This window comes from Streptomyces sp. NPDC005141, from assembly GCF_053599975.1.
Genome location: NZ_JBSFYW010000048.1, coordinates 1 through 56,758 on the forward strand (window position 1 = coordinate 1; position 56,758 = coordinate 56,758).

Sequence of the window (56,758 nt, forward strand, 5' to 3'; positions counted from 1 at the left end):
GGCCGAGTGCCCCGTGGCCCGCCGCCCCCGCTCCGCCGTACCGACGGCTACGCGTCGCCGCCCGCTGCGCCCGGATCGGCCGCCGTGACGTCGAGCAGCTGATAGCGGTCGACCGCCTGCTTCAGCACCGACCGGTCCACCTTGCCCTCACGGGCCAGCTCGGTCAGCACGGCCACCACGATCGACTCCGCGTCGATGTGGAAGAAACGCCTGGCCGCGCCGCGCGTGTCCGCGAATCCGAAGCCGTCCGCGCCGAGGGACTGATAGGTGCCGGGCACCCACCGCGAGATCTGGTCCGGAACCGAGCGCATCCAGTCGGAGACGGCCACGAACGGACCCTGGACGGCGGACAGCTTCTGCGTCACGTACGGGACGCGCTGCTCCTCCTCGGGGTGCAGCAGATTGTGCCGCTCCACGTCGACCGCCTCGCGCCGCAGCTCGTTCCAGGACGTCGCCGACCAGACGTCCGCCCTGACGTTCCACTCCTCGGAGAGGATCCGCTGCGCCTCGATCGCCCAGGGGACGGCGACACCGGAGGCCATGATCTGCGCGGGGATGGTGCCCGAGGTGCCCTCGCTGAAGCGGTACAGGCCCTTCAGGATGCCCTCGGCGTCCACGTTCTCCGGCTCGGCCGGGTGCCGGATCGGCTCGTTGTAGACGGTGAGGTAGTAGAAGACGTCCTCACCGTGCGGGTGCTCGTCGGACGAGCCGTACATACGGCGCAGACCGTCCTGCACGATGTGCGCGATCTCGAAGCCGAACGCCGGGTCGTAGGCGACACAGCCCGGGTTCGTCGACGCGAGCAGCTGCGAGTGGCCGTCCGCGTGCTGGAGGCCCTCACCGGTCAGCGTCGTGCGTCCCGCCGTCGCGCCCAGGACGAAACCGCGCGCCAGCTGGTCGGCCATCTGCCAGAACTGGTCACCCGTTCGCTGGAAACCGAACATCGAGTAGAAGACGTAGACCGGGATGAGCGGCTCGCCGTGGGTGGCGTACGCCGAACCCGCCGCGATCAGCGAGGCCGTGCAGCCCGCCTCCGAGATGCCGTCGTGCAGCATCTGGCCGGTCGGCGACTCCTTGTAGGCGAGGAGCAGTTCGCGGTCCACCGACTCGTACTGCTGGCCGAGCGGGTTGTAGATCTTCGCACTCGGGAAGAACGAGTCCATGCCGAAGGTGCGGTACTCGTCGGGCGCGATCAGCACGAACCGCTTGCCGATCTCCTTGTCCCGCATGAGGTCCTTGAGGAGTCGCACAAAGGCCATGGTCGTGGCGATGGACTGCTGACCCGACCCCTTCTTCACGCTCGCGTACGTCTTCTCCTCGGGCAGAGCCAGCGGCTGCGACCGCACGACGCGCGTCGGGACGTACCCGCCGAGCCCCTTGCGGCGGTCGTGCATGTACTGGATCTCCTCCGAGTTCCGGCCCGGGTGGTAGTACGGCGGCGCGCCGTCCTCCAGCTCCTTGTCGGTGATCGGCAGGTGCAGCCGGTCGCGGAAGCCCTTGAGGTCGGCGACCGTCAGCTTCTTCATCTGGTGCGTGGCGTTGCGGCCCTCGAAGTTCGGGCCGAGCGTCCAGCCCTTGACCGTCTGCGCCAGGATCACCGTCGGCTGGCCCTTGTGCTCCTTGGCCGCCGAGAACGCCGCGTAGATCTTCTTGTGGTCGTGACCGCCGCGCCCGAGGTGCAGGATCTGGTCGTCGGTCATGCCCTCGACCATCGCCCGCAGCCGGTGGTCGTCGCCGAAGAAGTGCTGGCGGATGTACGCGCCCGTCTCCGTGGCGTACGTCTGGAACTGGCCGTCCGGCGTGGTGTTCAGCCGGTTCACCAGCACCCCGTCGCGGTCCTGCGCGAGCAGCGGGTCCCAGGTGCGGTCCCAGACCAGCTTGATGACGTTCCAGCCGGCGCCCCGGAACTGCGACTCCAGCTCCTGGATGATCTTTCCGTTGCCGCGCACCGGGCCGTCGAGGCGCTGGAGGTTGCAGTTCACGACGAAGGTCAGGTTGTCCAGGCCCTCGCGCGCGGCGATCGACAGCTGGCCGAGCGACTCCGGTTCGTCCATCTCGCCGTCACCGAGGAACGCCCAGACGTGGGACTTGGAGGTGTCCGCGATGCCGCGCGCCTCCATGTAGCGGTTCATCCGCGCCTGGAAGATCGCGCCGAGCGGGCCGAGGCCCATCGACACCGTCGGGAACTCCCAGAAGCCCGGCATCAGCCGCGGGTGCGGGTACGAGGACAGCCCGTGGGGCGCCTTCGACTTCTCCTGCCGGAACGCGTCGAGCTGCTCCTCGGAGAGCCGGTCGAGGAGGAACGCGCGAGCGTAGATGCCCGGCGAGGCGTGCCCCTGGAAGAAGATCTGGTCGCCGCCGTCGCCCTCGTCCTTGCCGCGGAAGAAGTGGTTGAAGCCGACGTCGTAGAGCGAGGCGGAGGAGGCGAAGGTCGCGATGTGGCCGCCGACGCCGATGCCGGGGCGCTGCGCCCTGGAGACCATCACCGCCGCGTTCCAGCGGGTGGCGTTGAGGACCTTGCGCTCGATCTCCTCGTTGCCCGGGAAGAACGGCTCGTCCCTGGTCGCGATCGTGTTGACGTAGTCCGTGCTGCGCATCTCGGGCACGGCCACGCGCTTCTCGCGCGCCCGCTCGATCAGCCGCAGCATCAGGTAGCGGGCCCGCTCACGGCCGCGCTGGTCGACGGCGGCGTCGAGGGAGTCGAGCCACTCCTGAGTCTCCTCAGGGTCGAAGTCCGGGACCTGGCTGGGAAGGCCGCCAATGATGATCGGGTTGCGATCGGATCCGGAAGCCACGCTGTTCCTTCGCTGTCAGAGGGCTGTCTACGGTGGGTTTTCCCTGTATCTGCACCGTTCCCCATCGTGTACCTCGGGAACACGTACGTCATCTCTACTAGGGGGTAACCGAGACGTTCGTACAGACCGTTGGGACGGGCCCGACCAAAACGTAACGATACGCTCAGTACGTGACGCGTTCCGCAAAGCCGTTCGGCTGTCGTACGGCCCAAGGGTTCCGAAGCCCGCAAATGGGGCAGAAGGGTGTGGTGCCCGTCACGTGGTCTCATGATGGCCCGCCGGGAGTTGCGTCGGCACTGCCAGGATCGTCACCGTTTCGGCGGTCTCGACGGCCGGGTACTTGCGCGATCCGCTCCGCCCGTGTGGACTACGGCCAACGCTTCGCGCACGCGCGTGGCTGAGACTCCCCCTGACTCTGGACGAGCAGAGGGAGACCCTAATTCCGAAACATGATCAGGAGGCAAGCCGTGAGCGCGACCGCGGACCACGCGGAGGAGCGGACCAACCCGGCCGCCAGGCTGGGGTTCGAGCCCGGACAGGTGGTCCAGGAGATCGGCTTCGACGACGACGTTGACCACGAGCTCCGTGAAGGCATCGAATCGCTGATCGGCCAGGATCTGGTCGACGAGGACTACGACGACGTCGCTGACGTGGTGCTGTTGTGGTTCCGGGACGAGGACGGCGATCTCACGGACGCACTGGTGGACGTCATCGGTCTCCTTGAGGACGGCGGCATGATCTGGCTGCTGACCCCGAAGACCGGCAGGGACGGTTACGTCGAGCCCAGCGACATCAGCGATGCCGCACAGACAGCCGGCCTCTCCCAGACGAAGAGCATCTCCGTCGGCAAGGAATGGTCGGGTACCCGCCTGGCCACCCCCAAGTCGAAGCGCTGAGCTGCAGCCCCGTCTGCAAGCAGAGCATCCGTGAGGCCCCCGCCGAGCCACCTCGGCGGGGGCCTCACGCATACGCCCGAACCGCTCCGGCGGGGCCGCGCCGGGGCCCGGTGTCGATCACTGCGTACGCTGGTCGTCACCCGAACAGACCTTTGGAAGGGAAGCGAGTGACTATGGCCATCGAGGTCGGCACCAAGGCCCCGGACTTCGAGCTGAAGGACAACCACGGCGCCACCGTGAAACTGTCCGACTTCCGTGGCGACAAGAACGTGGTGCTGCTCTTCTACCCGTTCGCCTTCACGGGTGTGTGCACGGGCGAACTGTGCTCCCTGCGCGACAACCTGCCGCAGTTCACCGACCGCGACACCCAGCTGCTGGCGGTGTCCAACGACTCCATCCACACCCTGCGCGTCTTCGCCGAGCAGGAGGGCCTGGAGTACCCGCTTCTCTCCGATTTCTGGCCGCACGGCAACATTTCGCGCGCGTACGGCGTCTTTGACGAGGACAAGGGCTGCGCAGTGCGCGGCACGTTCATCATCGACAAGGAGGGTGTCGTCCGCTGGACCGTCGTCAACGCTCTGCCGGACGCGCGTGACCTGAACGAGTACGTCAAGGCGCTCGACACCCTGTGATTGGTCGGTTCCAAGCCCTGCAAGGCACGGGAACCCGTCACTAGGATCGAACCGTTGATCCGATACCAACGCACCTACGGGGCTCCCCGCCCCTGAACACCATTGGGAGGACTCGTGGGAGTCAGCCTCAGCAAGGGCGGCAACGTATCGCTGTCGAAGGAGGCCCCGGGACTGACCGCGGTCATCGTCGGTCTGGGATGGGACGCCCGGACCACGACCGGCGTGGACTTCGACCTCGATGCCAGTGCCATCCTCACGAACGCGGACGGCAAGGTCAGCACCGACCAGAACTTCGTGTTCTTCAACAACCTGAAGAGCCCGGACGGATCGGTGGAGCACACCGGCGACAACATCACCGGTGAGGGCGAGGGCGACGACGAGCAGATCAAGGTCAATCTCGCCGCCGTTCCCGCCGACGTCACGAAGATCGTGTTCCCGGTGTCCATCTACGACGCCGAGAACCGCCAGCAGTCCTTCGGCCAGGTCCGCAACGCGTTCATCCGCGTGGTGAACCAGGCCGGCGAGGCCGAGATCGCGCGTTACGACCTCTCCGAGGACGCCTCGACGGAGACCGCGATGGTCTTCGGCGAGCTCTACCGCAACGGCGCCGAGTGGAAGTTCCGCGCCATCGGCCAGGGCTACGCCTCGGGCCTGCGCGGTATCGCGCAGGACTTCGGCGTCAACGTCTGAGTCTCAGGGCCTCAGGCACTTCGGTCCGGTGCCGCACCTTCCCGGTGCGGCACCGGATCAGCCGTACCAAGTGAAGATCGACCTCGGGGAGGACCAGCATCATGGGCGTCACGCTCGCCAAGGGGGGCAATGTCTCCCTCTCGAAGGCCGCACCGAACCTCACACAGGTGATGATCGGGCTCGGCTGGGACGCACGTTCCACCACCGGAGCAGACTTCGACCTCGACGCCAGCGCCCTGCTGTGCAACAGCGGCCGTGTGCTCGGGGACGAGTGGTTCATCTTCTACAACCAGCTCAAGAGCCCGGACGGATCGGTGGAACACACCGGTGACAACCTCACGGGTGAGGGCGAGGGCGACGACGAGTCGATCCTGATCGACCTCTCCAAGGTCCCGGCCAACGTCGACAAGATCGTCTTCCCGGTCTCCATCCACGACGCCGACAATCGCGGCCAGACCTTCGGCCAGGTCAGCAATGCCTTCATCCGCGTCGTCAACCAGGCCGACGGCCAGGAGCTCGCCCGCTACGACCTCTCCGAGGACGCCTCCACCGAGACCGCGATGATCTTCGGCGAGGTCTACCGCTACAACAGCGAGTGGAAGTTCCGCGCGGTCGGCCAGGGGTACGCGTCGGGACTGCGGGGCATCGCGCTCGACTTCGGCGTCAACGTTTCCTAGGCCCACCTGCACCGGTCGAAGGCCGACCCTTAGACTTCGTGGTCAACAGTAGGTAAAGCCGAGTACGGCGCGGGGGCGACCCTCCCCCAAGCTACCGCTTGGGGGTGCCCCCACCACACGATGATTGGGTAGCCAGTGCTTCTGAAAACCTTCGGCTGGTCGTTCGCGATTACCGCGCTCGGTCTGGTCGCAGCGGCCTTCTACGGGGGGTGGACCGCCTTCGGCATCGTGGCGATCCTGGCCGTCCTGGAGATCTCGCTGTCCTTCGACAACGCGGTGGTCAACGCCGGAATCCTGAAGAAGATGAATGCCTTCTGGCAGAAGATCTTCCTCACCATCGGTGTGCTGATCGCCGTCTTCGGCATGCGCCTGGTCTTCCCCGTCGTGATCGTCGCCATCAGCGCCAAGATCGGCCCGATCGACGCGGTCGATCTCGCGCTCAACGACAAGGACCAGTACCAGCAGCTGGTGACCGACGCCCACCCGTCGATCGCAGCCTTCGGTGGCATGTTCCTGCTGATGATCTTCCTCGACTTCATCTTCGAGGACCGGGACATTCAGTGGCTGCGCTGGATCGAGCGGCCGCTGGCCAAGCTCGGCAAGGTCGACATGCTCTCGGTCTGCATCGCCCTGATCATCCTGCTGATCACCTCCATGACCTTCGCGGTCCACGCCCACCAGCACGGCGGCGGACACGTCGACAAGGCGCAGACGGTGCTGATCTCCGGCGTCGCCGGCCTGATCACGTACATGATCGTCGGCGGACTCTCCGGTTACTTCGAGGACAAGCTCGAAGAGGAGGAGGAGCGCGAACACGAGGAAGAGGAGAAGGCCGAGCGGAGCGGTAAGAAGAAGCCGGCCGTCGTCCTCGCCGGCCAGGCCGCGTTCTTCATGTTCCTCTACCTGGAAGTGCTGGACGCCTCCTTCTCCTTCGACGGCGTCATCGGCGCCTTCGCCATCACCAACGACATCGTGCTGATGGCGCTCGGCCTCGGCATCGGCGCCATGTACGTCCGGTCGCTCACGGTCTACCTGGTCCGCCAGGGCACCCTCGACGACTACGTCTACCTGGAGCACGGCGCGCACTACGCGATCGGCGCCCTCGCCGCGATCCTCCTCGTGACCATCCAGTACGAGATCAACGAGGTCATCACCGGCCTCGTCGGCGTCGTCCTGATCGGCTGGTCCTTCTGGTCCTCGGTGCGCCGCAACAAGGCCATCGCCGAGGCCGAGGGAAAAGGCCCGACCTCGGACGAGAAGGCTGAGGTCTCGTCCGGGGTGTGACACCCCTCTGGTTGAGGAACGCTCTGAGCGGGGCGGTCGTGGAGGACGAGTCCTCGGCGACCGCCCCGCCGCACATCGAGGAACGTGGGGGGCGGAATGGGCATCTGGCAGGACCTGTGGCGCGGGCGCTCGGCGGACTTCGACTCCGGCAGCGCGGCTTCCAACTCCATCGAACTGACCAAGCGCAACCACACGGTCTCGCTCACCAGACAGGGCGCGGCCACCGGCAACCTCCGCATCAACCTGTCCTGGCGGATGCGTACCTCCGACTTCGGCGGGCCGCAGCGCGGCAGCCTGCTGCGCCACCCCTTCCGCACCTTCAAGCCGGAGGTTGTCCAGGGGCACACCCAGAGCATGGTCAACGTCGACCTCGACCTCGGCGTCATGTACGAGCTGACGGACGGCACCAAGGGCGTCGTCCAGCCGCTCGGCAGCTTCCTCGGCGAACTCAACGCCCCGCCGTTCGTCAAGCTCAGCGGCGACGACCGCTTCGGCTCGGCCTCGGGCGAGACGGCCTACGTCAACCTCGACCACCGCGACGACATCAAACGGCTGCTGGTCTTCGTCTACATCTACGACCAGACCCCGGCCTTCGACCGCACACACGCCATCATCACGCTCTATCCGAGCAACGGCCCGCGCATCGAGATCGGCCTCGACGAACGCCATCCGCAGGCCCGCTCCTGCGCCGTCGTCATGATCGAGTGCAACAAGGGCGAGGTGACCGTACGCCGCGAGGTGAGGTTCGTGTACGGCTTCCAGGCCGAGCTCGACCGCCTCTACGGCTGGGGGCTCCAGTGGGGGCGCGGGTACAAGTCGAAGGCCGACCGTTAGCCGGCGGTCGCGTCCATCGGCCGGACAGCGCTCACGCCCACCGGACGGCCGGCGGTCGCGCTCAGCGGCCGATGAACTGCGGTCCCTGCGGCGGCAGCCTGAAGTCCGGGTCCGGCCCCGCGCCCACCGCCTGCGGGAAGCCGTACGCCGGCTGCGTGGCCGGCGCCGTCTGGGGCTGCGGGTAACCGTAGGCGGACTGGCCGCCCTGCTGGGCCGGCTGGGGGTAGCCGTACGCCGGCTCGGTCACGGCGGCGGCCGGCTGCGGATAGCCGTACGCGGGCTGCTGAGGGACCGGGGCGGGCTGCTGCGTCACCGGGGCGGACTGCTCCGGCGGCAGCGGCACCGAGGTCTCGGGAGCCGTGGCGGGCGCGGCCCAGGCGGTGGCCTCCGGTGCGGATCCGGCCGCCGCGGCGGCCTCGGACTCGTCCACCGAGATCCCGAAGTCGGTCGCGAGCCCCACCAGGCCATTGGAGTAGCCCTCGCCGAGCGCCCGGAACTTCCAGCCGTCACCGCGCCGGTACAGCTCGCCGCAGATCAGCGCGGTCTCCGCACCGGTCTCCGGCTTGATGTCGAAGTACGCCAGCGGTTCACCGTCCGTGACGGCGGCGTCGTACAGCAGAATGCGCAGATCACGTACGTGATCGAAGGTGACGTCATCCGCCGAAGCGACCAGGAGAATCTGTCCGACACCGGACTCGACACCCGTCAGATCTGTCTGGATCGTGTCGGTGAGGCCCTCGGTGACCCGCTTCTTGCCGAGTCGCCACACCTTGCCGGACGGATGGCGGGGCTGGTTGTAGAAGACGAAGTCCTCGTCGGATCGCACACGACCGTCGGGACCGAGGAGCAGCGCCGAGGCATCGACATCGGGGACACCCTGCCCGGGCGCCCAGCGCAGGACGGCGCGCACCGCTGTGGCGTCCAGCGGGACGTTCGACCCTTTCAGCATCGCGTGCGTCATGCGGTCATCCTGCCCTGTCGGTCCTGGTCACGACAATGCGGGGTCGTCCCGGAACCGGCGAGTGTTGGACACGGTGGAGTTACCTGAACTTCATGCCTGGTGGGAACCTGTGACATGGATCCATACGTACTATTACCGGCCACATCACATCCGGCCGCCCTAGCCGCCACGGGGGAGTTTCATGCGTCATTTCGGTCACATCACCCCGGAACAGCGGCAGCGCCTCTTCCACCGGGAACCGGGCGTCTTCACGTCCGACTCCCCGGCCAGAGTGCTCGCCGCGGCCCTCGGCGCGACGCTGTACAGCCCGGCCACCCGGCCGCAGCTCGCCGACGACATCGTCAAGCAGACCGCGCGGGGCGTGGTCTCGATGGTGCTGTGCCTGGAGGACTCGATCGACGACTCAGAGGTCGTGGGAGCCGAGGAGAACCTGGTCCGCCAGTTCACCGACCTCGCGGAACGCCCGGACAGCGGTGAGCTGCCGCTGCTGTTCGTGCGGGTCCGTTTCCCCGAGCAGATCCCCGACCTCGTGCGGCGCCTCGGCCCCGCCGTCCGGCTGCTGTCCGGATTCGTGATGCCGAAGTTCACGGAGGAACGCGGCACGCCCTTCCTGGAGGCCCTCGCCTCCGCGGAGGCGGCGAGCGGCCGACGGCTCTTCGCCATGCCCGTCCTCGAGTCGCCCGAGCTGCTCTACCGGGAATCGCGCGTGGACACCCTGGAAGGCATCTCCCGCGCCGTCGACAAGTACCGCGACCGGGTGCTCGCGCTGCGCCTCGGCGTGACGGACTTCTGCTCCTCGTACGCGCTGCGCCGGGCCCCCGACATGACGGCGTACGACGTCCAGGTGGTCGCCTCCGTGATCGCCGACGTGGTCAACATGCTGGGGCGGGCCGACGGCACCGGCTTCACCGTCACCGGGCCGGTGTGGGAGTACTTCCGCGTCCAGGAGCGCATGTTCAAGCCACAGCTGCGCCGCAGCCCCTTCCTGGAGGGGCAGGCGGAGGAACTGCGCGCGACGCTGATCGAGCACGCCATGGACGGGCTGCTGCGCGAGATCACCCTCGACCAGGCCAACGGCCTGATGGGCAAGACCTGCATCCACCCCTCGCACGTGCTGCCCGTGCACGCACTGTCCGTGGTCAGCCACGAGGAGTTCAGTGACGCCCAGGACATCCTCAGGCCGGAGCGCGGCGGCGGGGGTGTACTGAGGTCGGCGTACACGAACAAAATGAACGAGGTGAAGCCGCATCGCGCCTGGGCCGAGCGCACCCTGCTGCGCGCCGAGGTCTTCGGGGTCGCCCACGAGGACATCGGCTTCGTCGAACTGCTCACCGCCGGGCTCCCGGTGTGAGCCGGACCGGCCGAGCGACGCGCAACCCCGACAGCAAGGAACCGATGAACACCCCAGCGCACGACCCGAACGACCCCGACGACAGGAACACCCCGGACGCCGTGGACGACGCGGTGTGGACGGGTACCTGGGTCGCCGAGCGGCTCGGTGTCGAACTCGTCGGCGACGAGGGGCTGAACGACCTGCTGGGGCTCGCGCTGCGGCGCAACCCCAAGCGCGCCCACCTGCTCGTCTCGAACGTGCTGGGCAAGCATGTGCCGCAGTCCCCGTCCGTCGTCCACGGGTACGGGTTCGCGCTCGGCCGGCGGGTGCGCGCGCTGCTGGGCACCGACGACGCCCGCGCCGCCGTGGTCCTCGGGTACGCCGAGACGGCCACCGGACTCGGCCACTCGGTCGCCGACGGGGTGGGCGTCGCGCCCTACCTCCACTCCACCCGCCGCCCGGTCCGCGGCGTCCGGCGGGCGGGCGGCTTCGAGGAGTCCCACTCGCACGCCACCTCGCATCTCCTCCTCCCCGAGGACCCGGATCTGCTGGCGGGCTCCGGCCCGCTGATCCTCGTCGACGACGAGTTCTCCACCGGCAACACCGTCCTCAACACCATCCGCGACCTGCACGAGCGCTACCCGCGCGAGCGGTACGTCGTCGTGGCGCTGGTCGACATGCGGTCGGAGCCCGACCTGGTGCGCTTCGAGAAGTTCGCCGGGGAGATCGGCGCCCGCGTCGACCTGGTCTCGGCCGCGTCGGGCACCGTGCGCCTCCCCGAGGACGTCCTGGCCAAGGGGATGGCACTGGTCGCCCGGCACGAACCAGCGGCGCCCGCCGCACCCGCCCCCGGGAGCGCGGGCCGGGCCGTCCGTGTCGAGCTCGGCTGGCCCCGCGGCCTCCCCGACGGCGGGCGGCACGGGTTCACGCCCGGACACCGAATACGCCTGGACGGTGCCCTGCCCGCCATGGCCGCACGGCTCGCCGAAGCCCTGCCCGAGGGCGCGCGCCGTGTGCTGGTGCTCGGCTTCGAGGAACTGATGTACGCGCCGCTCCGCCTGGCCCGCGAGCTGGAGCAGGTGGTGCCCGCCGAGGTGCGCTTCTCCACGACGACCCGGTCCCCGGTGCTCGCCCTCGACGACCCCGGCTACGCGATCCGCAGCCGCATCGTCTTCCCGGCCCACGACGACCCGGACGACGGCCCCGGCGAGCGCTACGCCTACAACGTCGCGGGTGCCGGTTTCGACGCCGTCGTGGCGGTCGTCGACTCCACGGCCGACACCCCTGAACTGCACGCGTCCGACGGCCTGTTGGCCCAGCTGGCGGCGCACACCCCGCGTGTCCTGCTCGCCGTCGTCCCGTCGTACCTCCCCGCACGGTCGTCCATCGAAAGGCCATCCATGCTGCCCGAGCCCCTCCGCGGCCCCGCCTTCTCCTCGTACGCCCCCGACGAGGTCGGCTGGCTGCTGCAGGACCTGTCGGACGTGACGCTGGAGGCGCCGACCGAGGAGCGCGAGGAGGCGATCCAGAGCGGCGGCGCCCACTACGCGGAGTCGCTGCCGGTCGAGTACCAGCCGAGCCCCCAGTACCAGGAACTCTTCCGCGCGGCCCTCGCCACCTCGGCCGCCCGGATCGCCGAGGCCGTCGGCGCCGTCACCGAACTGGTGCTCGCCGAACGGTCTCCCCGCCCCGTCCTGGTGTCCCTGGCCCGGGCGGGCACCCCCGTCGGCGTCCTGATGCGCCGCTGGGCCGAGCACCAGCACGGCATCGAACTGCCGCACTACGCCGTCTCCATCGTCCGCGGCCGCGGCATCGACGCCAACGCGCTGCGCTGGCTCGCCGCCCACCACGACCCGGCCGACGTCGTCTTCGTCGACGGCTGGACCGGCAAGGGCGCCATCACCCGCGAACTCGCCGACGCGGTCAAGGAATTCGAGGAAGCCGAGGGCATCACCGGCTTCGATCCGGAGATCGCGGTGCTCGCCGACCCGGGCTCGTGCGTGCGGACGTACGGCACCCGCGAGGACTTCCTGATCCCCTCCGCCTGCCTCAACTCCACCGTCTCCGGGCTGATTTCACGCACCGTGCTGCGCTCCGACCTGGTGGGCGAACACGACTTCCACGGCGCGAAGTTCTACCGTGAGCTCGCCGGCTCCGACGTCTCCGTCGAGTTCCTGGACGTCGTCGCCGCCCACTTCCCTGACGTCGCCGAAGCGGCCCGCGACCGGGCGAAGGAACTGCTCGCCGCCGACCGCGACCCCACCTGGGAGGGCTGGGCGGCGGTCGAGCGGATCAGCGAGGAGTACGGGATACACGACGTCAACCTCGTCAAGCCGGGCGTCGGTGAGACCACCCGGGTGCTGCTGCGCCGGGTCCCCTGGAAGATCCTCGCGCGCGCCGGAGCGGGCGCCGACCTCGACCATGTCCGGCTGCTCGCCGAACAGCGCGGGGTGCCTGTCGAGGAGGTCGAGGAACTCCCGTACACCTGCGTGGGGTTGATCCACCCGAAGTACACGCGCGGCGCGACCGGTGCCGACGGCAAGGCGGTGACCCTCTGATGTCCGCGCCCAGGGTGCTCGTCGCCAGCGACCTCGACCGCACGCTCATCTACTCCTCGGCCGCGCTCGCGCTGACCATGCCGGACGCCCGGGCGCCCCGGCTGCTCTGCGTCGAGGTGCACGAGAGCAAGCCGCTGTCCTACATGACGGAGACGGCCGCCGCGCTGCTCACCGAACTCGGCGACATCGCCCACTTCGTGCCCACCACGACCCGCACCCGCAAGCAGTACCAGCGCATCAACCTGCCCGGTCCGGCCCCGGAGTACGTGATCTGCGCCAACGGCGGACATCTGCTGGTCGACGGTGTCTCCGACCTCGACTGGCACCGGAGTGTGACGGAGCGGCTCGCCTCCGAGTGCGCGCCGCTCGACGAGGTGCGGGAGCACCTGGCGGCCACCGCGGACCCGGTCTGGGTGCGCAAGCACCGCGTCGCCGAGGACCTGTTCGCCTATCTGGTGGTGGAGCGGGAACTGCTCCCCGAGCAGTGGGTGAAGGACCTGGCCGTGTGGGCGGAGAACCGCGGCTGGACGGTCTCGCTGCAGGGCCGCAAGATCTACGCCGTGCCGAAGCCGCTCACCAAGAGCGCGGCCGTGCGTGAGGTCGCCCGCCGTACCGGAGCCGTTCTCACCCTCGGCGCCGGGGACTCGCTGCTCGACGCCGACCTGCTGCTCGCCGCCGACCGCGGCTGGCGTCCGGGCCACGGCGAACTCGCCGAAGCCGACTGGACCGCACCGGCGATCACCGCGCTGCCGGAGCGGGGTGTCGCTGCGGGGGAGCGGATCCTCCGCGAGTTCCTGGGCGCGTGCACCGGCCCCGGCCAGGTCTGACGGACGTACGGGACCTCGGTTCCGGCCCCGCCGAGCCAGGGGGGCCGGGACCGCTCGGTCCGTGACGGGCACGTGTCCGAACGGCCCGGGCGGTTCGGTCGACGTGACCTCGGTCTCACCCGGTGGAGGCGCGGGGGACCGTTCCGCCCGGACGCGCCCGTCTCGGGGTCGCCCGGGCGATATGCGGAACTTGATCCCGTTACCGTCCTGTTGGGGCGACCGGAGCGGTTCCGCCGCGACACGCCGGAGCGGTTTCGGGCATAGCTGAAGAGTTCCTGAGAAATCCCCCGGGCTCAGCCGCAGCAGCCGCCGCCGCAGCACCCGCCTCCGCCGCCACCGGCGCGCGGCGCGGGTGCCGGCGCGGACGCCGATCCACCCTTGGCGACGGCGACCGTCGACAGGAGTTTGACGGTGTCGTCGTGCCCGGCGGGACAGTCCGCGGGGGCGGCGGATTCCGCCATCGGACGGCTCAGTTCGAAGGTGTCACCGCAGGTCCGGCAGCGGTACTCGTAGCGAGGCATGCGCACAGGTTAGCCGGAATCGGCCGACGTCCGTAGGGCTCAGGGGCCTTTCCCGGCGTGCCGGAACAAGGGGGCCGGGAGTGCCGGCGTGAGCGAGTCGGGTCCGGTTGACTGGTGAACCCCGTTGGCCTCTGAGTTTTTTTGTCTGGTTGCTGATCGAAGAGATCGCATTGGTCGCTGATAATTTAATAGGGCCGCGACGAGCCGCAAGGTCGGGGAGGGGGGCTCGCAGCCGCGCAGGCGGCCGCTGCAACTACCCGCGCGCGCAATTCCGAAGTGCGGAGGGAGACGCAGTCGTGACCAAGACGTGGCATCGCAACGATGCTCCGAATCCCCTGTCTTTGGGCCGCCCACGCGCAGGAGCGTGCCGTGGCTAGCACATCCGGACCGCAGCGCGGTCGCGGCTCTCGTCGCAAGCCCTCGCAGCCCACCCGACTGTCCGGCCTGGCCGCACGCCTCGTGCCGCTCGCCCGCCGCCTCAGACCCGCCTATCCGCGCCCCGGCCGGGCCGGTTGGCGACGCTGGCTGCCCTCCTGGCGGCAGTGGCTCGGTGCCTTCGCGCTGTCCATCGGCCTGAGTGGTTCGCTCCTGGTCATCGCCTACGCCGCAACGGACATACCCCAGAACCTGAACACATATGCCACCCAGCAGGACAATGTCTATTTCTGGGCGGACGGAAAGCCGATGGCCCGTACAGGCTGGGTGCGGCGCCAGGACATGCCGCTGAAGGACATACCCGAGGACGTGCGCTCGGCGGTCCTCGCGGCGGAGAACGAGAGTTTCTACTCCGACCCCGGGATCTCCGTCAAGGGCCTGACCCGCGCCCTGGTGCGCACGGTCGGCCAGGGGGACACCCAGGGCGGCTCCACCATCACCCAGCAGTACGTCAAGAACGTCTATCTGACCCAGAACCGTTCGGTGACCCGCAAGTTCACCGAGGCCATGATCGCCCTCAAGCTCGACAACAAGATGAGCAAGGACAAGATCCTCGAGGGCTACCTCAACACCAGCTGGTTCGGGCGCGGCACCTACGGCCTCCAGCGGGCCTCCCAGGCCTACTACGGCAAGGACGTGAGCAAACTCAACGCCAGCGAGGGCGCGCTCCTCGCCGCGCTCCTCAAGGGCGCGGGCCTCTACGACCCCACCCTGAGCAAGGCCAACCACGCTCGGGCCGTGGAGCGCTGGTCCTGGATCCTCGACCGCATGGTCAAGTCCGGCACGCTGTCGAAGTCCGATCGGGCCAAGTACACGAAGTTCCCCGAGCCGCGCGACCAGAGCGGGGTGTACGACACCGGAAAGCAGAGCGACTACCTGGTCGAGCTGGCGACCCAGTACGCCAAGAAGGCCGGGCACATCTCGGCCCGGGAGTTCGACCTGGGCGGCTACCAGATCTACACGACCTTCGACCGCGAGCGCGAGACCGCGCTCACCGCCGCCGTGACCAAGGCCCGCAACAAGGCGAAGAAGGACGACCCGGACGGCGCGAAGACCGCCCACTACGGAGCCGCCTCGATCGCCGCCAACGGACAGGTCCTCGCCGTCTACGGCGGCCCCGACCACCGCGAACAGGGCTACAACGAGTCCAACGCGACCACGGTGCCGGCCGGTTCGGCCTTCCTCCCCTTCGTCTACGCCGCCGCCCTGGAGCACGGCGTCACCAAGACCCGCGACAGCGCGGCCACACCCGTCACCCCCGATTCCCTCTACGACGGCAACGACGGTGTCCCGGTCAGCACACCCGAGGGCCCCTACTGGGACCGCAGCGGCAAGAAGGTCGCCGCCCACAACGACGGAAACAAGAACTACGGCCAGATCACGCTGCGTTCGGCCCTCGCCTCGAACGTGAACACGGTGTTCATGCAGCTCGGCATGGACACGGGCCTGGATCAGGTGCGCAGGACCGCCGAGGCTTCGGGCCTGCTCTCCTCCAGCATCGGACCGCAGGTCCCCGGGCTGTCCCTCGGCACGTCCACGCCCAGCGCGATCCGTATGGCCAGTTCCTACGCCACCTTCGCCGCCGGCGGAACGCACGTCGAGCCGTACTCCGTGCGCCGCATCACCCGCAACGGCTCCCGCGTCCGGCTGGACACCCCCGGACCCCATCGCGCGATGCGCGCGGAGGTGGCCCGCCAGGTCACCGAGTCGCTCTCGGACTCCTTCCGCACCGGTCACCCCGGCGCGGCCCCCCTCTCGGCGCAGGTGGCCGGCAAGAAGGGCACCACGCAGGACGACAAGGCCGCCTGGTACGTGGGCACGAACCGTTCCGTGTCGACGGCGGTGGTCCTGTACCGCATCGATCTGTCCAAGAGCCTCGAACCGCTGCCGCTCGAGGGGATCGCCGGCACACCCGTCGCCGACGTGCCGTACGGCATCTGGTCCGGTGCCATGAGTCCGCTTCGCTGATCCCGTCGGCCGACCGCCCGGCTCGGCCCCCAGCGACGGCCACTCGGTGGCCGCGCCACGCTTCCTCCACCCCCCCCCTCGCAGAATGTGCCCCGTATGAACTCGAAGCACAGCCGGCGCCGTCGCCGTGAGCCCGATCCCGGTTCTGCCGCCGCCTCCGCACGCCAGGGCTTCGCGGCCATGACGGCCTTCCTCGTCGTCACGTCCATGGCCGCCACCTATCTGGCCCTGAACACCGACAGCACCACACCGGCCGCCTCCTCCGCCCGCTCGCACGGTTCCGGCGCCGCCAAGGCGAAGAAGGAACCGGTGTGGGACGGCAGGACCAAGGTGCTGGGCGACGGGTCCACGTCCTACACCGGCCCGCAGCAGGGCGAGTTGAAGGCCGTACCCCTCAAGCCCGGTGAGAAGCCGCCCCAGTTCGTCGTCTTCTCCTGGGACGGCGCCCTCCAGGGCGACGACCAGCTCTTCTCGCACTACCGGGAGCTGGCGAAGGAGTACAACGCCCACATGACGTTCTTCCTGACCGGCATCTATCTGCTGCCCAAGGACAAGAAGACGCTCTACGAACCGCCCATGCACGCCCCGGGATCGTCGGCCATCAGCTACGCCACCGACGAGCACATCCGCACCACGCTGGAGGAGCTCGGCAAGGCGTGGAAGGACGGCAACGAGATCGGCACCCACTTCAACGGCCACTTCTGCGGCGACAAGGGCGGCGGGGACTGGAGCGTGGCGGAGTGGGAGAGCGAGATCGACCAGTTCTTCTCCTTCGTCGAGAAGTGGAAGACCAACACCGGCTACAGCGACCTTCCGGCGCTGCCCTTCGACCCCGCGCGTGCCGTCAGCGGCGGCCGCGCGCCCTGCCTCGAAGGCCAGAAGAACCTGCTCAAGGCCATGAAGGCCACGGCCAAGAAGTACGACTGGCGCTACGACGCCAGCTCCGCGGGCGACTTCCAGATATGGCCCGTCAAGAAGGAGGGCATCTGGGACTTCCCGCTCCAGATGCTCCCTTACGAGGACGGCAAGTACCAAGGCCTGTCCATGGACTTCAACTTCCTCTACAACCAGTCCGACGGTGAGACCGAGGGAGATCCGGCCAAGTACCCGCAGTGGGAGCAGGAGACCGTCAAGTCCTACATGGCCGGATTCGACCGCGTCTACTACGGCAGCAGGGCACCGCTGTTCATCGGCAACCACTTCGAGGACTGGAACGGCGGCATCTACATGAAGTCCATCGACCAGGTCATCAAGAACGTGTGCACGAAGAAGGGCGTTCGCTGTGTGTCCTTCCGTGAACTGACCGACTGGCTCGATGTGCAGAAGCCCGAGACCCTGGAGCGGCTGCGCAGCCTGGACCCCGCCCAGTCGCCGGACTGGGCGACCGTGGTGAAGTAGTGGTCGCGGATCATGGTGAAGCGGTGGTCGCGGTGGGGCCGGTATGTCCGCGACATCGCCGTGAGCGTCAACTTACCTCCGACATAAGGGACTTGGTCGCAGTCGGCGCGAACTCCCCCCGGATTCAGCACGGTTGAGTGGGACATGTAAAGATTCCCCTCCCCGGAGTCCGACCGGGGATCAAGGAGAATCATCAGTGATATCGAAGAAGTTGAGCCGCAGTTGCTCGACCGTGGGGGCGATCACCCTCTCCGCACTCCTGCTGCCCCTGTCCGCCGCCCACGCGACGACTTCCACTCCCCGGGTGACCGCGTCGACGGCCGACGCCTTCGGCCGCGTGGCCGACGCCGTGTTCACCGACCGCACGGCCGCCCTGCTGGACGGGGCCCCGACGGCCCGTACGGCCCTGAAGGCGACCACCGCGGGAATACGGGTCTCCGACACCCTCGCGCACACCGAGAGCACCGCGGTCTCCTCGCTGCACGGCACGCGGTCCCGCCTCGCCGCCCTCGGTGAGGCCTACAGCGCCGGCGACACCCGCGTCACCGTGAACAGAACCCGGGTGACGGGAAAGCGGGCCACCGCCTGGGTCACCGAGACCACCACCCTCACCTACCGCAGGATCCGCGGAGACGAGCCCGCCACCACGGGCTTCCGCGCACACCATGTCCTGACCTTCGCCGCCCAGGCGGACGGCACCTGGAAGCTGACGGGCGAGCGCTCGACGGACAAGGGTCCCCGGCAGGTCAACGAGCCCGTCACCACGACGCCCCGCAGGACCACGATGGCCGCTGTCGACGCCCCCCGGGCAGCGACCACGTATCCCGCGCCCGCCAACGCCAAGAAGCTCACCGGCGCCCCGTACGACTACGCGGCCATGGCGACGTACGCCGAGACGTACTGGAAGAACTACAACCCCGCCTACCGGAGCTTCAACGCCGTCGGCGGCGACTGCACCAACTACCTGAGCCAGACCCTGAAGGCGGGCGGCTGGAAGACGGTCACCAGCTCGGACGAGGAGTACGGCACCTGGAACTACGGGACGTCCTCGCAGACCGACACCTGGGTCGGCGTCAACGAGTGGTCCTGGTTCACCCAGACGGCCGGGCGTTCCACCCCCCTGGCGAACGTCTACCAGATGGACATCGGTGACGTGATGCAGATGGACTTCGACAAGGACGGGTCCAAGGACCACTCCATGATCACGTCGTACCGGAGCTCCGGCGGTGTGCCGTATCTGACCTACCACGACGCCGACACCTACCGGCGATCCGTGTCGAGCCTCATCGCGTCGTACCCGAACTCGGCGTTCTACGCGTACCGCACCTGATCAGCACCTGATCAGCGACTGACCAAACCCTCGGCAGGGCCCCCGCGACGCGAGTGACGCGAGCGTCGCGGGCCCTGCCGAGGCAGTGACGGGCACTCGGGCGGACCCGGGCCCAGCGTCTCCTCAGGGGCTCCCGTCGGCCTTCCCCCGAGCTTCCCCGGATCCCCCTCAGGCGCCGCCGCGCTCCTCGCGGATCTGCGTGACCACCCCTGCCACCGTCTGGCGCACCGCCTCCGTCTCGGTCAGGAAGTGCCAGTAGTCGGGATGCCGGCCCTCCAGCGTGGCGACGGCCCGGTCGAGCCGGGCGACGGAGTCGTCGAGCGGGCGGGCCTGCCGGGGGTCGGGGGTGCTGCGACCCGCCATGGCCAGCCGCTGCGCGTCCCGGATCGCGAACCGGGTGCGGTCGATCTCCTGCTGGGGGTCCTTCTGCACGGCGTTCAGCCGCCGCAGCCGGTCTCCGGCCGCCGACACGGCCTCGTCGGTGTTGTTCAGCAGCGCGCGCACCGTCGCCAGCAGCGAGGTCGCGTCCGGCCAGTGCTGCGCCTCACGCGCGGCCCGTGCCTCCTTCAGCTTCAGCTCGGCCTGCCGCACGTTCTCCGCGGCCTGGTCCGGCACATGCTGGAGGTCCTGCCAGCAGGCCGCGGAGAACCGCCGCCGCAACTCGCTCAGCACCGGCTCCACCTGCCCCGACCGGGTCGTCAGCGCCTGCGCGCGGGTCCGCAGCGAAACGAGCCGGTGGTCGATCTCGGCGGCCCGCTCCGGCAGCCGCTCCGCCTCGGCGCCCACCGCCGCGGCCTCCCTTGAGACCCGCTCGGCGCGCTCCAGCGTCTCCGGCACGCCGTGCTGCCCGGCGCCCTGGTTGAGCTTGGTCAGCTCCGGTCCGAGGGCGGCGAGCCGGGCGGCGAGGTCGTCGGCCCTGAGACCCGACTGGCGTACGGAATCGAGGGCGTTCGAGGCGGCGAGCAGGGCCTGCCGGGCGCGCTCGACGGCCGGGGCCAGTCGGGCGAGCTGTGTCTCGGCCTTGCCGAGCAGTGGTCCCAGACCCTGCTCGAACCGGTCCAGCTCGGCCTTCACCCGGCCCAGTTCGTCCTTCGCGGCGGTGAGTTCCCCGCGGGCCCGTGCCGCGACCGACGCCTCCAGCTCGTCCCGGTCAAGATCGTGGGCGTCGACGGCGGTGATGTACTTCTGGCTGGCCTCGTCGATCCGCCGCCCCAGCGCCTCGAAATCGGAGACCACGCGCCGGGCGGCCGGGGAGTCGTCCACGGCCGTGATGGTCTCGATCGAGATCCGCAGGTCGCGCTGGGCGGTGTCCAGTTCGTAGAACGCCGCCGCCGCGGCGTCCTTGGCGGCCTGTGCCTCGGCCCGCTGGCCCTCGGCCCGCCCGCCGAACCAGCGCCGGGTGCCGCCTCCCGCGAAGGCCGCGGGCAGCGCGAGGGCGGCGAGCAGGGGCAGCGCGACGAGAGTGAGCACGTCACGGGCGACGCGCGAACGAGGACGGCCCACCGGCCGCCCCGGCGAGACGTCCCGCCGAGCGGGAAGAGGGTGTGCCGGCCGCGCGCGTCGCGCGAACGGCGAGTACGGCTGCGAAGGTGTCGCCGTCACATCCCTCTCCCGTGCTGTCATCCGCCTTGCCCGGCTGTCATTCTCCCACCGGTTAAGGACGAACACACGGGCCGGTCAGTTCGCGGTTCGTACTGTGATCTTTCCGTCGCCGGTGTGCGCGGAGACATGGTGGGCGCTCGTCCCGTCGCGGGGCACGTCCACGTCGACCGAACCGTCGCCACTTCCGGTCGTCACCCGGTAGGTGGCCCGGGGCAGCACGATCGAGACGGAGCCGTCCTGGCTGCGGGAGTCCACCAGGTCCGGCACGGTGCCGAGTTCGAGGCGTACCGAGCCGTCCTCGGTACGGGCGCGCACGCTCCGCGCGTCCACACCGACCGCCCGGATCGAGCCGTCGCCGCTGCGCAGATCGAGCGGTCCGGAGGAGTCGGTGACCCGCACCGAACCGTCCGCCGTACGAATGCTCAGCGCTTCCTCGAAGCCCCGGGCGGTCACGTGTCCGTCCCCGTCCTCCACCTTGACGGCCGTCCCGCGCGGCACGACGATCCGGTGCCGGGCCGAGCAGTCGGCGATGACGCCCGAGCACTTCATCCGCAGCACCAGCCGGTCGTCGTCCTTCATCGCCCAGGTGACCTTCGGGTCCCCGCCGATGCTGACATGCCCCTGGAACCACCGGGTGACCTGGACCTCGCCGGCCTTCGCGGAGTCCGACACCACCAGGTCGAGCGCGGAGTCGTCCGAGTCGACGGTCAGGGTCCGGCCCTGCAGCGCGAAGGTCCGCTGCTCCGGGTCCTTGTCGTCCCCGGCGGACGCGCCGCACGCGGTGGCGCCGAGGACGATCGCGATCACCGCACCGCCGACTGCGGCGGCACGGGTGCGCGAGGTGCGCGTGGCGGTGTGGGTACGGTTCCGGGTGCCGCTACGGGTGGGTGTGCGGGCCATGATGATCTCCCCCTGGGACGGTCTGCGATTCGCTTCGCACTGCGGCCGGAGCCGGTCCGCGAAGCTTCTTCGACGTTAGGCACCCATGGAGCCCGGGGGGATCCGGGCCGCTCCCGAATGTGGGGTGGGGATAACCCCCGGGCCGGTCCGCCCGGGGCACAGCCGTACCGTCGACGGCTCCGACACCGGCGACCAGCCCCGGGCCGCCCCACCCGACAGCACACCGACCCCACCCACCCGAGGCCCGACGACAGCATCGGCTGCCTGCTGCCTGCTGCCTGCTGCCTGCTGCCCGCTGCCCGCTGTACGGCGACGACCCTGTCGCGGGCCCGGCGTCGTCCCACCAGCACTGTCCCGTCCCGGGCGTGGTCCGGGGGTGGTCCTGGCGGGCCCCCCACTCGCCGGATACGGGTTTGCGGGGCATCCCCCCGGGCAATGTAGGCTGTCGACTCGTCCTGGGCGCGTAGCTCAGTGGTAGAGCGCCGCCCTTACAAGGCGGATGTCGGCGGTTCGAAACCGTCCGCGCCCACCAGTCTCAGGACACGAACAAGGCCCAGGTCAGCCGGTGCGAATCCGGATGCCTGGGCCTTGATCTTTTTCGGCTGCTCGGGGCCGTCGTGCCACTTACGTGCCAGATGGGTCGCGGGGAGGCCGCCGCGCCTTTCTGATCTGACCGTCCACGTAGTCGGCGATCTGGTGCTCGCGCCCGTTGACGAGGTGCTGGTAGACCAGCGTGGCCCGCACCGATGAGTGGCCCATGCGCTGCATCAGCTCGCGGGTGGTGGCGCCGCCGGTCGCGGCGAGGGTGTTCCCGGTGTGCCGGAGATCGTGGAAGTGGAAGTGGACGTCACCGAGACCGGCCGAGGCGAGCGTGCGAAGCCAGATCCGCCGGAGGTTGTTCCGCCGCAGGACACCACCGCGGGCCCCGACGAAGACGAGCCCGGTCCGGCCGGCCTCCGCGTGCTCCGCCAGATGGTGCGCCAGCTCGGGCACGAGCGAGGCAGGAACGCCAGGGTGCGGGCACCCGCCGCGCTTTTGGGCGCCTTGACCGTCAGGCCATCCGTCCGGGTCTCGGCGGACGAGCGACGGACGGAGACGGTACGGGCCTCGAGGTCGATGTCCCGGCGCTGGAGAGCGGCCAGCTCACTCGCCGACGCGGTCCCCGCTCACTGCCGCGCCCTGGTGCCAGAACGGGCGGTGACTCAAGGGGACTTAGAGGAGCTGACACAATGCCTGGACTCGCCTGTAGGTGATCACACAGCAGGTGAGCTTCAGGAACGCCCCGTGGATGTCGTCGCGGATCTCCCAGCGGATCCGTAGATGTCGGAAGCCGTGGATCCACGCGTTCGTCCGCTCGACTACCCAGCGGACCGAGCCCAGGGCGGAGCCGTGCGGAACTCCGCGTCGGGCGATGACCGGCTTGATGCCGCGCTTCCACAGGAGCCGACGGTACTTGTCGAAGTCGTAACCCCGGTCGGCGAACAACTGCCGCGGCCGGTGACGGGGGCGACCGGTCACTCCGCGGATCCGCGGGATCGCGTCGAGCAGGGGCAGCAGCTGGGTGATGTCGTGGCGGTTGCCACCGGTCAGGGTGATGGCGAGCGGGGTGCCGCCTGCGTCGGTGATGACGTGGTGCTTCGAGCCGGGCACGGTCGACCGGGCTCGGCCCGGTTTTGGGCCGCCCCGACGGGCCTGGTGGTGGGAGCCGTCGATCACCGCCCGGGACCAGTCCAGCTTCCCGGCACGGTGCAGCTCGGTCAGCAGCACCTGGTGCAGCCGGTCCCACACCCCGGCCTCGTGCCAGTCCCGCAGTCGGCGCCGGCACGTCATCCCGGACCCGAAGCCGAGCCCTTGCGGCAGCCACTCCCACTGGATCCCGGTGTGCAGCACGAACAGGATGCCCTGCAGGCAACCACGGTCGTCCAGTGGTAGCCGACCGGGATGGCGCGGACGCCGCTGCCTGACCGGCAGCAACGGCTCGATCCGCCCCCACAGGTCATCCGGCACCATCCAAGGAGGACCGTTCCCCTTCCCCATGACTCGTCAACGAGCCAGCCAGGAAGGGGACAGGGCTACGACCAGGCTTTCTATTAGGCGCTCCAACTCCCGCAGCTGACGGCCTGGAAAATAGGGTGCGGTCGGCTGAGCTGGGGTGATAGGTAAGCGATGTGACAGAGAGTCTTGAGTTTTCCGCCCTGCTGCAACTGATCGACGAGCGGTCGGCCGCGCTCCGGAGTGCGGTTGCCGCCGCGCCCAGCCTTGACGCGCCGGTGCCGTCCTGCCCCGAGTGGACGTTGTTCGATCTGGTGCAGCACCTGGGTACGGGCCAGCGCTGGTGGGCCGCGATCGTCGCGGCGGGCCCGGCCGAGGCTCCGCCGGCCAAGGATGCCGCGGAGGTGCCGCGCGAGCTCGAGGTGCTGCTGGCCTGGTACGCCGAGTCGAACGAGCTGCTGCTGAGTGCGCTGCGCGAGGCTGGCCCGGAGCGCGAGTGCTGGGCGTGGTGGGCCGCCGGCGTGTCGCCGGCGAATGCCTGGGGCGTTGCCCGGCGCCGGGTGCACGAGGTGCTGGTGCACACCTACGACGCCCAGCTCGCCGCAGGCGCCGTGCAGCCGATGCCGGCGGACGTCGCGATCGACGGCGTGGCCGAGTTTCTCGACACCTGCAACTCCACCCCGGCGGCCTGGCCGCACGAGGCCGCCACCATCCACTACCACGCCACCGAGGGCCGCTCCTGGCTCCTCACGTTGGACGGCACCGGCGCCTGGCCCGCACCCCTCACGGACGACGCCGCGCCCGCCTCCGCTTCGGCCACGGGCACGGCCGAGCAGTTGCTCCTCTTCGTCTGGGGCCGCCTCACGCTGAGCGACCTGAAGATCGAGGGCGACCAGCAGGTGTTCGAGCAGCTGATCGCCTGGGAGCCCGAGGAGTAGCCAGTCATACCGCCAGCGGACGGCCTTGATGACGTCCGCCTCGGTGAACATCGCGAACAGCTCCGCGTCCGCGCGGCGACCGTGCGATACAGCACCGATGTACAGCAACCACGTCGACCGCAGGCGACTTGCCAGGGCCGCTACCGCCCCCGTGACCGGGTCGAGAGACCTCAGCGACCATCGTGCCCATAGTTCGCATCGAGGGGGCCTGGGGTTCAAATCCCCACAGGTCCACCGAACCGCAGCTCAGAGCCCCAGAGAGAGATCCGTCTGAGGCTCTGAGCCGTTGTGTAGTCGTATACCGCGGAGACGATGTCTACGGCGGGGAATCGGCCGGCACCGGGGAGGGATGATGCGAGGCCGGACTGCCTGGTACGGCTGAGCGAGCAGCTACCGGTCTCGCAGCGACCAGCTCAACACCGCCTTTCGCACTGGTTCTGGCAGAGCACCCCGCCGGCCCGGTCGGAGGCGAAGGGCACCCACTGCGGGCCGTATTAGGGGGAGTAGGGGTGATCGGCCCAGACTTCCGTCTTGATCCGCCAGGTGTCCACGACCTCGCCGGTGCTGAGGATTACGTAGTACGGAGGGAGGGTGAAGCTGCCACTGCCGTCGTGACCGGGCAGAAGCTGCGTGTGGTCTGGATGGAGGTTCACATCGAGACGTTCCGCAATCTGGGCGATGTCCTGGTGGGTGGCAGGAGGAGCCGGTTCCCGGATGCGTTCGCGATCTCGTAGCCAGCTTTCGATGCGATGCGATGAGTCGCGTATGGGACGCAGCTTCATGAGTCCTCCTGGACTCCGGGCCGAGACGCCGAGGGCGACGACCCTGCACAAGCGTGTTTTCCCAGCGGGACAGACGTTTGGAGGACTCACCGACCAAGTCCGGTGAGTCCGTCGCCCAGGATGCCGGCGCCCAGAAGGAGGAGCACGATCGCGGTGATCACGGCGCTGTTGGTGATCATGAATTGCCTGACACCGTCCAGGAACGACGCCGCGCGCTGTCCGCCGAGGAGATGGATGATGACGGCACCGAGGACGGTGCAGGATCCGACGAGAACGAAGACGGTGACGGCCACGGTGAGATCGCCATTGTGAGCCCCCGTTTCGACGATCGACGTGGCCGCCGAGGCCGTCAGGACGAGGTTCTTCGGGTTGGCACCCGACAGCAGCGCACCGAGGACCAGTGCCCGCAGGGCCGAGACGTCATCGAGTGACGCCATCCAGCGTGGCGTCTCGGTCTCGCTGCCGACACCTGGACGCCGCCGCCAAGTGCGCGCCCCCAGCACGATGAGAGCCGCTCCGGCGAGCACCCGTCCCCAGTCCGCGATCGCTGACGAGGGGCTTTCGGGGTCGTCGGCTCCACCGAACACGAACACAACGAGCGTTGCCGCGATCCCGAGCCCGGCGATCCACCCGGCCGTGAACAGCAGGCCGTTGCGGCGGCCGTGTCGGCCGGCCAGGATCAGCACGATCCCGATCAGAGGGAAGGGGCTGAGGGCGACCGCGAGCGCCGCCGGCAGGACGGCTCCAATTGCCTGGATCAGCACGGTCTCCCTTTCCAAGCCTCATCCCCAGGACACTGCGGAATGCCCTTCCCGGGACAGTACCGAGCGCACCGGTCCGGCAACCTCTTGCGCCGCCGTCCATCTGGGTCATCGAGTGGTGCCGTCCGCGGCAGCCGAAGGGGGAAGTGGTTCCGGATCCTCTTCAGGATCGATCGCCTGGTCCGTCAGAGCGCCGCGTTCGTCTTCCAGGTGCTCCCAGCTGTACCGGTGGAGTTGGCCGGCCGAAGTCAACTCGGCTTGCTTGATGACGACCAACTCGCCGCGGTCGGGTACGGCCTCGACGTACCAGAAGCCGCCGTCCTCGTCAGCGTGGCGGAAGTGGTACCGCTGGGTGGCGTCCTCATCCAGTGCTCGGAAGTGCGCCACCGCGGTTCGAAACCGTCCGCGCCCACCAGGGGAAAGACCCCCAGTCGATCACGGCTGGGGGTCTTTGGCGTCCGGGTCCGGTATCGGCACCCGGACCACGTGCACGCAGGTGCCCTGTGGGCGGCCGGTCCTAGTCGATGCGGGTGACGTCGGGGAGATGCGGTGTGGGGTTGTCGAGCAGCGGGCGCCGCCGGTTCTTCAGGGTCTGGTCGAAGAAGGCGGTGAGGTAGGCGCGGCGGGCGCCGGTGCCGCCGACCGGGTCGATGTCTCCGACCATGGCCGCCACGACAGCGGGCGGTGGGGTGCCGAAGCGGGCGGCGAGTGCGGGGAGGAGTATCTGGAAATCGCAGTAGGACTGGTGACGTGCCCGTGCTGTCCACAGGTCGCGTTTCCACCCGGGGGAGTTCTTCCACAGAGCCTGCCAGGCGGCGACGTGGGTGTGAGTGAAGGGGAGCGCGGGTGTGTACGAGCTGCCCGCGAGGAGGAAGGGCTGCCGCAGTCCCGTACGTGTGACAGGTGCGAACAGTTCCGGGTCGTCCGGGCCGTAGCCGAGCGGGCCCTCGAGGATCGCACCGGCGCTGATGCCCCGGTCCAGGCGCATCGCCTCGGCTGCGGCCGTGCCGCCCAGGGAATGGCCGAAGACGCCGACCGACGCGAGGCCGAGCGCGGCTCCGAGTCCGGCCGGGAGGGTGCGGCCCTCGGAGTCGGGGTTGCCGCCGCGAGCGAGCAGCCGCAGCTGGTTCAGCACGAAGCGCAGGTCGGCCACCCGGCAGTCCACGGCGGCCTTCATGACCTGGGGTGACAGCTCGCCCGCCAGAGCGGGGGCGGGGGTGATGACACGGCCGTCGGGGAACTCGACGGCGAGCGCTTCGTAGGTGTGGTCGACGGCCACGACGGCGTACCCGTGACTGGCCAGCTCGGCGGCGACGGTGGTGTCGAGGAAGCGCGGGTTGAGCCGGCCGGGCGTGTAGAGCACGACCGGCAGCCGCCGGGCCGCGTGCGCCACCGGGGCGCCGACGGTCGTACGCGTGCCGATGCGCGCCCAGTCGACGGAGCCGGCGGGGATGCCGAGGGAACCCGCGAAGGCGTCGAAGGCCGGACCGAGGCCGGGGGTGGCGTAGGGCGTGCCGGTGCCCCGGCGTTCCGGCGCGCGGGATACCAGACGGTGATCATCAGCTCACGTGGCCGGGAGCCGCCCTCGACCCACGGGTCACTTCGCCGAGGGTCGACAAGGTGCAGGTCGACGGTGCTGACCGGGTGCGGCCCGGTGGGAGCGGGGAGATCGCAGCGGAAGAGGCCGCTGTCCGGGTTCGTCGCGCCCCCGGGCTCGTCGCACCACCCGGGCTCGTCGCGGCGCGCGCGGAAGAAGTCACCGCGAGGGTGGCAGCCGTGGCCGTGAGACCGCCGAGGACTAAGCGGCGGGAGACGGGGCGACCTGGTGAGTCTGCAGAGGTTCCGATCATGAATCGATCATGTCAGGGGCATTCGCCCGTGTTCCCGACCCCTCGGACTCCCTGGTCAGGACCAGCCGGGCAGAACCCGGCCCCGGCGCTCGGTGACTCCGGCTGCTTCGCGCCGAGCACGGGCACCAGGTGGAGCCGGACAGGAAACGCGTACCCGGCACCGGATGCCGAAGACCCCCAGCCGGGACCGGCTGGGGGTCTCTGTCCCGGTTGTCCTGCTACTCCTGCTCGTCCTGGCTGCCCGGGCTCACCGGGATCAGGCGAGTGATGCCCATGTCTTCCAGTACGTCGAGTCTCCGGCCTGGACGCGGTTCTTGAAGGTGCCCGTGCCGGTGCCCGTGTTGAGCCAGAGGTTGTCGGAGGTGTCGCGGGAGACGAGGTCGTTCTTGCCGTCGCCGTCGATGTCCCCGGCGCCGATGACGTCCTTGTAGGTGCGGCCCCAGTCCTTGAAGACCTGGACGCGGTCCTTGAGCTTTCCGGTGCGGGTGCCGTTGTAGCGCCAGAGCTTCCCGGAGCTGTCGAGGGCGAGGACGTCACCGAGGCCGTCGCCGTTGAGGTCACCGGCGCCGATGACGCGCTTGTAGCCGGTCCAGCCGGAGCGGATCTTCACGCGCGGCATGAAGCCGTCGGTGCCGTTGTGGGCGTAGAGGTAGAGATCGCCGGAGGCCGCGTTGCGGGCCAGCAGGTCCGGGTGGCCGTCGCCGGTCTGGTCGCCGCTGGAGAGCAGGGTGTTGTAGGCGCTCCAGTCCCGGGACAGGCGCCGGTAGGCGGAGTCGGGCGTGGGCAGTCCGCCACAGACGGGGGTGTAGAGGCGGGTCTCGCCGCCGGGCAGCCGCACGACGAGGTCGTTGCAGCGGTTGCCGTCGAAGTCGCCGAACGGCACGAGCCGGGTCTTGTTCGCCCAGGGGCGTGCCTGGAAGGTGCGCAGGGGGTTGGCGGTGTCCTGTGTGAGCAGGTTCATCGTGTCGCTGAGACCCGTGCCCAGGATGTCCGAGCGGGTGTTGTCGGCGTAGTCGTGCCACTTGGGCAGGGACCGGGTGGACGTGGTCGCGGTGAACGCGGCGCGCGAGGATCCGTCGGTGGCCGACTGGGTCCAGACGGCCACCGGGCGTCCCTTGTCGTCGGTGGCCACCCGGCCCGCGCTGGTGGTCCCGTCCGTCAGGGAGTTGAGGGTGCGCGGCTTGGAGACGCTGCCGACCCCCACCGTCTGGGCGACGAAGTCGCGGCGGACCGTACGGCTCGAGACGAAACGCTTCTGCGTGTATGTGACGACCAGTGAGCCGTCCGCGGTCCGCGTGCTGCTGAACGAGTCGTCCTCGGTGGACCCGGCCAGATCCTGCCGGGCCTTCCAGCCGCCCCCGGCGGCGAGGCGCGTGGCGACGGCCGGGCCGCTCGCCCCTGAACCGACCGCCGTGACATCGCCGTTCGGGGCCGTGAGCAGCTCGGCGGGTCGGGAGCCGTTCGCGTAGATCCCGGTGCTCTCGGCCGGACCCCAGTTCGCCGCCCCGGCCGGTTTGCGGGCGTAGTTGTTGAAGGAGAGCAGCTGGAACCCGCCTTGAGGGTGGGCGGCCAGCGTGACCAGCCGGGGCTTCTCGCCCAGTTGCGGCAGATCCCGCGGCGCGGTCCAGGACGCTGCCCCGGCGGGCTTCTCCAGGTACTTGTAGTGCCACTGGTACGCCGTCGGGTCCGGGTCGACCCCGTCACCGGTGTAGTAGCTGTCGCCGCCCCAGATCAGCCCCAGGGCACCGTCCTTGGCGACGGCGAGGCGCAGGTCCCGCAGGTGGTAGTCGTAGACGTTGTCGGGCCGGACGATCGGCTCCGGGAGCCGGTCGAGGACCACGGGCGCGGACCAGGTGCCCGCCGGACCCGAGCGCTCGACCACGGTCAGCCGGTGGTCCTTGTCCATCCAGGCCACGGCCTGGCGGCCCGTGGCGCCGGCCGCGACGGCGGTGACGCGGGTTCCCCGGTAGTAGCCGTCGGTCGCCGACGTGCCCTCCGCGACGACTTGGGCGGGACCGAAGGCGGTGGCGTCGGGCGCGAGCCGGGACATCCGCAGCGTGGCGGTCGTCGCGTCCGTGGCTTTCTCCCACCACAGGAGCGTGAGCGCGCCGTCGTCCGTGCGGTGGAGTGTGGCGCCGGGCGCGGGCTCGGCCGAGCGCCAGGTGAGGCTGCCCGCGGGCCTGACCGAGAGTACGGTCTCGCCGCCCTGCTCGAAGAGTCCCACCAGGGTGCCGTTGCGGGCCGACTGGAGATCGATCACCCCGGTGACGCCGGGCAGTTGCTTCGGCGCGCTCCAGGGGCCGAGCCCGACGGCGACCGCGGAGGTGGTGGCTGTGCCGGCGGCAGCGGACGGAGCCGCGTGCGCGCTCGGCACGGTGACCGCCAGCGCGAGTACGGGAACCAGCGCGCTCCCCAGAAGCGCGCGCGACTGCATGATCATGTGGAAGGCCCCCCCGGGCTTGATCTCATGAAAGTAGTCGCAGCGTATATCAGCCAAGATCACGAAAATGGCGTGCCCCGGCTCGTGCCGACGCGGGAACCCGCAGGTGGTGTACGTGCCCGGGCCGGCGCCGAACGCGCTTCCGCGGGACCCGCAGGTCCTCCGACTCGGCGGCGTCCACTGGCTGTCCGCTCCGCTATCCGGCGTTCAACGGCCTTTCGAAGAAGGTCTCCAGGACCACCGTGGCCTGCGTCCCGCTGACCCCGTCGATCGCGTACAGGCGGCGCAGCACGTCCTGGAGCCGCTCGGTGGTCGCCGTGCGCACCTTCACCAGGACGGCGGCGCTGCCCGCGATGACGTGGGCCTCCTGGATCTCCGGCACGGCGGCGAAGTCCTCGGCCCGGTCACCCATCCACGCCGTCGAGTCGACCAGTACGAAGGCGAGGACCCCGCGGTCGAGCGCCTCGGGGTCGACGTCGACCGTCGTGGCCCGGATGACCCCCTGTTCGCGCAGCTTGCGCACGCGCTCGTGCGCGGCGCCCGCGGAGAGGCCGACCGCCTTGCCCAGGGCGGCGTACGGCCGGGTGGCGTCCTGCTGGAGCAGTGCGATCAACCCACGGTCGATGTCATCAACTGACTTCATGCATTGACCATATCTGATTCGGTGCAGTGCGTGTTAAGTTGAATCACATCTTGGTCAGCCACTTCGAAGGGATGCCATGTCCGTCGACGGCCCGTACGAGATCCTGGACGACCGCTTCCGCACCGGACGCTGTGCGAACGGCGACAGCCGGCTGGAGGTCCTGTACGACGACTGCCGCTGGGCCGAGGGGCCGCTGTACCTCCCCGCCTGGCGCCTGCTGATCTGGAGCGACATCCCGAACGACCGCATCCTGCGCTGGGACGAGGCCACGGGCGCGGTCGGCGTCTTCCGTGACCCGGCCGGCCACAGCAACGGCAACACCCTCGACCCGCAGGGCCGCCTGGTCACCTGCGAGCAGGGCAACCGCCGCGTCACCCGCACCGAGCCCGACGGGACGGTGACCGTCCTCGCCGACCGGTACGAGGGCAAGCGGCTCAACAGCCCGAACGACTCCGTCGTACGTTCCGACGGCACCGTCTGGTTCTCCGACCCGGACTTCGGTATCACCAGCGACTACGAGGGGCATCGCGCCGCGTCCGAGATCGGCGCGTGCAACGTGTACCGGATCGATCCCGCGACGGGGGAGGTGCGTCTCGCCGCCGACGGGTTCGCGGGACCGAACGGCGTCATCCTGTCCCCCGACGAGCGGCGGCTGTACGTCTCCGACTCGAGGGCCGCCCGGATCCACGTGTACGACGTCCGTGAGGACGGCACGCTCTCCGACGGGAAGGTCTTCGCGGAGGCGCGCGGCGACGTCCACTTCGACAACATCCGCTTCGACGACGAGGGCCGCCTGTGGGCCGCCGCCCTGGGTGACGGCGTCCACTGCTACGACCCCGACGGCACTCTCATCGGCCGGCTGCGCGTACCGGAGCCCGTCTCGAACATCGCCTTCGGCGGTCCGAAGAACAACCGCCTGTTCATCACGGCCACCACCTCGCTGTACTCGCTGGTGATGTCGGTGACCGGGGCGCCGCGAGCCTAACCCGGGGTCTCGCGGGTGCGCTTCAGTCGCATCCGTGCGTCGACCTTCTCCGGAGGGGTGACCTCCGACCAGAAGCGGTGGCCGGAGACGAACACAGCGAGCTCGCGCTCCCGTTGGCGGAGCTTCTCGACCTCGGCCTGTTCGTCGTCGGTCCAGCCGGGGGAGGCGGGGCGCTCCACCTTGCGCCAGCCGCCGGTGTCACTGAAGCCGTCCAGCGGTTCCACCGACCAGGGGAGTCGTTTCAGCAGGTCCAGTAGCTCGGCCCGGACCTGATGCAGCTCCTCCTGACCGGCGAGGAGGTCACTCGGAAAGTCATAGGTCGCAGCCACGCGGCAATGCTACGCCTGTTCGATTTTGTGATGCGAGGTCCTTCCGGGACTTCACGCGAACGGGTGTTCCGGACTCCTGTGACCTGGGGGAGTACCGCGCCGTCCCGGCTCGTCGCTGCGCACGCCGGGGGTGGAATGTTCAGGCAAACTGCACAGCCTGAACTGGACAGTCTGGGCTGCTTAATTTACGGTGGCCGTATGGATCGGAGCGGCAGCTACCGGAACGACGCGGGCGTCTCGGATTCCGCCGCCCGCGCCGCGCAGGATCTGCGGGTCGCGTTCAGCCTGCTCCGGCGGCGGATCCGCGAGGTCTCCGAGGCGCAGGACCTCACGCCCTCCCAGGTCTCCGCGCTCACCCTGGTGAGCAAGAGCGGGGCCGCCACGGCCAGTGGGCTGGCGGCGACCGAAGGAGTGCGCCCGCAGTCGATGGCCGCCACGCTCGCGGCCCTCGACCAGTACGGACTCATCCAGCGCAACCCGGACCCCGGGGACGGCCGGCGGCAGCTGGTCACCCTCACGGACACCGGGCGCGAGCGCGTAGAAGGCACCCGGCAGGCCCGTTCCGAGTGGCTCGCCCGGGCCTTCCAGGAACGGTGCACGGAGGACGAGCGGCAGACGGTCATCGAGGCCATGGCCCTGCTGGAACGGCTCACCCGGCCGTGACACCCATGCTCCGCGAGCGGTTCCGGCAGCGCTTCACCCTCGCCCGACGGGTTCGACCGTCGGCTGATCGCCCCGATGGTCCTCGGTTCCGTGCTGAACCCGGTCAACTCCTCCATGATCGCGGTGGCGTTGGTGCCGATCGGCAGCGCCCTCGGAGCGGCCGCCGCGCAGACCGCGTGGCTGGTCTCCGGGCTGTATCTCGCCACCGCGGTGGGGCAGCCCGTCGTCGGACGGCTCGTCGACATGTACGGCCCGCGACGCCTCTACCTCGTCGGTACGGCGACGGTGGGCATCGCCGGGCTGCTCGGCGCCCTCTCCCCGAACCTCGGCGCGCTGGTCGCCGCCCGGGTGCTGCTCGGATTCGGTACCTCGGCCGCGTACCCCGCCGCGATGCACCTCACCCGGAGCGAGGCCGAACGCACCGGGCGGGACAGCCCGGCCGGCGTGCTGACCGCGCTCGCGGTCTCGGCCCAGACGGTCGCCGTGGTCGGACCCACCCTGGGCGGCCTGCTCATCGGTGTGGGCGGCTGGCGCACCATCTTCCTCGTCAACGTGCCACTGTCGCTGGCCTGTCTGGTTCTCGGAGCGCTCCGGCTGCCGAAGGCCGGGAAGCCGACGCCGCACCCGGCCGGGAAGGTCCCGGCCCCTCCGGTCCCGCCGAAGCCGGGCGCGAACGCCTCGGCGCACCCGGACGTCAGCACCCCGGAGCGCGCGGCCCCGCGAGGCGAGGCGCACGCCTCCACCGCGGGAAGGATCGACCTCGTCGGCATGGCCCTCTTCGCCGCCCTGCTCGTCTCGCTGATGCTGTTCCTGATGAAGCCGCGGGCCGCCGACTGGTATCTGCCGGTGCTCGGTCTCGTCGCCGGAGCCGCCTTCGCGCGGCGGGAACTCCGGGTCCCGGAGCCGTTCGTCGACCTGCGGGTACTCGGCGGCAACAGGCCCATGCCGGCCACCTATCTGCGCCAGTTCCTCAGCTGCACCACGGCGTACGCCTTCCTCTACGGGTTCACCCAGTGGCTGGAGGAGGGGCGGGGACTGCACGCGGCCGCCGCCGGGCTCGTCCTGCTGCCGCTGTCGCTGAGCGCGCTGGTCGTCTCCGGCGTCACCGGCCGGCGGGAGGCCGTCCGCGGCAGGCTGGTGATGGGGAGTCTCGTCCAGATCGCCGGGTGCGTGGGGCTGTTGACCGTCCACGCGGGCAGCACGATCTGGCTGCTGGCCGCCTTCGGCGCCCTCATGGGCGTGCCGCAGGGTCTCAATGGCCTGGCCAATCAGAATGCCCTCTACCGGCAGGCCGACCCCGCCCGGATGGGCTCCGCGGCCGGACTGCTGCGCACCTCCACGTACCTGGGCGCGATGGCGGCCTCCGCCGTCGGCGCCGCCTTCTTCACGCACGGCGCCGACACCGGCGGCCTGCACCATCTGGCCCTTCTCATGCTCGCCGGAGCAGTGCTGCTCCTGGCGGTGACCCTCATCGACCGATCCCTTCGCGACCTCGCCCTCAGAAAGGCCTGAACCATGGCAGTCACCACGCTCGACCCCCGCACCGCGCTCGTCCTCATCGACCTCCAGAACGGCATCGTCGGCAACCCGGGCCTCGCCCCGCACGCCGCCTCCGACGTCGTGCCGCGTGCCGTCCGGCTCGCGGACGCCTTCCGCGGCCACGATCTCCCGGTCGTCCTCGTACGGGTCACCGCCGCCGCCGACGGCGCGGACGCCGTACGGGGCCGTATCGACGGCCCGAGCCGCGCCCGCACGTTCCCGGAGGGGTGGGACGTCATCGTCGGGGAACTGGCCGGGCACCCCGAGGACATCACGGTGACCAAGCGGAACTGGGGCGCCTTCTACGGTACCGACCTCGACCTGCAGCTGCGCCGCCGCGGGATCACCCAGATCGTGCTGGCCGGCATCGCCACCAGCATCGGCGTGGAGTCCTCCGCCCGTGCCGCCCACGAGCACGGCTACCACGTCACCCTGGCCACCGACGCCATGTCCGACCTCGACCCCGAGACGCACCGCAACAGCGTCGAGCGGATCTTCCCCCGCCTCGGTGAGACCGGGACGACCGAGGAGATCGTCGAACTGCTCGACAAGACCCGGGCCTGAGCGAAAACCCCCGACGGGCCGCCGCTACCTTGGGTCCGTGACCCTGGATGATCTTCGTGTGTTCGTCGCTGTGTGCCGGGCCGGGAGTCTGAGCGCCGTGGCCCGGGAGCTGGGCTGTACGCAGTCGGCGGTGAGCCAGCACGTACGCCGGCTGGAACGGGAGGTCGGGGTCGGGCTCGTCGAGCGGCAGGCCCGGGGTGTGGTGCCCACCGGCGCCGGGCGGGTCCTCGAACGGGCCGCCGCCGACGGGATGGCCGGTCTCGACCTCGCGCTGCGCCGGCTCGGCGAGCTGGCGCGCGGGGGCGGTGGGGCGGTGCGGATCGCCACCGGCGGCACCACCGTGCGGCACTTCATGGCCGAGGCCGTGGTCGAATTCCGGCGGCACCATCCCCGGGTGAGCCTGGAGTTCCGGACCGAGAACTCCAGCCGGAGCTGCTTCGAGGCGCTGGCCGACCACGGTCTCGACCTCGCCTGGATCACCCTCGGCCCTCCCGTACGCGGGGTCGAGCAGCGGCCCGTCGCCGAACTTCCCTGGGTGCTCGCCGTACGCGCCGACGACGAACTCGCCGGGCGGGAGCGGATCGAGGGGGAGGAGCTGGCCGGGCTGCGGATCGTCGGGCTGCCCGAGAACTCCACCTCGCGCGCCCATCTCGACTCCGCCTACCGGGAGTTGGGGATACCCGCGGGCACCTCCGACACCAGCGTCGCCGACTGGGACACCGCGATCCTGCTCGCCGAACTCGGCATCGGCCACGCCGTCGTCCCCGATCTGCCCGGCCTGCGCGGCCCCGGCCGCCCCGGCCTCCGCTTCCTCCCGATACCCGCCCTGCCGCCTCTCGCGGTCGGCTGGGCCGTGCGTCGGTGGGACGCCCTGTCGCCTGTGGCGCACGCCTTCGCCGACACGGTGGCGCGGCACTGCGCGGGCGCCGGGCCGGCCGTGGGGGACTGACGCCGGCGGCCGTCCCGTAGGCCCGATTCGTCTTCGGGCGCCGCCTCGGTCTCCCGAACCGCGGACGCATTCGGACGCCGCCGGGTCTCGTCGGGCCTCAATGTCCGACGGCGCGGTCTCGGCCCCATGAACCGTTGATCGCCTTCGGGCGTCGTCCCGCCGTCAGCTGTCCGCGCCCGCGGCCGGTGTCAGCTCCCGCACCAGCGCGCTCGCCACGGGTACCGGGACCCCGGACCGCTCCGCCGCCCGCAGCAACGCACCGCCGATGGCGTCGAGTTCGAGTGTGCGACCCGCCTCGGCGTCCCGCTGCATGGAGGACTTGGTGCCTGCGGGGAAGGCGTCGTAGCGGGCGAGGGCCGCCGCCGCGTCGACGGGGGCGCCGCACGCGCGGCCGACCGCCGCCGTCTCCTCGACGAGAGCGGCCAACTCCTCGCGGTGCAGCGTGCGTACGTCGCCCACCGGCACCCCGTACCGCGTCGTCAGCAGCGCGAACGGCGCGAGGAACGACATCTTCGCCCAGAGTGTCGCCGCCTCGCCGTCCTGGACCCGGGCGCGCACCCCGGCCCACTCCAGTGCCCCGGCGAGCGCGTCGACCCGTGCCCGGGGTGCCGTGTCGCCGGTCAGGTCGACCTCGGCGAACGGACTGCCGTGCTCGATCACCCCGGGCGCGGTCCGCGTCGACTCCACGCGGATCACCGCGGGGGCCACCTGTGCGGAGCGGTAGCGCTCGCGCAGCAGTGCCGGGTGCTCGACCCCGTTCAGGAACGGGACGACCAGACCTTCCTCGCCCAGGGCCTTCGCCGGGACGCGCTCCAGGGCGGCGTCCAGGGCCGTCGCCTTGACCGCGATCAGGCACACGTCGACCGGCTCGCGCAGCTCGGTGTCCGCCTCCACCCGCGCCGTGAAGTCCCCGAAGTGGCCGCTGCGCACCTCGATGCCGTCCGCGGCCAGCGTCCGCGCGGTCTCGGCCCCGGCGAGGCAGATCACCCGGTGGCCGGCGCGGGCCAGAAGCGCGGCGAGCAGCCCGCCGACACCGCCCGGACCCAGCACGGCCACCGTCTGCCGGTCGTTCGCCATATGTCCTCGCTCCTCTCCGCGGGACCCCGAGTGGGGCCCCGGTGATGATCACAAGCGGCGGTCACCCGAGTCAATCCTCGGAGAAGCTTGCCCAAGTCCAAGGATTCGCTTGGGTATTCAGGGCCGGACTGGTTGCGCCGCTACGGCACCCGCACCGAGGCTCCCGGTTGCAGCAGGCGCGGCCGTCCGTGAGACCGGCGTCCGCGAAGGCCTTCGTCAGGGTCGAACCGTCCTGGGTGAACGGCCACGTCCAACGGGCCCTCCCGGCTCGCGATCTTCCGTACGACGTGATCGGTAGGAAGCCGGAGGCCGCCGATCGCGAGGAGGGCGGTGGGGCCGCCGACGCAGGTGATCTCCACTGAGGTCATGCTCCGCTCAATCCGCGGAGTCGGCGGCGGTATTCCCCGGCCGCGGCGGCCCGCATCCGGGAGAGGTGACCGTCACGGCGCCGTACGCGCGAGACTGGAGTCATGTGCCGCAGCATCAAGACACTTCGTCCGCCCGCGATCCCCGAGGAAGCCACCGAGGAGGAGATCCGTGCCGCCGCCCTGCAGTACGTCCGCAAGGTCTCCGGATTCCGTGCCCCGGCCGCCCACAACCGTGAGGTCTTCGACCGTGCCGTCGAGGCGGTAGCGGCGGCCACGGCCGAACTGCTGGACAGCCTGGAGGTGCGCGGGGCGGCGGCCCAGCGCGCCGGATAGCGCGGCCGGCGGCTCAGCTGCCGGTGGCCGGTTCCCGTCCCGCGGGGCGGCGAATGAGATAGGCAGCGCCCGCTCCCGCGACGAACAGCGCTCCGAAGGAGACGCCCGTCGCGAGCCAGGTGGCGCCCAGCCACTGGCCGCCGAAGTAGCCGAGGGCGACGCTGTACCCGGCCCAGGCCAGTCCCGCGAGGACGGACCAGGGCAGGAACTCGCGGACCCGGCGGTGCGCCGCGCCCGCGCCGAGCGAGACGACCGAGCGGCCCGCCGGTGCGAAACGGGCGACGACGACGAGCACGCCACGGGCCCCGCCGCCACGCGCCAGGACTTCGCCGAGACGTTCCTGCGCCCGGGTCAGACGGCGGGAGCGGGCGATGGCGCGGTCCAGGCGGTCGCCACCGCGCCAGGCGAGACGGTACGCCGCCAGGTCGCCGAAGACCGAGGCCGTGGCCGCGCAGAGGGTGAGTACCAGGATGTCGGGCACGGCGTGCGGAACGGCGCCGGTGGCGGAACCCGCCGCGGCCGTCGCCGCCGCGATGACCAGGACGCCGCTCGGCAGGACAGGCAGGAACACATCAAGAAGGACGGACACGACGACCGCCGCGTAGATCCATGGGCTGCCCGTCAGCGCCCCCACACTCTCCAGCACCGAAACTCTCCCCCGCTATCCCCCGTGGACACGACCGCGCCGCGACTCGCGGGGGAGTGGCGGGGCGCCGTGTGACAGCCATACAGCGTACGCCGCGGGTGTGACAGGAGATCCGCTGGGGCCGCATGTGTCGGTCACATCACGTTCACGCCTCCACACGCTCCGGTACGGCGTACGGCACCGATGTCCGCCATGGACGGGGATGCGGACCGGGTGAGCGGAGCGCGGCGGGGGTGAGCCCTCCCGGACGCGCGGGCGCCCGCCTCCCCGGGTGGGAAGCGGGCGCAGTCGTGCGGGGGGTCAGGCGGTGACGGGCTCCGAGGTGCGCTGGTCCTCGGTGGCCGGCGAGGTGCGGACGGCGAGCAGCCGGTCGAGGCCGAGTGCGCCGGAGCCCGTGAAGACGAGCAGGAGCATGGTCCAGCAGAACAGCGCGGAGAGCTCGCCGCCGTTCTGGATCGGCCACAGGGCCGCCGACTGGTGGACGTCGAAGTAGGCGTACGCCATCGAGCCCGAGGCGATGAACGCGGCGGCGCGGGTCCCGAGGCCGAGGAGCACGAGCGCTCCGGCGACGAGCTGGATGACGGCCGCGTACCAGCCGGGCCAGGTGCCCGCGTCGATGGTGCCGCCGTCGGTGCCCGCCGCGCCGCCGAGCACGCCGAAGAGCGAGGCGGCGCCGTGCGCGGCGAAGAGCAGGCCGACGACGATGCGGAACAGGGCGATGGCGTACGGCTGGGCGCTGTTGAGGCGTCCGGTCATGTGGGGGAACTCCTTCGGTCTGGTTCGGTCCGGGCAGGGCCGGACCGTGGGACGGAACCGAGTGAGCCACCAAGGTTAGGTGCACCTAATCTATGCTTGCAAGTTCAACATTCAGCCATGGCCGGGCTTCCGTTTGTCGTTCCGCTTCGGCTGTCGTCGCACGTAGCGCGGCCCGCGCCACGGCATCGGCGTCCGAAAGCGTGACCGAATCCACTCCGGGCCGGGCGCCCGCCGCGGTCACCCAGTGCACGCCCTCCGTGGGCACCCCGAACGCGAACCGCCTTATGTGCGGGCGGCCCTGACGGTCGATCAGGCGGTAGGGTCGCGGCGTGACGTCCAGCCCCCCGGTCTCGTAGCCGTCGACGGTGTGCGGGCGGCACTGCCCCGTGCTCACCAGCCGGGCCAGGAGTTCGTCCGCGGTCCGTCGCACATCCGGTTCCGGTAGCCGTGCCTCCACGAGCGTCGTCGCGCGGACGCCCGACCCCGGCACGTCGGGCGAGTGCGCAACCCAGGCCCCGTCCTCCGCCCGCACGTCGAGCCGCGGACCGAGCACCTCCACGACGCCCGCCTCGATCAGCGCGGCCAGCTCCTCGATACGCCGCCGGGGCGGGCCGATGGAGAGGAAGGCGTTCAACGGCGTGTACCAGCGGTCCAGATGGGCCCGGCGCGAGTCGCCCGGCAGCCCGCGGTGATCCACGATCCGGCGCAGCTCGTTGCGCAGATCCCGCAGCACGTCCAGGGCGGCCTTCTGCGGCCCGTCCACATTGCCGAGCGCGGCCTGCGCGGCGTCCTCCCGCAGATGGCCGAGCAGCCACACCCGCCAGCCGCCGGGACCGGCGAAGGCCTGTCCCGCGTACGGGCGCGCCATCCGGTCCCAGGACCAGCGCTCGCTCTCCGCGACGCCGAACTCGTCCAGGAGGCAGGCCTCTTCGGGATCGCGGTGCGGGACGGCGAGGAAGCTGTCCCGGAATTCAGCCGAATCGCCGCGCCGCCCGGATCGCGCCAACAGGCCCTCGTAGTAGACCGATTCCACCTCCTTGGCGACCAACGGCCATATCTCGCGCAGGAAGTCCGGCGCCTCACCGGAGTCCGCGCGCCGGCGGAAGCGGGAGATCACCTCGCCGGTCAGGACGAGCGGCTCATGGCGGCCGTACGGGCCCTTCGCGTTGTCGCCGCGGGCCTGGTGCGGGACGCCGCGCCGGGAGCCGGCGTACAGGCGCGGTTCGTCGCCCGAGGGCAGATAGCGCAGGCCCCCGCCCGCCCGGACGAACCTGCCGCCGCGTCCGGTCGTCAACAGGGCCGTGTGGTCGAAGAAGTTGAGCCCGAGACCGCGCAACAGGACCGGCTCGCCCGGGGCGAGAGGGGAGAGGTCGACGTCGGCGGGGCTGGCCGGTGGAATGTGGCGCAGGCCGTGCCGCCCGGCGCAGGCGGTCAGTCGCCGCTCGGCCGGGTCCGGGAGCACCGGCAGATGGCCCTGCGCGAGGACCACGGCGGAGAGCCCCGACAGGGCGCGTCCGGTGGACAGGGCGAGTGCCTGGCGGCCGTCCGGTTCGTCGGTGAGCCGGAGCGCGCGGGCGGTGTGCACCTCGACCCGTACTTGGGGCGGAGCCTCGCGCACCACCTCGCCGAAGACCCACTCCAGATAGCGGCCGTACTGGGCGCGTGTGGGATAGGCGTCCGGGCCGAGCTCGCCGCCCGCCCACGCGTGAAGGCTCGGCCCCGGGCGGATCGGCCCCGAACAGTCAACGCTCTCGTCGGTGAACAGGGTCACCTGCGAGGCCACGGTGTTCATCAGCAGATGAGGGGACTGCGCGGTGCGCCAGACGCGGCCGGGCCCCGGCGGGTCCGGATCGACGACATGCACCGTCAACCGCGCGCCCGGCGCGAGGAGTTCGGGCGCGGAGGCGCAGAGGCGCTCCAGGACGCCGGTGCCCCGTGGACCGGCGCCGACCAGGGCCACGGAGGCGTGGGGCCCGGCGGGTGACGAGGACCTCCGCGGTGCGGGGGCGGCGGAGCACTGGGGGGAGGGCTCTGCGGACAAGGGTGTGACTCCCGGGCGTGGGGGGCGCAGGGCGGCGGACCGTCTACTGGAAGCGGACGGTCCGCCTCATCATGCCCCTCGGGTGCCGTGCGAGCCGAGCCCCGGGGCGCATGATCGGCACCGGGTGTGGGATGCCTCACGCCCATCGGGGACGACACGCACAACAACCGTGGGGAACAGCCCTATCGCGGGGCGATCACGGACTCCTCCACCGTCGTCAGCCGGGCAGCTCCCCCCGCGCGGTCACCTCCGCCCCGCGTCACCCGTGCCTGCTCGAGGCGCAGTGCCGCCGAACGGCCGTGCAGCGTCAGGGTCATCAGCTGATTGCCGAACCAAGGGCCGCCGGTCTTCCACCAGTCGACCGACGGGCGCCCGCGGCGGCCGTGCCGGGCGAGGAGGCTGCCGAGCCTCCGGGCCGTGCGGCTCCAGCCGAAGCGGAAGCCGAGCCGTATGGAGAGCGGGATGGAGTTGTGGACGGGGGAGCAGGTCAGCTGGAGAACCCGGGCGGCGGGCTGCCGGGCGGGGTCGGCCCAGACCGGCTCGGCGACGTAGGCGTGGTGCACGTCTCCCGACAGCACGCACACCGTCGCCGGCGCGTGCTCTCCCGACCCGGCCTCGGCGATCAGCTCCGCCAGCTCCTCGAACGACTCGGGGAAGGCCGCCCAGTGCTCCAGATCGGCCCCGCGGCGCAGCCGCTCGCCGAACCGCGCCCATCGAGCGCCCCGCTCACCCCGGCACAGCGCGGCGTCCCACGTCTCCGCGTGGTGGACCAGAGGGGGCAGCAGCCAGGGCAGGGACGTGCCGATCAGGAGATGGTCCCGGGAGTCCGGAGCGTCCAGGGCCTGCGCGCGCAGCCAGGCCGCCTCCCCGGGATCGAGCATCGCGCGGTGCTGCTCGTCCAGGACGCGGGCCGCGCGGGTGTCGAGCATCAGGACCCGGGTCCGGCCGAAGTCGCGGCGGTAGCTCCAGCGGACCGAGGCCGGGTCGGCGTCGGCCTGGGCGGCGAAGGCGCGCAGCACGTCCGTGCCGTCGGGGGTCTCGCGTACGGCGGCGTACAGCAGGTCCCGGGCGAGCTCGTCCGGCGAGAGGTTGCCGAGGTGCTGGTGGACCCAGTACGACATCAGACCGCTCAGCACCCGCTCGCGCCACCACGGGGTCGCCCGGATCTCCGCGAGCCAGGCCGCGCTGGTGTTCCAGTCGTCGATGACGTCGTGGTCGTCGAAGATCATGCAGCTGGGCACCGTGGACAGCAGCCAGCGGATCTCGGGGTCGAGCCAGGATTCGTAGTAGAGGCGGGTGTACTCCTCGTAGTCCGCGACCTGATGGCCCGGGGGATCCGCCAGGCCCCGCCGCGCGGCGATCCACGCACGGGTCGCCTTCGAGATCTCGTCCGCGTACACCTGGTCGCCCAACAGCAGCAGCACGTCCGGCCGTTCGCCGTCCGGGGCCGCGGCGATCCGGGCGGCGAGGGTGTCCAGGGCGTCCGGCCCGACCGGGTCCTTCTCGTCCGCGGGCGGTGCCGCCCAGCGGCAGGAGCCGAAGGTGACGCGGACGGCGGCGTCGTCGTTCTCGGGGGTGCGGACGACCGACGGGGGAAAGGGGGAGCCGGGCAGTGGCCAGACGGTCGTGTCGTCCAGCAGGACCTCGTACGCGGTGACCGTGCCCGGCGTCAGTCCGCTCACCGGCACCAGCGCGTAGTGATGGCCCGCGATCTGGAACGTACGGGCCTGTCCGCGGGAGCCGTCCGCGCAGCGCACCTCGGCGGTGCACGGGCGGCTCGCCTCGACCCAGAAGGTCGCCGACGAGCCGTCCACGTACCTCAGCAGCGGTCCCAGGCGCAGTTCCGCCATGATGATCCCCCTCCTCCGTCGCCCCGTACGGTACGGAACGACGGAGGCTGGTGGGGAGGTTCCGGAAACCGTGGTGAACACCGTGGGGGGCGATGTCCGGAACCCGGGGGACCGGAGGCCGCCGAACGTGGGGGACCGGCGGCCGCCGGTGGTTGGGGCGGCGCGGGTCAGCAGCCGCTCAGGACCGAGCTCAGCTTGGACTTCTCCGCGGAGTCGACCTTGAGGTTGTAGTAGTACTTCACCTGGACCCAGGCGCGGACGTAGGTGCAGGCGTACGCGGTGCGCGAGGGCATCCAAGTGGCCGGGTCCTGGTCACCCTTGGCCTGGTTCACGTTGTCGGTGACGGCGATGAGCTGCGGGCGCGTGAGGTCGTTGGCGAAGGCCTGGCGCTGGGCGGTGGTCCAGGCGGAGGCGCCGGAGTCCCATGCCTCGGCGAGCGGCACGAGGTGGTCGATGTCGAGGTCGGAGGCGGCCGTCCAGGTGGCGCCGTCGTAGACCGAGTACCAGCTGCCGCTGGTGGAGGCGCATGCGGAGTCGGTGACGACGCCGCTGCCGTCGCGCTTCAGGACCGTCTCGCGGGTGTTGCAGGCGCCGGAGATGGTGATCCAGTGGGGGAAGAGGTCACGGTCGTAACCGGTGCGGCTCTCCGTCGCGACGGTGAGGGACGCGAGGTAGGTGCGGGCGGTGGCCGCGCTGACCGGGGTGGGGAGGGCGGCGGAGGCGGTCGGGCCGTTGAAAACACTGGCCATGGCTATGAGACCCGTGATGGCTGCGAGTATGCTCAGCCGTCGACGCGCGTAGACCTTTGGCATGCGAACTCCCTTGGGGTGTGGGGGCGTTGGAGGGCGAGCGACCACATGCTCGCGGCGTCGTGTTGCCGGGAGGTAAGTGCGCGGTTAGAAGCTAGTGACGCGTACATGACATAGCAAGGTTCATGGCAGAACTTTCGGTTCCGCGGGCTTTTCCGTCCCGGGGACCTTCGGCCCTGTGGGGCCGCCTCGGGGGTCGCGTACTATGGACGGCGCAGAAGGGGAGTAGCTCTTCGCCGGACCGTCGACATACTGCTCAGCTCGTCTGAGCCGGCGCCCGGAGGCAGACCTCGTTCCACGAGGCCGGCCAGCGAGACCTTCGGCAAGCAGTGCACTTGCCCGTGCCGGGCCTTTCCGGCGTGGGTGCTTCTGCCCGTACCTCCCGGTGCGGGTGTCGCTGTGTGCTGCCGTGCCGAGGTGTCGCGCAGTCATAGCACGCGCAGTCGCAACACTCTCGGCGGGGCAGCCCGACCGATTGAGGAATTTTGATCAGCTTCAGCGTGATGGCGCTCGTCTTCGGTGTCGTCTTCCTTGCCGAGCTGCCGGACAAGACCGCCCTCGCCGGCCTCGTCCTCGGCACGCGCTACCGCGCCTCGTACGTCTTCGCCGGTGTCGCCGCCGCGTTCGCCGTCCACGTGGCGCTCGCCGTCGCGGCGGGCAGTGTGCTGACGCTGCTGCCGCAGGGCATCGTGCACGCGCTCACCGGTGTGCTGTTCCTCGGTGGTGCCGCGGTGCTGCTGATGAAGAAGGACGAGGACGAGGAAGAGGTCCGCAAGCCGGCGAACCAGAGCTTCTGGAAGGTCTCCGGGGCGGGCTTCATGCTCATCCTCGTCGCCGAGTTCGGCGACCTCACGCAGATCATGACGGCGAACCTCGCCGCTCGGTACGACGATCCGCTGTCGGTGGGTCTCGGTGCGGTGCTGGCGCTGTGGGCTGTCGCGGGGCTGGGGATCGTGGGCGGCAAGGCGCTGATGAAGCGGGTGCCGCTGTCGCTGATCACCAAGGTGGCGGCGGTGCTGATGCTGGGGCTGGGGGTCTGGAGCCTGTACGAGGCTGTCGCGGGCTGAGCCTCGCGGGTCCGGGTGCGGGGGCCGTTGCGGTTTTCGGGTGCGGGTGCGGGTGCGGGTGCGCTTGCGCTGGCTGCGGGAGCGGGTGCGGGTCCGGTTCTCGGGTGGGGGTCCGGTGGGTGGGTCGGGGCCGTGCCGGTACATCCCGGTCCGTCGCCGCTGGATCGGACGTGGGTCCGTGAGGGAACCGCTGCTCGATCCGGACGTAAGCGACGGACATTGGGATGTACCGGCACGGCCCCTCCCGTGCGTGGACGGGTGCGGGTGCGCTGTGGTGAGTTTCAGCCCTGGCCCCGGGGAAGGTTTCGGCCCCTCCGGCGATCGGGGAGTGGGGGCCGGGGCGGAGCCCCAGGGTGGGTCGGGTAGGGGTGGAGGGGGCGAAAACCTCCGCCCCCGAACCCCTCCCGCGCGCGGTCGGCAGTGGGTGTGTCGTCAGTGGCCGTGTTGGGCGGCTTGTCGGTGTCCGGTGGGGGGCTTGGTGGTGTCCTGGAGGTTGCTCTTGGTGTCCGGGGTGCTGAAGGGCAGGCCGGGGGCGGTGGCGCTGGGGGAGGTTGTTTTGTATGTTGTAGGAACAAAGTGGTTCCCGCCCGCGCCTCCCTGACCGGCGGGCGGGGCCGCCTTGTTTCCCGGGGGGCATGTTGGACCTCCCTATCTGCGCCTTGGAGCATGCCGATGACGACGGCCACCACCGTTCTGACCGCCCGCGCCTTCCTGCTCGACATGGACGGCACCCTCGTCAACTCGGACGTCGTCGTCGAGCGCTGCTGGCGCGGCTGGGCCGACCGGCACGGGCTGGACGGGGACGAGGTCATGAAGGTCGTCCACGGCAGGCAGGGGTACGCCTCGATGGCGGTCCTGCTGCCGGACCGGCCCATGGAGCAGAACTACGCGGACAACGCGCGGATGCTGGCCGAGGAGACCGCCGACATGGAGGGCGTCGTCGCGATTCCGGGAGCACCGGAGTTCCTCGCCTCCCTCGCCGGAGTGCCGCACGCGCTCGTCACCTCCGCGGACGTGGCGCTGTCCACCGGGCGGATGGCCGCAGCCGGGCTCGGACTTCCCGACGTGCGCGTCACCGCCGAGTCGGTCGGCGCGAGCAAGCCCGATCCCGAGGGCTTCCTCAAGGGTGCGGCCGAGCTGGGCATCGCACCTGAGGACTGTGTCGTCTTCGAGGACTCCGGGGCGGGGATCGCGGCGGGGCGGGCCGCCGGAATGCGGGTCGTCGGGGTCGGTCCTCGGGCGGCATTCCACGGGCCGGACGTGCTCGTACGCGATCTGACCGAGGTCCGGGTCGAGGCCCTCGCGGACGGGACAGTTCGCCTTCACATCGGCTGAGAGGCGTCGTCGCGCCGGGGAGGGGCCGGGGGCGGGGATTTTCGCCCCCTCCGCCCCTACCCGTCCCGTACTTGGGGCTCCGCCCCAGCCTCGCTCCTCAAACGCCGGAGGGGCTGAAACTCACCTCAGCGCACCCGCACCCGTCCACGCACGGGAGGGGCCGTGCCGGTACATCCCTGATGTCCGTCGCTTACGTTCGGATCGAGCAGCGGATCGCACAGGTAGCCCACGTCTGATCCAGCGGCGACGGACTGGGATGTACCGGCACGGCCCCGACCCACCCACCGAACCCGCACCCGGGAACCGGACCCGTACCCGTACCCGAAGCCGGCGCGAGCGCACCCGCACTCGGGCGCCGGCCGGTCACGGCTCGGTCGTCTCCGACTCCAGGCTCGCCCGTGTGGCTGCGCCGTAGACCCCCGGCTCGTCCCCCGAGATGCCCCGCGCCCACTGGTACCAGCGCACCGCGTCCTCGAGGTGGCGGTCGAAGCGGCCGTCGGCCGTGCGCATGTACATCCTCAGCTGGGTCATCCTCAACTGGAGCTCGGTCACCTCGGGCCCGTTGTCGCCGCGTCGCAGGGTCTGCGCGGACACTCCGTTCGAGCCGCTGCCCGCGGACGCCGTCGATCCCGTCGCGGTCGGCTTCGCGCTCGGGGATGTGGACGCGGGGGCCGACGTGGCCGACCGGGACGGTGTCGCCGAGGTGTCCGACTCGGACGCCGACGCCGACGGGCTCGCGCTCAGCGAGGAGGTCGGAGCCGAGGGTGCCGAAGACGTGGCGGACGTGCTCGCGGACGGCGACCCCGAGGTCTTGTCGGACAGCACCTCCGGCACGCTCGCGCGTACGTCCTTCGGCAGTGCCCCGTCCCGCGCGGGAGTGTCGTACGACAGCAGTCCGCTCGCGAACCCCGCCGCGGCCACCATCGTGACCACGACTCCGGCGACGGCGATCACCCCGGTGCGCCGGCTGCGCCCCGGCCGATCGGAGGCCGAGGCCCTCGATCCGGGCTCGGGGGAGCGGTCCTGGAAGAGGCGGACGTCGGTGGCGCGCGGCTCCGACGGAAGCGCCTTCAGCCGCATGGTCGCGTCGGCGGGAACCGCGGCGAGCCGCATGGTCGCGTCGGCCGGGACGGCGTTCAGCCGCATGGTGGAAGAGGCGGCGTCCTCTCCGTTCGCCGGCGGCATGGGCGTTCCGCCGGCCGGCGGAACCCCGTTCGGCCACGCGTCGTCGCCGTTCACCGGCGCTGCGCCGTTCAGAGGTGCACCCGGGCCGTCCACCGGCACGGAGGCGCTCTCCGGGGCCCAGGAGCCCGTTCCTGCGGTCCGGGCGGCGGGACCGGGGCCGCCCGGGACCGCTGTGCCGGGATGGCCGGCGTTCGCGGCGGGTGGCCGGACCCCCCCGGGATGTTCCGAATGCTCCGGACCCAGCTCCACGTAGGGCCGGATGCGCAGCGGGTTGAAGTCCTCCGTCGCCGCGGCCTCCGCCGTGCGCGCGTCACGCAGGGCGTCGGACGCCCTGCTGGTGCAGGCGCAGGACGGGGTGCCGTCCAGCGCCCGGTGCGCGGCGCACTCGGGGCAGACGTGCCCGGTCGGTTCAGTCACGAGTGGGTCCCTCCCCCTGAGATTTCCAGAGATTATCCGGACGACCTTCATACAACCTTCAAGCAGCCCCCCGGAATCGCGGATTCCGGGCGACTCGACAGGCCATAACCGGACACACCGATCAGGATGAAGGATGACCGGGACCTCGGGGCTCAGGGAGGCCGCATGACCGGGGACGCGCACGGTTCGGACACGCCCGCCGGCCGGGGGACGGAAGGCGCGGACGAGCCGACCGGCGTCGGCACGGGCGGGCCGACCGGCCCGCACGGGTCGATCGAGGTGAGCGAGTCCGCGGTGCGGCGCCGTACCGCGGCCGCCGCCGACGCCCGGGACACGGTGCACGGCAGCGTCTTCGTGTCCATCGGCGCGCTGCTGCTCGGCATGCTGCTCGCCGCGCTGGACCAGACGATCGTCTCCACGGCCCTGCCGACCATCGTCAGCGACCTCGGCGGCCTGGATCATCTGTCCTGGGTGGTCACGGCGTACCTGCTCGCGTCGACGGCGGCCACCCCGCTGTGGGGCAAGCTCGGCGACCAGTACGGCCGCAAGAAGCTGTTCCAGGTGGCGATCGTGATCTTCCTGATCGGATCGGCGCTGTGCGGCATGTCGCAGAACATGGGCGAGCTGATCGCCTTCCGGGCGTTGCAGGGACTCGGCGGCGGTGGGCTGATGGTGCTGTCGATGGCGATCGTCGGCGACCTCGTCCCGCCGCGTGAACGGGGCAAGTACCAGGGGCTGTTCGGTGCGGTGTTCGGTGCGACGAGTGTGCTCGGGCCGCTGCTCGGCGGACTGTTCACTGAGCATCTCAGCTGGCGCTGGGTCTTCTACATCAACCTCCCCGTCGGCGTCGTCGCGCTCGCGGTGATCGCGGCGGTCCTGCACATCCCGAAGAAGTCGGCCCGGCACGTCATCGACTACCTCGGTACGTTCCTGATCGCCGCCGTCGCCACCTGCCTGGTCCTGGTGGCCTCGCTGGGCGGCACGACCTGGGACTGGGACTCGCCGCAGATCATCGGCCTCGTGCTCCTAGGCGTCGTCCTCGCCGTGGCCTTCGTCGTGGTGGAGCGGCGCGCGGCGGAACCCGTGCTGCCGCTCAAGCTGTTCCGTGTCCACACCTTCACGCTCTCGGCGATCATCAGCTTCATCGTCGGCTTCGCGATGTTCGGCGCGATGACCTATCTGCCGACGTTCCTCCAGGTCGTGCAGGGCGTGTCGCCCACGTTGTCCGGCGTGCACATGCTGCCGATGGTGTTCGGGCTGCTGCTGTCGTCCACGGTCTCCGGGCAGATCGTCAGCCGTACCGGCCGCTGGAAGGTGTTCCCGATCGCGGGCACCGGGATCACCGCCCTCGGCCTGCTCCTGCTGCACCAGCTGGACGAGAACAGCAGCACGGGTGAGATGAGCGCGTACTTCTTCGTCTTCGGCCTGGGCCTCGGCCTGGTCATGCAGGTCCTGGTCCTCATCGTGCAGAACGCGGTGTCGTACGAGGACCTGGGCGTCGCCACCTCCGGCGCGACCTTCTTCCGGTCCATCGGCGCCTCGTTCGGCGTCGCGATCTTCGGCACGGTCTTCGCGAGCCGCCTCGGCGACAATCTGACGAACGCGCTGGGCGGGCAGCAACTGCCCCCCGGCATCACCACGGACTCCCTGAAGGCCGACCCGAAGGGGATCGGTCAACTGCCCGCAGATCTGCAGCAGCCCGTCCTGCACGCGTACGCGACGTCGATCACGGACGTCTTCCTGTACGCCGCCCCGGTGGCCCTGCTCGGCTTCGTCCTGGCCTGGTTCCTGCGCGAGGACAAGCTGCGCGCCTCCGTCACGGCCCCCGATGTCACGGAGACGCTCGCCAGCAACCCGGTCGAGCGGTCGTCGTACGACGAGGTGTGCCGGGCGCTGTCCGTGCTCGGCACCCGGGAGGGGCGCCGGGAGATCTACGAGAGGATCACCGCGCGCGCGGGCTACGACCTGCTGCCGGCGGCGAGCTGGCTGCTGCTGCGGATCAAGAAGTACGGGTGGGCGGAGCCCGCTCTCCTCGCCGAGCACAGTGCCGTGCCCCTGAACGTCGTCCTGGCCGCCACGCGCCAGGTCGAGGAACGCCGGCTGGCCCGCCGCGAGGGCCTGGACCTGGTCCTGACCGACGCGGGCCACGAGGCCGCCGGGAGGCTGTCCCGGGCCCGCGAGGAGTCCCTCGCCGAACTTCTCGGCGACTGGTGGGGGCCGGACCGCCCGACCGATCTCGCCCAGCTGGTCGCGGAGCTGAACGAAGAGATGTGCGGCTCCGACGCGGAGCGGCCCCACGAGGGCACGCCGGCCGCCCGGCCGCAGGGAGAGATGGGCTGAGCGTCAGCCGGTCAGGTCCTTGCGGAACCAGTGCTCGGCGTAGACCTCGTCGTTGTGGGCCGGGGTCTCCTCGTAGCCGTGCCGGGTGTACAGCGCCCGCGCCTCGACGAGGTCGCCGCGGGTGTCGAGGACCAGCCGCCGGGCGCCCAGGCCGCGAGCGGCCTCCTCGGCCGCCGCCAGCAGGTGGGGCGCGCCGCCCTTGCCGCGCAGGTCCTCCCGGACGAAGACGCGGCTCAGCTCGCCCGTGGTGGCGTCGAGCATCCGCACTCCCGCCGTGCCGCCGGGCTCACCGTCGTACCGTGCGACGAGCAGCACACCCGTCGGCGGCGCGAACTCGCCGCCGGTCTGCGCGGCGACCTCCCGTTCCAGCTCGCCGGGATCCGTCGTACGCCCTTCGTGCAGCAGGTACCACCGGTCGCTGACCTCCGTGTAGTACGCCCGCCAGAGTGCGGCGGCGACGGGGGAGTCGAAGGGTTCGGGGTCCACGCTCCACGAAGCGGGCGGGCCGGAAGGCGATCGGGTCATGCCGGTCATTGTCGCGAGGCGCCGTCCACGGCGCGCAACCGGATGGGGTACCGGCCCGAACAGCCGGACAAGGGACGGGTGTTGTCGGTCCTCCCGGGTGGGCGACGGGCGGGTCGTCGGGGTGCGGCCGGTCCGGGGCCGCGGCGGTCGCGCCGTGAGGGGCCGTTTGAGGAACGACTTCCGGGCAACCCGGTCCAGGAACCGGCCCGTTGGGTCGAGAACCCCGGAAGGCACCCATGTCCACAGGCGTGATCATCGCTCTGATCGTGATCGTGGCGGCCGTTGCCGTTGTCGCGGCCGCCCTGCTGCTCCTCAACCGAAGGCCGCCCGGCGGGCGCACCCTGCGGCGGCGCTTCGGACCGGAGTACGACCGAACCGTCGCCCGGCACGACGGCGACACCAAGGCCGCCGAACGCGACCTCACCGAGCGCGTCGAGCTGCACGGTTCGCTGCGCGAGCGGCCGCTCGAACCCGCGGCCCGCGAACAGTACGCGGCCGGCTGGACGGCCGCCCAGGAACGCTTCGTCGACTCGCCGCGGGAAGCGGTGGCCGAGGCCGACCGGCTGCTCGGTGAGCTCGCTGGAGCGCGTGGGTTCCCCGACGAGAGCCGTTACGAGGAGCAGGTCGCCGCGCTGTCCGTGCACCACGGACACCACGTCCACGGCTACCGCCGCGTGCACAGTGCCGCGCTGGCCCGCACCGGCGGAGGCCAGAACGGCGGCACCGACACCGAGCAGATGCGCGAGGCAATGCTGGAGGCCCGCGCCCTCTTCGACGACCTGCTGACGCCGACCCGTCAGGAGACCTCCCCCGACCGTGCGCGCGACACGGACGACGTGAGCGAGCCCCGGCCCGCCCACCCGGAGCGCACCAGGCGGTTCGGCACGAGCAAGGACGCCCGGCGCCCCGAGCCCGTCGGGACGACGGAGAGCACCGAGCGCACCGAGACCACGGAGAACTCCACCCCCGACACTCGCTCCCGCCACCTGCCCTGGTCCTTCACCAGGCGTCAGGTGAAGGGGAGTTGAGGAAAGTGAGTGCCATGAAGCCAGACCAGGATCCCGAGCGGACGACGTCCCGAGACACGGCGGCCATGAAGGGCCGTGTGACCTCGGTACCCGCCGAGCGCTCCCCGGACGACCGGGCGACGGCCGGCGAGGGCACGGCGGACCGTGTGAACGAGAAGCACGGGGAGGCCGAGGAGGTGTCGCGCCGCGAGGCCTTGAAGGGCCATGCCGATCCCGCGTCCGCCGACCCCGCCCCGGGCGACCGGGCGGGGACCGGCGACCGTGTGGCGGCCCGGCCGACCGGAGCCGGTGCGCCGGACCGCGAGGCCGCGGGTGTCTCCTCCGGCGAGCGCGCGAAGCCGAGCGCCGAGCGTACGGGCCATGCGGGTGCCGGTGTCACGTCCCGCGAGGCCGGCAGCCCCGCGGTGCCTCCCACGCCCCGTGACACCGACGCGGTGCGCCGCGGCGGTGAGCGGCGGGACGCCGGGGGAGCGCTCCCCAAGGGCGGCTCGGCGGACACCGAGGGCCGCGCGGGTGCGCGGGCGGAAGACGGCTCCGGGCACGACGAGCGGCTGCTGCCGCTGGACGAGTACGACAAGTTCTCGCTGCGGATGCGGCACGCGGTCGGCGGGTTCGTCGACGGGCCGCAGGCATCCGTGGAGGAGGCCGACCATGTGCTGGAGGAGCTCGCGGGCCGGTTCACGGAAGCCGTGACCCGGCGGCGGCGCACCCTGCGTACGTCCTGGCAGTCCGGCGGCGAGGGCAAGGCGACGGACTCCGACACGGAGCAGCTCCGGCTCGCCCTGCGGGACTACCGGGAGATGACCGAGCGGCTCCTGAAGCTCTGAGAAGGCTCGGACACCTCTCCGCTCGCCCGTGAGGCCGCGCCCCGGACCATGTTCCGGGGCGCGGCCTCACGGCGTTCGCGCGGACCCTCGTGTCCCTGTGCCGCGCGGTTCACCGAGCCGCGGGGCTCCGCCGGACTCCGTCCGGCATTCCCGCGGTCCTCCGCGGCCTCACGCGGTTCCGCTGTCTCCCCGCTCCCCGGGGGGCCGGGCCTCGGGGGCCGGGTCCGCGCGCGCCGCGTGCCACTCCCGCACGATCTTCTCCACGTCGTAGGGCTTGAGCCCGAGGGGAGGTCCCGGCGGCGGCTTGAACATGACCTCGCGGATCTTGGCGTTGATGTCCTCCACGATCCGCCGCACGGCCCGCTCCGAGGGGGCCGCGGACGCCGCGACGAGGGCGTCCTCCGCCTCCTTGCGCAGGGCCAGGGTGGGCGGCAGGACCGACAGCCCCTCACGGGCCATCTTCCGCTTGATCCACCAGAGTTCGTCGTACGGCGTGTCGGTGACCTCCGGCAGCGGCTTGCCCGCGCCGGGAAGTTCCGCGAACTCGCCGCGGGCCTCCGCCTGGCGGATCTGCCGGTCGACCCAGGACTCGAAGCTGACACCGGGTGGCTTGCGCTCGGTCATGGGTCCATTGTGCCGGAGGTCGCACCAGGACGGGAAAGGTCGAATTATCATGCGGCGGCGGAGAAGCAACGACGTTTCGCGCCAGCACAATTGGACCAGCACCTCACGAAGGAGCGCGCGTGCTCGAACTCACCATGGCCACGGTGTCCGGGGCGGACGCCGGAGCGACGGCCGGGATGCAGATGGCCGACGCGCCGAGCGACCCCGGGGCCATGCTGCGGGTGGGCCGGGACCGGGCCGTGTGCCGTCTCGCGACCCCCGACGACTGGCTGTTCGTGTCCCGGGTCCACCTGGAGTTCCTGTGCGGCCCGGACGGCTCCTGGCAGGTGACCTGGCTCCGTGGCTCCCACCCGGAGCCGTCCTCCGAGGTCCGGCTGATCCTGGCGGGGCTGGCGCCCCAGCCGCTGCCGTACGGCGGGACGGCCAAGCTCCCGGCGGGCGGCTCCGGCGAACTCGTCATCCATGACCGCACCGGCCCCCGCACCGTGAACGTGGGCTTCTACCACGAGGCCTAGGGCGTGTCCGCAGCCGCCTCCGGCACGGAAGCCGGGTGCGGAGGTCCGGGACCGAGGGCCGGCCGAGGACCGAGGACCGGTGCGGGTGGGCGGCCGGGCGGGGCGAGGTGATCAGGCGAGTACGCGTGCCAGCGCGAACCCGTCGTACCCCTTGCTGCCCACCGTCTGCACCGCTGTGCCGTTCAACTTCGGGTGGGAGGCGATCAGTTCGAGTGCGGCCCGGGTGCCCCGCACGCTCGGGTCGGTGCTCGTCCCGTCGGTGACCGCTCCGTCGCGGACGACGTTGTCGAGGACGATGACGCTGCCGGGCCGGGTGAGCCGGACCGCCCACTCGATGTAGTGGGGGTTGTTCACCTTGTCCGCGTCGATGAAGACGAAGTCGAACGGCTCCGGGTTCTCGTCCGCCAGCTTCGGCAGCGACTCCAGGGCGGGACCCACCCGCACCTCGGTGATCGCGTCGAGGCCGGCGCGGGCGAGGTTGGCGCGCGCGACCTCGGCGTGCCGGGGGTCGTACTCGAGAGTGATCAGCTGCCCGTCGGCGGGCAGGGCGCGGCCCAGCCAGATCGTGCTGTAGCCGCCGAGCGTGCCGATCTCCAGGATGCGGTGGGCGCCCTGGATCTCGGCGAGCAGCTGGAGCAGCTTGCCCTGGTTCGGCGCGACGTTGATGGGGGGCAGTCCGGCCGCGTCGCTGTCCCGCAGCGCGGCGGCCAGGATCTCGTCGGCGGGGGCCAGGAGGGTGGTGAAGTGGTCGTCGACGTCGTTCCAGACCTGCGACTCGCTCATGCACCGGGCCTTTCGTATGCCTGGTTAGATGCGCTAAGGACTTCCGGGGATGAACTTAGTCCTCGACGCCGGTGCCTGCCAGTGGGATTCGGGCGCCCGGGGCCCGGTCTCAGCCGATCGGCGGCGGGACCCGCACCGGAGGGGGCGGCAGGACCGGACGGCGGCCGCGAGCCCGCACGAACGCCGCCACCGCCCCGGCCGTGAGCAGCAGCGCCCCGCCCACCGTCAGCAGCCACACCGGAGTCCCGCCCACCCTCAGCAGCCGGTCCTCGTAGATCACCCGCCGGTAGGCCGCGTCCGTCGCGGTGCGGCGCAGTTGATGGTCGCCGGAGATCAGCGACGGCCGGGGGAACTCCTGGTCGACGGCGGTGAGGAAGTCGGTGCCGCCGTCGGTGAACCGGGCCAGCGGGTCCGAGGCCGCCTCGACGCGGCCCGCGTACACGACCTCGGGCCGGTCGCCGCCGATCGCCGTGCGCGGCTCCATGCGGTGCGCGGCGAAGACGTACAGGCCGAGCGACTGAGGTGTCTGCGCCAGCCGGGAGAGCCGCATCGGGTAGATCAGCTCGTCGCTGGCGAAGGTGAGGTGCAGGGGGTCGAGGGTGCCGCCCAGCGGAGTGCCGGACTTCTCGGGGGCGAGCCGGATCGCCACGTACTCCCAGCCCAGGTCGACGTACGGGCGCAGTGCCCGGTCGAGCCGGGACGGCAGCCGGAATCCGTTGTCCGCGAGCCAGTCGCCGAGGGCGCCGGAGTCGGTTGCGGTGAGGCGGGCGACGTCGAAGGGGCCCAGGCGCTCGCGGCCGACCACGTCCACCGAGGGCGCCGTCGCGCCGGCCCGGGGGGCCGCCGCGGTGTCGGTGTCGTGGGTGAAGGGCCAGTCGCCGTCGTGCGGCCAGAAGCGGTGACGGGTCCGGTGCTCGGGCGCGGTCGCCTCGGCGAGCTGGTCGAACAGGGCGCTGCTGCCGAGTTCCACGGTCGCCCGGTGCGGGACCGGCATGATCCACGCGGCCTCGCGGGCGTCGCCGGTGACGGTCAGGGACATCACGATCTGTTCCTCGCGGCCGTCCCAGCGCACGGCGGACATCTCGCGGCCGACACCGACGTGCCGCTGCGCCTCCGGAACCATCGCGCCGCACCCGCAGGCGTAGGCGGGTGCCACCAGGGACCCCAGCTGGAGAATCAGCAGCGCCAGCAGGACGGCCGGCAGCCGTCCTCGTATCCGCCCCCGTATCCGCCCTCGTTCGCCATTCGGCAGCTGTGCGCGCATCCCCCGTAGCCCTTCCGTCGTGCCGTCGGACAGGGACTCAGACGACACGACGGAGGCCGCGGTTCCAGGCGGGGCGGGGGGAGGGGGCGCCGCGGGAGGTGCGGCGTCAGTGCCGGGCGGGCTCCACCGCGGGAGCGGAACCCGGCAGTGGGCGGCCCGCCGACTCGGCCATGAACCAGACGGCGACGCCGCCGATCACGGCCGCGGCCATCATGTAGTAGGCGGGCATCATCATGTTCCCGGTCGCTCCGATGAGGGCCGTGACCACCAGCGGGGTCGTGCCGCCGAAGAGCGAGACCGAGATGTTGAAGCCGATGGAGAGCGAGCCGTAGCGGACCCGGGTCGGGAAGAGGGCCGGCAGCGCGGCGGGCATCGCGGCGGTGAAGCAGACCAGCAGCAGGCCGAGGGCGCCCATGCCGAGCGCGATCGCGAACAGGCTGCCCTGGCGGATCAGCAACAGCGCAGGGACGGAGAGAGCGAGGAAGCCCACGCAGCCGGCGGCGATCACCGGGCGGCGGCCGATCCGGTCGGTCAGAGCGCCCGCGAAGGGCTGCACGATCATCATCAGCGCCATCACACCGAGGACCACGAGCAGACCGTGCGTCTCGTCGTACTTGAGCTCGCTGGTCAGATAGCTCGGCATGTAGGACAGCAGCATGTAGTCGGTGACGTTGAAGACCAGGACCAGGCCCACGCACAGCAGCAGTGCGCGCCACTGGCCGGTGATCATCTCGCCCAGCGGCACCTTCGGGCGGTCGGCCTCGGACTTCTCGAGCTCCGCGGCGAACGCCGGGGTCTCCTCGAGACGCATCCGCAGATAGAGGCCGATGATGCCCATCGGGCCCGCGATCAGGAACGGCACGCGCCAGCCCCAGGACAGCAGGTCCTCGGT

At 70.9% G+C, this 56,758-nt stretch carries 51 protein-coding genes and 1 tRNA gene (1 of these 52 cut by a window edge); 26 read left to right on the forward strand and 26 right to left on the reverse strand.

The genetic code is table 11. The features are described 5' to 3' along the window. Positions 1-47: 47 nt before the first annotated feature. Positions 48-2,795: a pyruvate dehydrogenase (acetyl-transferring), homodimeric type gene (gene aceE / locus ACWD68_RS30155; protein ID WP_451809619.1), complete on the reverse strand. Its 2,748-nt coding sequence runs from the start codon at positions 2,793-2,795 to the stop codon at positions 48-50. 467 nt (positions 2,796-3,262) lie between these two features. On the opposite strand from aceE, the gene ACWD68_RS30160 reads away from it, so the two are divergent. The 6 genes from ACWD68_RS30160 (at position 3,263) to ACWD68_RS30185 (ending at position 7,808) form a co-directional block, all read left to right on the forward strand. Further along, the gene (locus ACWD68_RS30160) at positions 3,263-3,691 is read left to right on the forward strand and encodes a DUF3052 domain-containing protein (protein WP_081217087.1); all 429 of its coding nucleotides are present in this window, start codon (positions 3,263-3,265) and stop codon (positions 3,689-3,691) included. Between the two features lie 173 nt (positions 3,692-3,864). Continuing rightward, positions 3,865-4,323, forward strand: coding sequence for a peroxiredoxin (locus ACWD68_RS30165; RefSeq protein WP_266758292.1), 459 nt, complete (start codon positions 3,865-3,867; stop codon positions 4,321-4,323). Between the two features lie 114 nt (positions 4,324-4,437). Then, positions 4,438-5,013, forward strand: a complete 576-nt coding sequence (locus ACWD68_RS30170) for a TerD family protein (protein WP_266758290.1) — start codon at positions 4,438-4,440, stop codon at positions 5,011-5,013. 101 nt (positions 5,014-5,114) lie between these two features. Then, positions 5,115-5,690, forward strand: a complete 576-nt coding sequence (locus tag ACWD68_RS30175) for a TerD family protein (protein WP_369242908.1) — start codon at positions 5,115-5,117, stop codon at positions 5,688-5,690. Between the two features lie 135 nt (positions 5,691-5,825). Next, positions 5,826-6,974 (forward strand): DUF475 domain-containing protein, encoded by a 1,149-nt coding sequence (locus ACWD68_RS30180; RefSeq protein ID WP_451809620.1) that lies wholly within the window; start codon positions 5,826-5,828, stop codon positions 6,972-6,974. A 96-nt stretch (positions 6,975-7,070) separates the two neighbouring features. Beyond that, positions 7,071-7,808, forward strand: a complete 738-nt coding sequence (locus ACWD68_RS30185; protein ID WP_451809621.1) for a TerD family protein — start codon at positions 7,071-7,073, stop codon at positions 7,806-7,808. Positions 7,809-7,869: 61 nt separating this feature from the next. Here the strand turns inward: ACWD68_RS30185 and ACWD68_RS30190 are convergent, their stop codons facing one another. Continuing rightward, complete coding sequence (locus ACWD68_RS30190; RefSeq protein ID WP_451809622.1) at positions 7,870-8,769, reverse strand: TerD family protein; 900 nt, start codon at positions 8,767-8,769, stop codon at positions 7,870-7,872. Positions 8,770-8,950: 181 nt separating this feature from the next. Here ACWD68_RS30190 and ACWD68_RS30195 point away from each other — a divergent pair, with 181 nt between their 5' ends. Genes ACWD68_RS30195 through ACWD68_RS30205 form a run of 3 tightly spaced genes read left to right on the forward strand, consistent with a single transcriptional unit; the run spans position 8,951 to position 13,487 of the window. Continuing rightward, the gene (locus tag ACWD68_RS30195) at positions 8,951-10,120 is read left to right on the forward strand and encodes an HpcH/HpaI aldolase/citrate lyase family protein (protein ID WP_451809623.1); all 1,170 of its coding nucleotides are present in this window, start codon (positions 8,951-8,953) and stop codon (positions 10,118-10,120) included. 44 nt (positions 10,121-10,164) lie between these two features. After that, positions 10,165-12,660: a phosphoribosyltransferase gene (locus ACWD68_RS30200; RefSeq protein ID WP_451809624.1), complete on the forward strand. Its 2,496-nt coding sequence runs from the start codon at positions 10,165-10,167 to the stop codon at positions 12,658-12,660. Then, positions 12,660-13,487: an HAD family hydrolase gene (locus ACWD68_RS30205; RefSeq protein ID WP_451809625.1), complete on the forward strand. Its 828-nt coding sequence runs from the start codon at positions 12,660-12,662 to the stop codon at positions 13,485-13,487. The genes ACWD68_RS30200 and ACWD68_RS30205 overlap by 1 nt, the downstream gene beginning before the upstream one ends. Positions 13,488-13,780: 293 nt before the next feature. On the opposite strand, the gene ACWD68_RS30210 is transcribed toward ACWD68_RS30205, so the two are convergent. Further along, a complete protein-coding gene (locus ACWD68_RS30210) occupies positions 13,781-14,008 on the reverse strand; it encodes an FmdB family zinc ribbon protein (protein WP_266758276.1) in 228 nt (75 codons plus the stop codon). Positions 14,009-14,329: 321 nt separating this feature from the next. Between ACWD68_RS30210 and ACWD68_RS30215 the strand changes: the two genes are divergently transcribed. From ACWD68_RS30215 to ACWD68_RS30225, 3 genes are all read left to right on the forward strand, one after another. Further along, complete coding sequence (locus ACWD68_RS30215) at positions 14,330-16,411, forward strand: transglycosylase domain-containing protein (RefSeq protein ID WP_451809626.1); 2,082 nt, start codon at positions 14,330-14,332, stop codon at positions 16,409-16,411. Positions 16,412-16,507: 96 nt separating this feature from the next. Further along, on the forward strand, positions 16,508-17,809 hold the full coding sequence (locus ACWD68_RS30220) for a hypothetical protein (RefSeq protein ID WP_451809627.1): 1,302 nt from the start codon (positions 16,508-16,510) through the stop codon (positions 17,807-17,809). A 196-nt stretch (positions 17,810-18,005) separates the two neighbouring features. Further along, positions 18,006-19,139, forward strand: a complete 1,134-nt coding sequence (locus ACWD68_RS30225) for an amidase domain-containing protein (RefSeq protein ID WP_451809628.1) — start codon at positions 18,006-18,008, stop codon at positions 19,137-19,139. Positions 19,140-19,307: 168 nt separating this feature from the next. Here the strand turns inward: ACWD68_RS30225 and ACWD68_RS30230 are convergent, their stop codons facing one another. Then, positions 19,308-20,741, reverse strand: a complete 1,434-nt coding sequence (locus ACWD68_RS30230; RefSeq protein ID WP_451809629.1) for a hypothetical protein — start codon at positions 20,739-20,741, stop codon at positions 19,308-19,310. Positions 20,742-20,816: 75 nt separating this feature from the next. Beyond that, positions 20,817-21,641, reverse strand: a complete 825-nt coding sequence (locus ACWD68_RS30235) for a DUF4097 family beta strand repeat-containing protein (protein WP_451809630.1) — start codon at positions 21,639-21,641, stop codon at positions 20,817-20,819. 457 nt (positions 21,642-22,098) lie between these two features. Between ACWD68_RS30235 and ACWD68_RS30240 the strand changes: the two genes are divergently transcribed. Next, positions 22,099-22,173, forward strand: a tRNA-Val gene (locus tag ACWD68_RS30240). 92 nt (positions 22,174-22,265) lie between these two features. Here ACWD68_RS30240 and ACWD68_RS30245 read toward each other — a convergent pair. Continuing rightward, positions 22,266-22,634: a tyrosine-type recombinase/integrase gene (locus ACWD68_RS30245; RefSeq protein ID WP_451809631.1), complete on the reverse strand. Its 369-nt coding sequence runs from the start codon at positions 22,632-22,634 to the stop codon at positions 22,266-22,268. Between the two features lie 219 nt (positions 22,635-22,853). Next, entirely contained in the window at positions 22,854-23,651 is a 798-nt protein-coding gene (locus ACWD68_RS30250; RefSeq protein ID WP_451809632.1) for an IS5 family transposase, read from the reverse strand. Between the two features lie 158 nt (positions 23,652-23,809). Here ACWD68_RS30250 and ACWD68_RS30255 point away from each other — a divergent pair, with 158 nt between their 5' ends. After that, on the forward strand, positions 23,810-24,571 hold the full coding sequence (locus tag ACWD68_RS30255; protein WP_451809633.1) for a maleylpyruvate isomerase family mycothiol-dependent enzyme: 762 nt from the start codon (positions 23,810-23,812) through the stop codon (positions 24,569-24,571). Between the two features lie 494 nt (positions 24,572-25,065). Here the strand turns inward: ACWD68_RS30255 and ACWD68_RS30260 are convergent, their stop codons facing one another. The 6 genes from ACWD68_RS30260 to ACWD68_RS30285 all read right to left on the reverse strand — a co-directional run bounded on the left by ACWD68_RS30260 (position 25,066) and on the right by ACWD68_RS30285 (position 31,047). Beyond that, a complete protein-coding gene (locus tag ACWD68_RS30260) occupies positions 25,066-25,353 on the reverse strand; it encodes a hypothetical protein (RefSeq protein WP_451809634.1) in 288 nt (95 codons plus the stop codon). 86 nt (positions 25,354-25,439) lie between these two features. Then, positions 25,440-26,132: a GAP family protein gene (locus ACWD68_RS30265; protein ID WP_451809635.1), complete on the reverse strand. Its 693-nt coding sequence runs from the start codon at positions 26,130-26,132 to the stop codon at positions 25,440-25,442. Between the two features lie 90 nt (positions 26,133-26,222). After that, positions 26,223-26,501, reverse strand: a complete 279-nt coding sequence (locus ACWD68_RS30270) for a hypothetical protein (RefSeq protein WP_451809636.1) — start codon at positions 26,499-26,501, stop codon at positions 26,223-26,225. A gap of 130 nt (positions 26,502-26,631) precedes the next feature. Further along, a complete protein-coding gene (locus tag ACWD68_RS30275; protein WP_451809637.1) occupies positions 26,632-27,507 on the reverse strand; it encodes an alpha/beta hydrolase in 876 nt (291 codons plus the stop codon). Between the two features lie 713 nt (positions 27,508-28,220). Continuing rightward, a complete protein-coding gene (locus tag ACWD68_RS30280) occupies positions 28,221-30,461 on the reverse strand; it encodes an FG-GAP repeat domain-containing protein (protein WP_451809638.1) in 2,241 nt (746 codons plus the stop codon). Between the two features lie 139 nt (positions 30,462-30,600). Further along, positions 30,601-31,047: an Lrp/AsnC family transcriptional regulator gene (locus ACWD68_RS30285; protein WP_451809639.1), complete on the reverse strand. Its 447-nt coding sequence runs from the start codon at positions 31,045-31,047 to the stop codon at positions 30,601-30,603. A gap of 76 nt (positions 31,048-31,123) precedes the next feature. On the opposite strand from ACWD68_RS30285, the gene ACWD68_RS30290 reads away from it, so the two are divergent. After that, positions 31,124-32,032 carry an SMP-30/gluconolactonase/LRE family protein gene (locus ACWD68_RS30290; protein WP_451809640.1) on the forward strand — a complete coding sequence of 303 codons (909 nt, stop codon included), beginning with the start codon at positions 31,124-31,126 and terminating at the stop codon, positions 32,030-32,032. On the opposite strand, the gene ACWD68_RS30295 is transcribed toward ACWD68_RS30290, so the two are convergent. Continuing rightward, on the reverse strand, positions 32,029-32,361 hold the full coding sequence (locus ACWD68_RS30295; RefSeq protein WP_451809641.1) for a hypothetical protein: 333 nt from the start codon (positions 32,359-32,361) through the stop codon (positions 32,029-32,031). The genes ACWD68_RS30290 and ACWD68_RS30295 overlap by 4 nt on opposite strands. 198 nt (positions 32,362-32,559) lie before the next feature. Between ACWD68_RS30295 and ACWD68_RS30300 the strand changes: the two genes are divergently transcribed. The 4 genes from ACWD68_RS30300 to ACWD68_RS30315 all read left to right on the forward strand — a co-directional run bounded on the left by ACWD68_RS30300 (position 32,560) and on the right by ACWD68_RS30315 (position 36,076). Beyond that, positions 32,560-33,024 carry a MarR family winged helix-turn-helix transcriptional regulator gene (locus ACWD68_RS30300; RefSeq protein ID WP_451809642.1) on the forward strand — a complete coding sequence of 155 codons (465 nt, stop codon included), beginning with the start codon at positions 32,560-32,562 and terminating at the stop codon, positions 33,022-33,024. A gap of 75 nt (positions 33,025-33,099) precedes the next feature. Then, positions 33,100-34,536: an MFS transporter gene (locus ACWD68_RS30305; RefSeq protein ID WP_451809643.1), complete on the forward strand. Its 1,437-nt coding sequence runs from the start codon at positions 33,100-33,102 to the stop codon at positions 34,534-34,536. 3 nt (positions 34,537-34,539) lie between these two features. Then, positions 34,540-35,127: a hydrolase gene (locus ACWD68_RS30310; RefSeq protein WP_451809644.1), complete on the forward strand. Its 588-nt coding sequence runs from the start codon at positions 34,540-34,542 to the stop codon at positions 35,125-35,127. A gap of 37 nt (positions 35,128-35,164) precedes the next feature. After that, entirely contained in the window at positions 35,165-36,076 is a 912-nt protein-coding gene (locus ACWD68_RS30315; protein ID WP_451809645.1) for a LysR family transcriptional regulator, read from the forward strand. A gap of 162 nt (positions 36,077-36,238) precedes the next feature. Here ACWD68_RS30315 and ACWD68_RS30320 read toward each other — a convergent pair whose 3' ends face one another. Continuing rightward, positions 36,239-37,153, reverse strand: a complete 915-nt coding sequence (locus tag ACWD68_RS30320; RefSeq protein ID WP_451809646.1) for a ketopantoate reductase family protein — start codon at positions 37,151-37,153, stop codon at positions 36,239-36,241. A gap of 470 nt (positions 37,154-37,623) precedes the next feature. Here ACWD68_RS30320 and ACWD68_RS30325 point away from each other — a divergent pair, with 470 nt between their 5' ends. Beyond that, positions 37,624-37,854 carry a DUF2277 domain-containing protein gene (locus tag ACWD68_RS30325; RefSeq protein ID WP_451809647.1) on the forward strand — a complete coding sequence of 77 codons (231 nt, stop codon included), beginning with the start codon at positions 37,624-37,626 and terminating at the stop codon, positions 37,852-37,854. Positions 37,855-37,867: 13 nt separating this feature from the next. Here ACWD68_RS30325 and ACWD68_RS30330 read toward each other — a convergent pair whose 3' ends face one another. The 5 genes from ACWD68_RS30330 to ACWD68_RS30350 form a co-directional block, all read right to left on the reverse strand. Next, complete coding sequence (locus tag ACWD68_RS30330) at positions 37,868-38,500, reverse strand: DedA family protein (protein WP_451809648.1); 633 nt, start codon at positions 38,498-38,500, stop codon at positions 37,868-37,870. Between the two features lie 300 nt (positions 38,501-38,800). Beyond that, positions 38,801-39,256, reverse strand: coding sequence for a DoxX family protein (locus ACWD68_RS30335; protein WP_451809649.1), 456 nt, complete (start codon positions 39,254-39,256; stop codon positions 38,801-38,803). Positions 39,257-39,341: 85 nt separating this feature from the next. Further along, positions 39,342-41,216 carry an FAD/NAD(P)-binding protein gene (locus ACWD68_RS30340; protein ID WP_451809669.1) on the reverse strand — a complete coding sequence of 625 codons (1,875 nt, stop codon included), beginning with the start codon at positions 41,214-41,216 and terminating at the stop codon, positions 39,342-39,344. Positions 41,217-41,479: 263 nt separating this feature from the next. Then, positions 41,480-43,147 (reverse strand): alkaline phosphatase D family protein, encoded by a 1,668-nt coding sequence (locus ACWD68_RS30345; protein WP_451809650.1) that lies wholly within the window; start codon positions 43,145-43,147, stop codon positions 41,480-41,482. Positions 43,148-43,314: 167 nt separating this feature from the next. Then, positions 43,315-43,959 (reverse strand): HNH endonuclease family protein, encoded by a 645-nt coding sequence (locus ACWD68_RS30350; RefSeq protein WP_451809651.1) that lies wholly within the window; start codon positions 43,957-43,959, stop codon positions 43,315-43,317. Between the two features lie 482 nt (positions 43,960-44,441). On the opposite strand from ACWD68_RS30350, the gene ACWD68_RS30355 reads away from it, so the two are divergent. Further along, entirely contained in the window at positions 44,442-45,023 is a 582-nt protein-coding gene (locus tag ACWD68_RS30355) for a TMEM165/GDT1 family protein (RefSeq protein WP_451809652.1), read from the forward strand. A gap of 666 nt (positions 45,024-45,689) precedes the next feature. Beyond that, complete coding sequence (locus ACWD68_RS30360; protein WP_451809653.1) at positions 45,690-46,358, forward strand: HAD-IA family hydrolase; 669 nt, start codon at positions 45,690-45,692, stop codon at positions 46,356-46,358. A gap of 363 nt (positions 46,359-46,721) precedes the next feature. Here the strand turns inward: ACWD68_RS30360 and ACWD68_RS30365 are convergent, their stop codons facing one another. After that, positions 46,722-47,960: a peptidoglycan-binding protein gene (locus ACWD68_RS30365; protein ID WP_451809654.1), complete on the reverse strand. Its 1,239-nt coding sequence runs from the start codon at positions 47,958-47,960 to the stop codon at positions 46,722-46,724. Positions 47,961-48,125: 165 nt separating this feature from the next. Between ACWD68_RS30365 and ACWD68_RS30370 the strand changes: the two genes are divergently transcribed. Then, positions 48,126-50,300 carry a DHA2 family efflux MFS transporter permease subunit gene (locus ACWD68_RS30370; RefSeq protein WP_451809655.1) on the forward strand — a complete coding sequence of 725 codons (2,175 nt, stop codon included), beginning with the start codon at positions 48,126-48,128 and terminating at the stop codon, positions 50,298-50,300. Between the two features lie 3 nt (positions 50,301-50,303). Here the strand turns inward: ACWD68_RS30370 and ACWD68_RS30375 are convergent, their stop codons facing one another. After that, complete coding sequence (locus tag ACWD68_RS30375; protein WP_451809656.1) at positions 50,304-50,834, reverse strand: GNAT family N-acetyltransferase; 531 nt, start codon at positions 50,832-50,834, stop codon at positions 50,304-50,306. Positions 50,835-51,061: 227 nt separating this feature from the next. Between ACWD68_RS30375 and ACWD68_RS30380 the strand changes: the two genes are divergently transcribed. Then, positions 51,062-51,853, forward strand: a complete 792-nt coding sequence (locus tag ACWD68_RS30380) for a hypothetical protein (RefSeq protein ID WP_451809657.1) — start codon at positions 51,062-51,064, stop codon at positions 51,851-51,853. A gap of 14 nt (positions 51,854-51,867) precedes the next feature. Further along, a complete protein-coding gene (locus ACWD68_RS30385; RefSeq protein WP_451809658.1) occupies positions 51,868-52,680 on the forward strand; it encodes a hypothetical protein in 813 nt (270 codons plus the stop codon). 168 nt (positions 52,681-52,848) lie between these two features. On the opposite strand, the gene ACWD68_RS30390 is transcribed toward ACWD68_RS30385, so the two are convergent. Next, positions 52,849-53,304 (reverse strand): DnaJ family domain-containing protein, encoded by a 456-nt coding sequence (locus ACWD68_RS30390; protein ID WP_451809659.1) that lies wholly within the window; start codon positions 53,302-53,304, stop codon positions 52,849-52,851. 119 nt (positions 53,305-53,423) lie between these two features. Between ACWD68_RS30390 and ACWD68_RS30395 the strand changes: the two genes are divergently transcribed. Continuing rightward, the gene (locus ACWD68_RS30395) at positions 53,424-53,819 is read left to right on the forward strand and encodes a hypothetical protein (protein WP_451809660.1); all 396 of its coding nucleotides are present in this window, start codon (positions 53,424-53,426) and stop codon (positions 53,817-53,819) included. A gap of 111 nt (positions 53,820-53,930) precedes the next feature. Here the strand turns inward: ACWD68_RS30395 and ACWD68_RS30400 are convergent, their stop codons facing one another. The 3 genes from ACWD68_RS30400 to proP all read right to left on the reverse strand — a co-directional run. Further along, the gene (locus tag ACWD68_RS30400) at positions 53,931-54,602 is read right to left on the reverse strand and encodes an O-methyltransferase (protein WP_451809661.1); all 672 of its coding nucleotides are present in this window, start codon (positions 54,600-54,602) and stop codon (positions 53,931-53,933) included. Between the two features lie 109 nt (positions 54,603-54,711). Further along, a complete protein-coding gene (locus ACWD68_RS30405; RefSeq protein ID WP_451809662.1) occupies positions 54,712-55,866 on the reverse strand; it encodes a DUF2330 domain-containing protein in 1,155 nt (384 codons plus the stop codon). 106 nt (positions 55,867-55,972) lie between these two features. Further along, a protein-coding gene (gene proP / locus ACWD68_RS30410; RefSeq protein WP_451809663.1) for a glycine betaine/L-proline transporter ProP crosses the window boundary here: on the reverse strand, positions 55,973-56,758 show its 3' portion. The gene runs 600 nt beyond the window's last position; only the last 786 of its 1,386 coding nucleotides appear in the window; its start codon lies off the right edge, out of view; the stop codon is at positions 55,973-55,975.

Excerpts from the sequence above, each read along its gene's own strand:
- ACWD68_RS30165 (WP_266758292.1), top strand. The coding sequence starts at position 3,865 with ATGGCCATCGAGGTCGGCACCAAGGCCCCGGACTTCGAGCTGAAGGAC.
- ACWD68_RS30175 (WP_369242908.1), top strand. The coding sequence starts at position 5,115 with ATGGGCGTCACGCTCGCCAAGGGGGGCAATGTCTCCCTCTCGAAGGCC.
- ACWD68_RS30185 (WP_451809621.1), top strand. The coding sequence starts at position 7,071 with ATGGGCATCTGGCAGGACCTGTGGCGCGGGCGCTCGGCGGACTTCGAC.
- ACWD68_RS30190 (WP_451809622.1), bottom strand. The coding sequence starts at position 8,769 with ATGACGCACGCGATGCTGAAAGGGTCGAACGTCCCGCTGGACGCCACA.
- ACWD68_RS30195 (WP_451809623.1), top strand. The coding sequence starts at position 8,951 with ATGCGTCATTTCGGTCACATCACCCCGGAACAGCGGCAGCGCCTCTTC.
- ACWD68_RS30200 (WP_451809624.1), top strand. The coding sequence starts at position 10,165 with ATGAACACCCCAGCGCACGACCCGAACGACCCCGACGACAGGAACACC.
- ACWD68_RS30205 (WP_451809625.1), top strand. The coding sequence starts at position 12,660 with ATGTCCGCGCCCAGGGTGCTCGTCGCCAGCGACCTCGACCGCACGCTC.
- ACWD68_RS30210 (WP_266758276.1), bottom strand. The coding sequence starts at position 14,008 with ATGCCTCGCTACGAGTACCGCTGCCGGACCTGCGGTGACACCTTCGAA.
- ACWD68_RS30215 (WP_451809626.1), top strand. The coding sequence starts at position 14,330 with ATGCTCCGAATCCCCTGTCTTTGGGCCGCCCACGCGCAGGAGCGTGCC.
- ACWD68_RS30220 (WP_451809627.1), top strand. The coding sequence starts at position 16,508 with ATGAACTCGAAGCACAGCCGGCGCCGTCGCCGTGAGCCCGATCCCGGT.
- ACWD68_RS30235 (WP_451809630.1), bottom strand. The coding sequence starts at position 21,641 with ATGGCCCGCACACCCACCCGTAGCGGCACCCGGAACCGTACCCACACC.
- ACWD68_RS30250 (WP_451809632.1), bottom strand. The coding sequence starts at position 23,651 with ATGGTGCCGGATGACCTGTGGGGGCGGATCGAGCCGTTGCTGCCGGTC.
- ACWD68_RS30260 (WP_451809634.1), bottom strand. The coding sequence starts at position 25,353 with ATGAAGCTGCGTCCCATACGCGACTCATCGCATCGCATCGAAAGCTGG.
- ACWD68_RS30285 (WP_451809639.1), bottom strand. The coding sequence starts at position 31,047 with ATGAAGTCAGTTGATGACATCGACCGTGGGTTGATCGCACTGCTCCAG.
- ACWD68_RS30290 (WP_451809640.1), top strand. The coding sequence starts at position 31,124 with ATGTCCGTCGACGGCCCGTACGAGATCCTGGACGACCGCTTCCGCACC.
- ACWD68_RS30300 (WP_451809642.1), top strand. The coding sequence starts at position 32,560 with ATGGATCGGAGCGGCAGCTACCGGAACGACGCGGGCGTCTCGGATTCC.
- ACWD68_RS30305 (WP_451809643.1), top strand. The coding sequence starts at position 33,100 with ATGGTCCTCGGTTCCGTGCTGAACCCGGTCAACTCCTCCATGATCGCG.
- ACWD68_RS30310 (WP_451809644.1), top strand. The coding sequence starts at position 34,540 with ATGGCAGTCACCACGCTCGACCCCCGCACCGCGCTCGTCCTCATCGAC.
- ACWD68_RS30320 (WP_451809646.1), bottom strand. The coding sequence starts at position 37,153 with ATGGCGAACGACCGGCAGACGGTGGCCGTGCTGGGTCCGGGCGGTGTC.
- ACWD68_RS30325 (WP_451809647.1), top strand. The coding sequence starts at position 37,624 with ATGTGCCGCAGCATCAAGACACTTCGTCCGCCCGCGATCCCCGAGGAA.
- ACWD68_RS30335 (WP_451809649.1), bottom strand. The coding sequence starts at position 39,256 with ATGACCGGACGCCTCAACAGCGCCCAGCCGTACGCCATCGCCCTGTTC.
- ACWD68_RS30345 (WP_451809650.1), bottom strand. The coding sequence starts at position 43,147 with ATGGCGGAACTGCGCCTGGGACCGCTGCTGAGGTACGTGGACGGCTCG.
- ACWD68_RS30350 (WP_451809651.1), bottom strand. The coding sequence starts at position 43,959 with ATGCCAAAGGTCTACGCGCGTCGACGGCTGAGCATACTCGCAGCCATC.
- ACWD68_RS30360 (WP_451809653.1), top strand. The coding sequence starts at position 45,690 with ATGCCGATGACGACGGCCACCACCGTTCTGACCGCCCGCGCCTTCCTG.
- ACWD68_RS30370 (WP_451809655.1), top strand. The coding sequence starts at position 48,126 with ATGACCGGGGACGCGCACGGTTCGGACACGCCCGCCGGCCGGGGGACG.
- ACWD68_RS30375 (WP_451809656.1), bottom strand. The coding sequence starts at position 50,834 with ATGACCGGCATGACCCGATCGCCTTCCGGCCCGCCCGCTTCGTGGAGC.
- ACWD68_RS30380 (WP_451809657.1), top strand. The coding sequence starts at position 51,062 with ATGTCCACAGGCGTGATCATCGCTCTGATCGTGATCGTGGCGGCCGTT.
- ACWD68_RS30385 (WP_451809658.1), top strand. The coding sequence starts at position 51,868 with ATGAAGCCAGACCAGGATCCCGAGCGGACGACGTCCCGAGACACGGCG.
- ACWD68_RS30390 (WP_451809659.1), bottom strand. The coding sequence starts at position 53,304 with ATGACCGAGCGCAAGCCACCCGGTGTCAGCTTCGAGTCCTGGGTCGAC.
- ACWD68_RS30400 (WP_451809661.1), bottom strand. The coding sequence starts at position 54,602 with ATGAGCGAGTCGCAGGTCTGGAACGACGTCGACGACCACTTCACCACC.
- ACWD68_RS30405 (WP_451809662.1), bottom strand. The coding sequence starts at position 55,866 with ATGCGCGCACAGCTGCCGAATGGCGAACGAGGGCGGATACGGGGGCGG.